General features: G+C 39.7%; 42 protein-coding genes and 1 pseudogene (1 of these 43 running past the window's edge). 28 read left to right on the top strand and 15 right to left on the bottom strand.

Going from position 1 to position 57,671, the window contains the following annotated elements; translation table 11 throughout:
• Nucleotides 1–328, top strand: the 3' end of a protein-coding gene (locus RMY64_RS22550; protein WP_322701154.1) for an ABC transporter ATP-binding protein. The gene continues 1,397 nt to the left of window position 1, outside the view; only the last 328 of its 1,725 coding nucleotides appear in the window; the start codon falls outside the window, past its left edge; it ends in the stop codon at nucleotides 326–328.
• Nucleotides 329–699: 371 nt separating this feature from the next.
• On the opposite strand, the gene RMY64_RS22545 is transcribed toward RMY64_RS22550, so the two are convergent.
• The gene (locus RMY64_RS22545; protein ID WP_322690033.1) at nucleotides 700–2,157 is read right to left on the bottom strand and encodes a protein adenylyltransferase SelO; all 1,458 of its coding nucleotides are present in this window, start codon (nucleotides 2,155–2,157) and stop codon (nucleotides 700–702) included.
• 344 nt (nucleotides 2,158–2,501) lie between these two features.
• On the opposite strand from RMY64_RS22545, the gene RMY64_RS22540 reads away from it, so the two are divergent.
• Complete coding sequence (locus RMY64_RS22540; protein ID WP_322672072.1) at nucleotides 2,502–2,714, top strand: hypothetical protein; 213 nt, start codon at nucleotides 2,502–2,504, stop codon at nucleotides 2,712–2,714.
• A gap of 504 nt (nucleotides 2,715–3,218) precedes the next feature.
• Here RMY64_RS22540 and RMY64_RS22535 read toward each other — a convergent pair.
• Both RMY64_RS22535 and RMY64_RS22530 read right to left on the bottom strand, forming a co-directional pair.
• Nucleotides 3,219–3,674: a hypothetical protein gene (locus RMY64_RS22535; RefSeq protein ID WP_322701153.1), complete on the bottom strand. Its 456-nt coding sequence runs from the start codon at nucleotides 3,672–3,674 to the stop codon at nucleotides 3,219–3,221.
• 379 nt (nucleotides 3,675–4,053) lie between these two features.
• Nucleotides 4,054–4,629 (bottom strand): GNAT family N-acetyltransferase, encoded by a 576-nt coding sequence (locus RMY64_RS22530; protein ID WP_322672074.1) that lies wholly within the window; start codon nucleotides 4,627–4,629, stop codon nucleotides 4,054–4,056.
• Nucleotides 4,630–5,120: 491 nt separating this feature from the next.
• Here RMY64_RS22530 and bioB point away from each other — a divergent pair, with 491 nt between their 5' ends.
• Nucleotides 5,121–6,128, top strand: a complete 1,008-nt coding sequence (gene bioB, locus RMY64_RS22525; RefSeq protein ID WP_322701152.1) for a biotin synthase BioB — start codon at nucleotides 5,121–5,123, stop codon at nucleotides 6,126–6,128.
• Between the two features lie 70 nt (nucleotides 6,129–6,198).
• Here bioB and RMY64_RS22520 read toward each other — a convergent pair whose 3' ends face one another.
• From RMY64_RS22520 to RMY64_RS22510, 3 genes are all read right to left on the bottom strand, one after another.
• A complete protein-coding gene (locus RMY64_RS22520; protein WP_322701151.1) occupies nucleotides 6,199–7,380 on the bottom strand; it encodes a class I SAM-dependent methyltransferase in 1,182 nt (393 codons plus the stop codon).
• 82 nt (nucleotides 7,381–7,462) lie between these two features.
• Nucleotides 7,463–7,792 carry a XisI protein gene (locus tag RMY64_RS22515; RefSeq protein WP_322672077.1) on the bottom strand — a complete coding sequence of 110 codons (330 nt, stop codon included), beginning with the start codon at nucleotides 7,790–7,792 and terminating at the stop codon, nucleotides 7,463–7,465.
• Entirely contained in the window at nucleotides 7,780–8,115 is a 336-nt protein-coding gene (locus RMY64_RS22510; protein ID WP_322701169.1) for an element excision factor XisH family protein, read from the bottom strand. The genes RMY64_RS22515 and RMY64_RS22510 overlap by 13 nt, the downstream gene beginning before the upstream one ends.
• A gap of 55 nt (nucleotides 8,116–8,170) precedes the next feature.
• On the opposite strand from RMY64_RS22510, the gene RMY64_RS22505 reads away from it, so the two are divergent.
• Entirely contained in the window at nucleotides 8,171–10,237 is a 2,067-nt protein-coding gene (locus tag RMY64_RS22505; RefSeq protein WP_322672078.1) for a bifunctional serine/threonine-protein kinase/formylglycine-generating enzyme family protein, read from the top strand.
• A gap of 480 nt (nucleotides 10,238–10,717) precedes the next feature.
• Entirely contained in the window at nucleotides 10,718–11,464 is a 747-nt protein-coding gene (locus tag RMY64_RS22500; RefSeq protein WP_322701150.1) for a 2-phosphosulfolactate phosphatase, read from the top strand.
• Between the two features lie 165 nt (nucleotides 11,465–11,629).
• Here the strand turns inward: RMY64_RS22500 and galE are convergent, their stop codons facing one another.
• Both galE and RMY64_RS22490 read right to left on the bottom strand, forming a co-directional pair.
• Nucleotides 11,630–12,646, bottom strand: a complete 1,017-nt coding sequence (galE, locus tag RMY64_RS22495) for a UDP-glucose 4-epimerase GalE (protein ID WP_322701149.1) — start codon at nucleotides 12,644–12,646, stop codon at nucleotides 11,630–11,632.
• A gap of 10 nt (nucleotides 12,647–12,656) precedes the next feature.
• Complete coding sequence (locus RMY64_RS22490; RefSeq protein ID WP_322701148.1) at nucleotides 12,657–14,069, bottom strand: sugar transferase; 1,413 nt, start codon at nucleotides 14,067–14,069, stop codon at nucleotides 12,657–12,659.
• An 825-nt stretch (nucleotides 14,070–14,894) separates the two neighbouring features.
• On the opposite strand from RMY64_RS22490, the gene RMY64_RS22485 reads away from it, so the two are divergent.
• The 15 genes from RMY64_RS22485 (at nucleotide 14,895) to RMY64_RS22415 (ending at nucleotide 32,358) form a co-directional block, all read left to right on the top strand.
• Nucleotides 14,895–17,078 carry a polysaccharide biosynthesis tyrosine autokinase gene (locus RMY64_RS22485; protein WP_322701147.1) on the top strand — a complete coding sequence of 728 codons (2,184 nt, stop codon included), beginning with the start codon at nucleotides 14,895–14,897 and terminating at the stop codon, nucleotides 17,076–17,078.
• Nucleotides 17,079–17,130: 52 nt separating this feature from the next.
• A complete protein-coding gene (locus RMY64_RS22480; protein ID WP_322683835.1) occupies nucleotides 17,131–17,976 on the top strand; it encodes an ABC transporter permease in 846 nt (281 codons plus the stop codon).
• Between the two features lie 41 nt (nucleotides 17,977–18,017).
• Complete coding sequence (locus tag RMY64_RS22475) at nucleotides 18,018–19,343, top strand: ABC transporter ATP-binding protein (RefSeq protein ID WP_322701146.1); 1,326 nt, start codon at nucleotides 18,018–18,020, stop codon at nucleotides 19,341–19,343.
• Nucleotides 19,344–19,448: 105 nt separating this feature from the next.
• Nucleotides 19,449–20,684 carry a glycosyltransferase family 4 protein gene (locus RMY64_RS22470; protein ID WP_322701145.1) on the top strand — a complete coding sequence of 412 codons (1,236 nt, stop codon included), beginning with the start codon at nucleotides 19,449–19,451 and terminating at the stop codon, nucleotides 20,682–20,684.
• Nucleotides 20,685–20,776: 92 nt separating this feature from the next.
• Nucleotides 20,777–21,712, top strand: a complete 936-nt coding sequence (locus RMY64_RS22465; RefSeq protein WP_322701144.1) for an SDR family oxidoreductase — start codon at nucleotides 20,777–20,779, stop codon at nucleotides 21,710–21,712.
• Between the two features lie 43 nt (nucleotides 21,713–21,755).
• Nucleotides 21,756–22,484, top strand: a complete 729-nt coding sequence (locus RMY64_RS22460; protein WP_322701143.1) for a methyltransferase domain-containing protein — start codon at nucleotides 21,756–21,758, stop codon at nucleotides 22,482–22,484.
• Between the two features lie 4 nt (nucleotides 22,485–22,488).
• Complete coding sequence (locus tag RMY64_RS22455; protein WP_322683839.1) at nucleotides 22,489–23,526, top strand: polysaccharide deacetylase family protein; 1,038 nt, start codon at nucleotides 22,489–22,491, stop codon at nucleotides 23,524–23,526.
• Nucleotides 23,519–24,481 carry a glycosyltransferase family A protein gene (locus tag RMY64_RS22450; protein ID WP_322701142.1) on the top strand — a complete coding sequence of 321 codons (963 nt, stop codon included), beginning with the start codon at nucleotides 23,519–23,521 and terminating at the stop codon, nucleotides 24,479–24,481. Before RMY64_RS22455 ends, RMY64_RS22450 begins: the two co-directional genes overlap by 8 nt.
• A gap of 129 nt (nucleotides 24,482–24,610) precedes the next feature.
• Nucleotides 24,611–25,624, top strand: coding sequence for a glycosyltransferase family 2 protein (locus RMY64_RS22445; protein WP_322701141.1), 1,014 nt, complete (start codon nucleotides 24,611–24,613; stop codon nucleotides 25,622–25,624).
• A gap of 158 nt (nucleotides 25,625–25,782) precedes the next feature.
• Nucleotides 25,783–26,700: a glycosyltransferase family 2 protein gene (locus RMY64_RS22440; protein WP_322701140.1), complete on the top strand. Its 918-nt coding sequence runs from the start codon at nucleotides 25,783–25,785 to the stop codon at nucleotides 26,698–26,700.
• 38 nt (nucleotides 26,701–26,738) lie between these two features.
• Nucleotides 26,739–28,001: a glycosyltransferase family 4 protein gene (locus RMY64_RS22435; protein ID WP_322701139.1), complete on the top strand. Its 1,263-nt coding sequence runs from the start codon at nucleotides 26,739–26,741 to the stop codon at nucleotides 27,999–28,001.
• A 180-nt stretch (nucleotides 28,002–28,181) separates the two neighbouring features.
• Nucleotides 28,182–29,540: a hypothetical protein gene (locus RMY64_RS22430; RefSeq protein WP_322701138.1), complete on the top strand. Its 1,359-nt coding sequence runs from the start codon at nucleotides 28,182–28,184 to the stop codon at nucleotides 29,538–29,540.
• A gap of 25 nt (nucleotides 29,541–29,565) precedes the next feature.
• Nucleotides 29,566–30,306 carry a glycosyltransferase family 2 protein gene (locus RMY64_RS22425; RefSeq protein ID WP_322683845.1) on the top strand — a complete coding sequence of 247 codons (741 nt, stop codon included), beginning with the start codon at nucleotides 29,566–29,568 and terminating at the stop codon, nucleotides 30,304–30,306.
• A 168-nt stretch (nucleotides 30,307–30,474) separates the two neighbouring features.
• Nucleotides 30,475–31,455, top strand: a complete 981-nt coding sequence (locus RMY64_RS22420; protein ID WP_322683846.1) for a hypothetical protein — start codon at nucleotides 30,475–30,477, stop codon at nucleotides 31,453–31,455.
• Nucleotides 31,456–31,497: 42 nt separating this feature from the next.
• Nucleotides 31,498–32,358, top strand: a complete 861-nt coding sequence (locus RMY64_RS22415; RefSeq protein WP_322683847.1) for a glycosyltransferase — start codon at nucleotides 31,498–31,500, stop codon at nucleotides 32,356–32,358.
• Between the two features lie 282 nt (nucleotides 32,359–32,640).
• Here RMY64_RS22415 and RMY64_RS22410 read toward each other — a convergent pair whose 3' ends face one another.
• A complete protein-coding gene (locus RMY64_RS22410) occupies nucleotides 32,641–33,765 on the bottom strand; it encodes a glycoside hydrolase family 2 TIM barrel-domain containing protein (RefSeq protein WP_322683848.1) in 1,125 nt (374 codons plus the stop codon).
• A gap of 1,114 nt (nucleotides 33,766–34,879) precedes the next feature.
• Here RMY64_RS22410 and RMY64_RS22405 point away from each other — a divergent pair.
• The 5 genes and pseudogenes from RMY64_RS22405 to RMY64_RS22385 form a co-directional block, all read left to right on the top strand.
• Nucleotides 34,880–38,179 (top strand): annotated as a pseudogene (locus RMY64_RS22405) (phycobilisome rod-core linker polypeptide); the annotation flags it as partial.
• Nucleotides 38,180–38,576: 397 nt separating this feature from the next.
• Nucleotides 38,577–39,065, top strand: coding sequence for an allophycocyanin subunit alpha (apcA, locus tag RMY64_RS22400; protein ID WP_322672097.1), 489 nt, complete (start codon nucleotides 38,577–38,579; stop codon nucleotides 39,063–39,065).
• Between the two features lie 65 nt (nucleotides 39,066–39,130).
• Nucleotides 39,131–39,619 (top strand): allophycocyanin subunit beta, encoded by a 489-nt coding sequence (gene apcB, locus RMY64_RS22395; protein WP_104908010.1) that lies wholly within the window; start codon nucleotides 39,131–39,133, stop codon nucleotides 39,617–39,619.
• A gap of 222 nt (nucleotides 39,620–39,841) precedes the next feature.
• A complete protein-coding gene (locus RMY64_RS22390) occupies nucleotides 39,842–40,048 on the top strand; it encodes a phycobilisome linker polypeptide (RefSeq protein WP_094349821.1) in 207 nt (68 codons plus the stop codon).
• A gap of 444 nt (nucleotides 40,049–40,492) precedes the next feature.
• A complete protein-coding gene (locus tag RMY64_RS22385; protein ID WP_322683849.1) occupies nucleotides 40,493–41,695 on the top strand; it encodes an FtsW/RodA/SpoVE family cell cycle protein in 1,203 nt (400 codons plus the stop codon).
• Between the two features lie 20 nt (nucleotides 41,696–41,715).
• On the opposite strand, the gene RMY64_RS22380 is transcribed toward RMY64_RS22385, so the two are convergent.
• The 3 genes from RMY64_RS22380 to RMY64_RS22370 all read right to left on the bottom strand — a co-directional run bounded on the left by RMY64_RS22380 (nucleotide 41,716) and on the right by RMY64_RS22370 (nucleotide 48,880).
• Entirely contained in the window at nucleotides 41,716–44,022 is a 2,307-nt protein-coding gene (locus tag RMY64_RS22380; RefSeq protein ID WP_322672099.1) for a hypothetical protein, read from the bottom strand.
• A gap of 13 nt (nucleotides 44,023–44,035) precedes the next feature.
• Nucleotides 44,036–46,270, bottom strand: a complete 2,235-nt coding sequence (locus tag RMY64_RS22375) for a hypothetical protein (protein ID WP_322701137.1) — start codon at nucleotides 46,268–46,270, stop codon at nucleotides 44,036–44,038.
• Nucleotides 46,271–46,804: 534 nt separating this feature from the next.
• The gene (locus tag RMY64_RS22370) at nucleotides 46,805–48,880 is read right to left on the bottom strand and encodes an outer membrane protein assembly factor (protein ID WP_322701136.1); all 2,076 of its coding nucleotides are present in this window, start codon (nucleotides 48,878–48,880) and stop codon (nucleotides 46,805–46,807) included.
• A gap of 242 nt (nucleotides 48,881–49,122) precedes the next feature.
• Here RMY64_RS22370 and RMY64_RS22365 point away from each other — a divergent pair, with 242 nt between their 5' ends.
• Entirely contained in the window at nucleotides 49,123–50,487 is a 1,365-nt protein-coding gene (locus RMY64_RS22365; RefSeq protein WP_322701135.1) for a lipid-A-disaccharide synthase-related protein, read from the top strand.
• Between the two features lie 78 nt (nucleotides 50,488–50,565).
• Here RMY64_RS22365 and RMY64_RS22360 read toward each other — a convergent pair whose 3' ends face one another.
• A complete protein-coding gene (locus RMY64_RS22360; protein WP_322701134.1) occupies nucleotides 50,566–51,288 on the bottom strand; it encodes a response regulator transcription factor in 723 nt (240 codons plus the stop codon).
• A gap of 1,265 nt (nucleotides 51,289–52,553) precedes the next feature.
• Between RMY64_RS22360 and RMY64_RS22355 the strand changes: the two genes are divergently transcribed.
• Nucleotides 52,554–53,903 carry an ATP-binding protein gene (locus RMY64_RS22355; RefSeq protein ID WP_322672103.1) on the top strand — a complete coding sequence of 450 codons (1,350 nt, stop codon included), beginning with the start codon at nucleotides 52,554–52,556 and terminating at the stop codon, nucleotides 53,901–53,903.
• A gap of 16 nt (nucleotides 53,904–53,919) precedes the next feature.
• The gene (locus tag RMY64_RS22350) at nucleotides 53,920–55,044 is read left to right on the top strand and encodes a hybrid sensor histidine kinase/response regulator (RefSeq protein WP_322672104.1); all 1,125 of its coding nucleotides are present in this window, start codon (nucleotides 53,920–53,922) and stop codon (nucleotides 55,042–55,044) included.
• Between the two features lie 558 nt (nucleotides 55,045–55,602).
• On the opposite strand, the gene RMY64_RS22345 is transcribed toward RMY64_RS22350, so the two are convergent.
• Complete coding sequence (locus RMY64_RS22345; RefSeq protein WP_409882539.1) at nucleotides 55,603–57,354, bottom strand: ShlB/FhaC/HecB family hemolysin secretion/activation protein; 1,752 nt, start codon at nucleotides 57,352–57,354, stop codon at nucleotides 55,603–55,605.
• Between the two features lie 118 nt (nucleotides 57,355–57,472).
• Nucleotides 57,473–57,671: hypothetical protein (locus RMY64_RS22340; RefSeq protein ID WP_322701133.1), on the bottom strand; the 199-nt coding region annotated here is incomplete at its 5' end.

Below are 57,671 nucleotides of genomic sequence, written 5' to 3'. Positions count from 1 at the left end.
GGTAGGCGAACGTGGGGTAAACTTATCAGGTGGACAAAGACAAAGAATTGCGATCGCTCGTGCTGTTCTGCTCAATCCTCAAATCTTGATTCTTGATGAGGCGACATCAGCCTTAGATTCTGAGTCAGAAGCACTGGTGCAGGAAGCGTTGGAAAGATTGATGGAAAAACGGACAGTGTTTATTATTGCTCACCGTTTATCGACAGTTAGAAGGTGCGATCGGATTTTAGTTCTTGAACAGGGACAAATTGTCGAATCGGGAACCCATGAAGAATTATTAGCTCTAGAGCGTCGCTATGCGCGGTTTTATGCTCAACAGTTTAGTTAGAGGTAGGGGAAAGTTCGAGGTTTTGAGACAACTGAATTAGTCTCCCGCTTCAGACCTATCCAACATTTATTGAATATCCATAAGGGACTTCTAAGAAATAAATTATCCATCTTGTGGAGTGGGCATCTTGCCCGCCCTAATTATGCAAATTAAAGGTGGAACAGCTTACTACTGACCAAGCACAAAAATTCATAATATAGCGCTTCTCAATTGCATGGAATACAGACCTAACCCCCAGCCCCTTCCCTACTAGCGTTGGGGAGTAAGTTTCAAAGCCTCTCTCCTTTTAGGAGAGAGGTTTGGAGAGAGGTCAGAGTGTATTGCATACAAACGAGAAGTACTATATTAAAAAGAAAGTAGCTGTAAATTGACTACTTCCTAGACTGAATTGCCTTGATTAACTCATAAAAAGGCTGCCAATTATCTTCCTGAGCAATTGCTTCCCAAACAGATTCAATCACAGGTCTTAATAATGCCGTTTTGGGATTATGAACAGCTAGAGTTTGGGCAATTACATTAATGCGATCGCTATCAAAATCATTCAAGATTTTGTGGTATGCTATGCACCAATCATCAAAAATTGCTGATGCACCCGGTACTGGTACAATATCTGAACTATTCATTACAAAACCTGGTTCATCTCGCCATTTAGATGAAAAAGTGCGAGCCATCTCATAAAAGAATTGATGATAACCAACTTGGCTGGCTTTCAAGAATTCAATCGTGAGATTTAAGAGTTCTTCAGCTTGTGGATGTTGCAACTCCACAAAACCCAACTTCTTCAACATCAAAGAACTGTATTCAGCTTGATAATATTCATCAAACTTAGCTAAACTAGTCTCCATATCGCCTTTATCAATAATCGCCTTTAAAGGTTCCTGGAGCATTTCTAAATTTAGCTTGCAAATAATTGGTTGATTACTGTAACAGTAGCGTCCAGAATAGTCAAAATATGCAGCGATAAAGTATGGGTCATAAGTAGGGATAAATGCATAAGGCCCATAATCAAAGCTTTCTCCCGTAATCGACATATTGTCAGTATTCAGGACTGCATGACAAAAGCCAGCCGCCATCCACTGCGCTACTAGTTCTGCAACCCGTTTAACTAATTCGGCGTAAAACAAGCCATATTTATCTTCTTCAGCATTTAAGTGTCGATAATACTGCTCAATTACGTGGTCTAATAACTTCTTAGTTAAATCTGGACGCTGGAAATAGTGCAGTCGCTCAAAAGTGCCAAACCGAATATGAGAACTGCTCATCCTAACCATCACAGATGAACGGGTAGGCGAAGGTTCATCGCCCCGCCAGAGTGGTAAACCTGTTTCAATCATGCTCAGACAGCGCGAAGTACGTACACCCAAGTAGTGCAGTGCTTCCGCAGCCAGAACTTCCCGCACCCCACCTTTGAGCGTGAGCATACCATCGCCACCACGGGAGTAGGGCGTTCTTCCAGAACCTTTAGTGCCAAAATCGTATAATTCGCCATCATTGGCGCGTACTTGTCCGTAGAGAAAGCCTCTACCATCACCCAACTGCCCGTTATATTCACCAAATTGGTAGCCGTGGTAACGCAGTGCTAACAATGGTTTGCGCCCTTGAAATTGGCCAAAGGCTGCGATGAAATCTTCGTCTTTGACTACTTGGGGGTCTAGACCAAAACGGGGTAATAGTTGATCGTTACGCCAACGCAGGAGGTGTTGGGGAAATTCAGCTGCTGCAACCTCATCGTAGTAGTCGCCTCCTAGAGATTCTAAGGCGGTTTCGTAGTTGAGGGAGAGAAAAGGATTGCTAGAATTCTTGTCGTTTGGAGTTTCAGCCAGAGTCATTACGAGCAAAGCTAATTCATTCTTCCTTTAATACTACCTCTGGCTTCAGCATCATCAGCATAGACGCAAAAAGCGATCCATATCAAAATCGGGAGCGCTTCAGGAGGCAGAAGTAAGCCACCTTGAAAAACGTGGAATTGAAGCAAGAACGCTGACTAATTTGTAGTTGTATCAAACTGCCTGATAAAATCATCAGTGAGAAATTTCAGTTTTGTATTTTTTATTACTAGCAAACTTTACATTAAACCATGCTTTATCTACCTGAAATTATTCACTAGATAGAAGAAGAAGTTTAGTAATAAAAAGTATTCTCTTAAAAACAAAACTAAACAATTTTTTTCTAAATGCCAAGTAATTTTTTTACGCCTGTAGAAGAAAGAGAAAAAATCTTTTGTACAGAACTGGTTCAGTGCGGTGTGTTATATGAAAAAGCGGTTACTGCCGCTAAAATTTTAGCTTCTGGTCAGCCAGATGAGCTTTTGTCATCTGAAGACAGAAAAGTTGTCAAAGATGCCTGTGAAAAGTGGTTTGTACAGAATAAGCCCTATAAATGTTGAAGTTTATACACCCATTTTGGGTTAGGCAACTCAGAATAATTAGAACACTGAAGCTAGCTGGCGTAAGTTCGTAGACGCGTGTCAATCGCTCACGAGTAAATTTTTACCTCTGCCATGAGGTATCGGCTCTTGTAAAACCGCTTTCAATCGCCTATTACACAAGTAGTCCCTAAGTGTAACTGCATACCTCGTACCCTCTTTTAAGAGGATGTTTTAAAAGTATTTTTCATCACATCAAAGCTTCAGAAACCTAACCCCCCTAGCCCCCAACACTCACGAGAAAATGGGGGTTTCAAAGCCTCTCTTTGCTTGCCTAACGGCAGGTTGACGCCAACGGGGAGAAAAATGGAAGTGAGATTTATAGTATACTTTACGACTTTTCAAACATCCTCTAAAATAAATAAAGTTTTGGATATTCAAAAAAAATAAGACTGGCTTAACCGAAGTTTGGATAAAATTCGCCAGTCTTGCAAAATTTAAACTTAATGAAATAAAACTGATTTTTTATTTTTTAATTGGTTGTGATGTTGGTGAAGCAATTTCTCCTGGTTTTGATGTTGGTTGTGATGCCTGTGAAGAGAGAATTTTTTTCACTTGCAGGTTATAAGTTTGCAAAATTGATTGAACTTGTTTCTGTTGATCTTGATTCAAATCCAAAGATTTTAAAACTATTCTGATTCTCTGACGGGATTGCAGTGCTGCCTTAAATTTAGTATCTTGGGACGGGTTTAATAGAGCCTCAATATTCTTGTCTCTTTGCTGGCGAGCCGCTTGGATTTGTTGGCGCTGTTGATTTGTGAGTTTGATTGATTGGTGTGGTACAGCACTAGTTTGAGTTTTTAAGGCTGGCGTAGTGCTGGGATTTGGGCCTGGTGCTGCTAAGACAACTCCGTTTAAGACGGTAGCAAAAGCGAAGATAGTAGAAAAGACAGATAAGCGCTTTATAGAATTAATGAGCATTTTAAAAACTCCTCAACTGTTTAAGAAAATTGGACACATCGGCTAAAGCTAACCTTAGTAACTAAGTTTGTTAGCGAACAAATATTACTATTGCATTTGCCTGTGGAGTTGTTGTGTATTTATGATGAATTTACTATGAATTTGTAGAGATTTACAACTGATATATTAAATTCCTTATCATATAAATATGAGAGTATTGCGAATAGCTGTAAGATGGGTATTACTCAAAAATTACAAATGAGTAATTAAGTGCAATTTAAGAGTTACTTACTTGTATAAAATGACTAAAAAAATTGATAATTATGAATTATAAACAAATTGCTTTAAAAGCAGTTTTGCTAGAGAAATTAAATAATATTGACAATAGCCCTCAGCTTATTTAAATTTTAGGTTCTTTCCAATAAGGATTTGTAAGACTTGTCAAAATGTGATCTTCCCATTGCCCATTAATTAACAAATAGTCTCTAGCGTATCCTTCAACGACAAAACCGAGTCTTTTGAGTACATTACCACTGCGCCGATTGTGAGGCATATAGTTAGCCATAACTCGGTGAAAATTTAACTCTTCAAATAGATATTGAGTTGCAGATTTTAAACCCTCTGTCATATATCCTTTACCTTGTTTATTTTCAGCAAGGCTATATCCCACATAGCAAAAATGAGCGGCTCCTCGGACAAAATTACTAAAGTTGACCGTTCCAATAACTACGGTAGGATTTTTTTTGGTAAAAACAAATAGTTTTAACGATTGCCCATTGATAAATTCTAGAAAACTATTCTCTATCTGATATTGCCAATATTCTTCAGTGAAAAAGCCATCAGCCCAAAGAGGGTAAAATGGAGTGAGATAAGTTTTGTTATCAATAAAGTACTTGAGAATTTGGGGTATATCTTCATGGATCGCTGCTCGCAATAATAGGCGATCGCTTGCAATTATTGGCAGTTCTGATATCATAAATTACTTAATTGGCGGGATCTCTTCCCAGAACAATCTCTAAATTTTGTAAATTCTCTCATAATCTGCGGTTTAGCAGCAGCTAGATTAGCTGTCTGATTATCAGGGCTTACGCAAGTGTCATAGTTTTTTCATAAAGTTTGTTAATAGTCAGGGGTCAATTAACTGATTTTATATAGACTTTGAACTCTTGACCAGCATGACAAAAGATATATCTATACCCAATTCCCAATGCCCAATGCTCAATGCCCAATTCCCAATTCCCTTTACAAAAGATGGGGTGAGTATTTTTGCTCTTAATCTGCCATTCAACCAAAATCTTGATAAGCTGATGTCTAATATCTAGAGCGGAAGGATTGAGAGTCAATGGGTGATAAAGCACATTCCAGGGTACAACTTCGATAAAATAGCTTTGCCCAAAGGCTGTACCGCAGCAGATTTAAGCAAAAGACAGCTCAAGATTTAACCCAGTCTACAAGAAGGATAGTGATGTGGTGGGAATACGCTACGATTGGCAGGAATTAGAGATTCGGGCGATATACAACACGCCTTTGCTAGAGCTTATTTATCAAGCTGCTAGCGTGCATCGCCAATATCATGACCCAACAAAAATACAAGTTTGTAAGCTCATATCTATCAAAACGGGAGGTTGTCCAGAAGATTGTAGCTACTGCGCCCAATCTTCCCGTTATAAAACAGAGGTAAAGGCGCAAGCACTCCTAGAAAAGGAAACAGTAGTTAACATCGCCCAGAAAGCTAAAGAAACTGGTGTTAGTCGCATTTGTATGGGTGCAGCTTGGCGCGAAGTCCGGGATAACTCACAATTTGAGGAAGTCCTGGAAATGGTCAAGGATGTAACTGCAATGGGTTTAGAAGTGTGCTGCACTCTGGGTATGTTGACGGCAAATCAAGCCAAGAAATTGTCAGAAGCAGGACTTTATGCCTACAACCATAACTTAGATACCTCGCAGGAATATTACAGTACAATTATTACCACAAGGACATATAGCGATCGCTTGAACACAATTGAGAATGTCCGTCAGACAAATGTTACTGTCTGTTCTGGCGGTATCCTGGGTTTAGGCGAAACAGTCGATGACCGGATTGGGATGTTACAAACTCTGGCAAACTTACATCCGCATCCAGAGTCCGTGCCAATTAATATTCTTTCACAAGTACCGGGAACACCCTTAGAAAATCAGCCTGATGTCCCCATTTGGGATATTGTGCGGATGATTGCCACAGCCAGAATTTTAATGCCAGCTTCCGATGTGCGTCTTAGCGCCGGCAGGGCGAGACTTTCTCAAGTTGAGCAAGCTTTCTGCTTTATGGCAGGAGCCAATTCTATCTTTTCTAGCGACGACAACAAGATGTTGACGGTGACAACTCCCTGTCCAGATTACGATACTGACCGAGAAATGCTGAATTTACTTGGTTTGGGAATGCGTCCGCCTTCCCAAAGACAGGAGAAAGTAGCAAGTTCGGCTGTTGTAGGGTAAATATCTAATTGTGGGATAACCGAAAGGCCCATCCCACAATTAATAATTGGATATTTTTTACTTGAATTCCCTAAGCAGGTGTCAATAAAATCAACTGCTGTTGCAAAAGGCTTCTTACCTCATCCAATCCCAGTTCTACATTTGTCAATATCTCTGCAACTGTGGCATTAGCATCACATCTTTGCATAAACTCAAACTCTGCTACAGATAAATTCACAATTTGGTAATCGTAATTAAAGAAACATTGACTGGGAAATCCCTCAAGACAAGGATTCAGTTCGGGAATCGCTGCTAGTAGAGCGTTATCTTCTGACCAGTCGGCTTTGATTAAGGGAGGACGACCGAGGAAAAACTCGTAATGAGTTACTTCTGGGTCTAATAATTCTATCAGGCGATAAAGCTGGCGATCGCTCAAATCTTTTGCCCGTTCTACTAACTCTGGTGCTTTGCCTAAAAGTCTCTCTAAATCCCAAAAGCTCGGATTCGAGAAACCAATAAATTCCAATCCCGAAGCATCAATTAATTCAAACAGCGTCTCAATGTTGTAGTCAATTTCTTGAGGATGAACGTACATATCAGCAAAGTATTCATCCTTGTTGTTTTCTAGCGACCAACGTTGTTTATCGTATTTGACAATTCGGTTATTTTCTGGTAGGGAAGCAAATATTTGTCGCCCAACTTGAACACCATCGCGGTAGTCGCCTTTTTTGTCACCTTGAATAAGTGCGATCGCTTTTTGCATGAGTTGAATTTCCCAGCGCCCCAATTCCCCGTACACAAAAATGTGCATTAAACCGCCTGGGGCTAACTTTTTCGCCAAAGCTTGAATACCGCGAATGGGATCGGGAGTATGATGCAAAACGCCAACACAGTTAATTAAATCAAACTCACCCGGTAACTGTTCCACATCAAACAAACTGAGGTGATGAAATTCAACCCGGTTAGCCCCTGAACGCTGACAACGTTCTTTTGCTACAGCTAAAGCACCAGTACTGAGGTCAATTCCCACAACAGAAGCTTGAGGATTGAGGTGAACCAGGTACTCTGTACCCACACCAGTACCGCAACCTGCATCTAAAATCCGAATATCTTGCCTTTGGGGTTTTTGGCCTGTGCAGAAGTTATGAGCGGCTAGCCAATTCCAGCGCCAGTTGTACCCTGGAGGTGGTTCATCCAACAAAGCTTCCGGCGGAAAGGGGTAGGTATTGTAGAGTTTGGCAACAGCAGCACTAACAGTTTGGGAATCGGACATGATGAGGAATAACGCAGCATTTCTGAGTTTAGCGGATAGTGGATGATTAGGGCAAAGATTACTATTGCTTATTTCCTGCTACTTATCCAATAGCAAAGTCAGTAAATTGGCGTTTATAAGGAGCATGAAATCCTAATACAATATCTTCTTTCGGTACACCAGCAGCAATTAATTCATTAGCGATACCGATTTTTGTACCATCTCTTTGTATCCAAATTTTTTCGCCTTTGATATCAACATGAATGATAACTCCATAAATTCTCCGTTGTTCTTTCCAGCCAAGATTTAAGACTTGATAATGATGGCGTTCCGCGTCAAACAACAATTGAACCTCTGTTCCATTAGCCACATCATTAGCTGAATGGTTATTTAAAATATCTTGAATTATTTGGGAGTAATTTATTCCTTCCATAAAACAATGTCCTGACTTAAGGAATTAAATATTAAAAGTTTAATTTGATATTCTTTTAAAGAATCTTGAATAAATTGACGTGAGAAAAAGTCTTGGTATGTATCTTGGCTAATAGCTAGATATAGAATGCGTTCTGGTTCTTCTTTTTTTAATGCTAGCCGATAATTCAAGGTTTGATCTAAAGCGAGATGAAATTCCGTTACTTCAGATGCACCTATAAAGGATTTAATTTCTACGGCTATTTTTTGACCTTGTTTTTGTGCTGCTAATAGTCTTTCTGCCCCTAAATCCACAAGAAATTCAATATCATCAACTGATACAATTATGAAAAATGAATTACACTAAATCTATCAAGTTTCTAGGGGGTTGATAGTCATCTTGAACACACTAGCTGGGCGCTACGAAATTATTCGACAAATAGGCAGCGGCGGTTTTGGTGTAACATTCCTTGCTAGAGATAACTTACAACCCAGTAAGCCTTTTTGTGTCGTTAAGCAACTGCGTTCTAACCAGTCCAATCCCCATGTTATCGAGTTTTTTGAAAAAGAAGCGGCTATCCTCGAAAGGCTAGGAAACCATCCCCAAATTCCTCAATCACTAGCACACTTTAGCGAAAATCAGAATCTTTACATCGTTCAGGAGTTTATCGAGGGACAAGACCTGAGTAGAGAAATTTTCCCAGGTGAGCAACTGAGTGAAGGTGATGTTACTAAGCTTTTACAGGATGTCTTGGAAATCTTGTCTTTTGTACATAGTCAAGGAGTGATTCACCGTGATATCAAGCCCAAAAATCTGATGCGACGGCAACAGGATGGTAGGATTTTCCTGATTGACTTTGGATCGGTGAAAGAACTTAGTAGTTTGATGCTGAATACTGAAGGTGAAGTAAAACCTAGCGTCGTCGTCGTTGGCACTCCTGGCTATATGCCCAATGAGCAAAGGAATGGCAGGCCTTGTTTAGCTAGCGATGTGTATGCTCTAGGCATAACCATTATTCAAGCTTTGACTGGTGTTTTGCCCTCTGATTTGCCAGAAGACCCTAAAACAGGTGAAATTATTTGGCGAGACCAAGCACAGGTAAGTGACCATCTCGCTGAGGTGTTAATCAAAATGGTGCGCCGTCACTTCAGTTTACGTTATGCCAAAGCAGAAGAGGCGTTGCAAGCTTTAACACTACCGCCAACGATTCTGGTTTCTCCTAAACAACTATACATTCAGGAAGCGAGAGCTAGGGTACTACCAGGTCAGGGTAATTTTTCTGCGTTTGGATTGGGAATACTGGAATCTCTACGGATTGAGTTGGGGTTATTTGAGGATGAAGCTAGGGAAATTCAAGAACAAGTTCTCAAACCCTATCAGGAGTATCAGCGGAAGTTAGAGGAATATAAGAGGCGTTTTATTGATGCAGTGAATCAACAATATCCCTTTAACCCGCAGACTCAAAAGGATTTGCAAGACTATCAACGAAGGTTAGAACTGCGGGATGAAGATATCGCAGCGGTAGACGCACTGGTGCCAGAATTACTAAAACAACAAAAGACATCTCCGAAAACTGTTCCTTCTCCAGGTATTCAAACTCAGACTTTTGAATTCGACACCGCCACCCTAACGCTAAAAAGCTCAGGTCCCTTCGGTATGGGGAAAAAAACCTATGAAATCAACCGTAGTCGCGGAAGCGCCGAGTTTTTTACAGAAGACCTAGATAATGATGTATTTATAGAAATGGTGGCAATTCCTGGTGGTAAATTTTTGATGGGTTCGCTAGACAATGAGCCAGAACGCAGCACTAATGAAAGTCTACAGCACACTGTCACCATTCAACCCTTTTTCATGGGTAAATTTCCAGTCACCCAAGCTCAATGGAAAGCCGTAGCCGCTCTTGGTAAAGTGAATATTGATTTAAACCCCGACCCATCCAATTTTAAAGGAGCGAATCGACCTGTTGAAAAGGTTTCTTGGGATGAAGTAATTGAGTTTTGCGATCGTCTATCTAAAAAGACTGGAAAAACCTATCGCTTACCCAGTGAAGCAGAGTGGGAATATGCTTGTCGTGCAGGCACAACCACCTCGTTTTATTTTGGCAAAACGATTACAACTGATTTGGCAAATTACAACGGCAATTACACTTATGGTTCTGCCCCAAAGGGTGAATATCACCAGCAAACAACAACAGAAGTAGGAAAATTTCCCCCTAACCCCTTTGGTTTATTTGATATGTGTGGTAATGTATGGGAATGGTGTCGGGATCAGTGGCACGAAAATTATAATAATGCACCCACGGACGGCAGTGCTAGGCTAGGTGATAATCGATACCGTGTGTGGCGTGGTAGTTCTTGGGAGGACGAACCTAGGCTTTGCCGCTCGGCGGCTCGCTCCTATGGCACGCGTGGCTATAGGTATCCCAATGCGGGTTTTCGGGTTGTGATAGTGCGGGGCATGACTTAGTAGCCCTTGTTTTTCAGAAGTACTATAAAGCTAATACCTATCAGGTTTGGAGTATGACTTCGGGGACTAATAAAAAAGTAGCGATCATTCGTACAGAACGTGGTCTGGCGATCACGTTCCTTTTTTCTGCTAATGCTACTAATGTGATAAAGTCTTCATACTTAATCCCAATTCATCTTTTTAATTCCTGGAGGTATAGTTCTATTCTTTCTAAGGAACTTGTCATTATTAATATACATAAACCGCGTCTACTTTGAAAACCATAGTTTTTTGGAATTAGTTAAAGCTCATAACTCAAGGCATGAACGAATAATGCACTCTCCTTAAGAACTCCAGGTTTCAAAATGGACGAGTTATAGTTACATTTTTCTGTTTATTTTCCTACAAAATTTATTTTAAAGATAGGTCTACTGTATTTGGTCTTTAGTCTCAATATTACTCTTTATAGTCTAACTCAATCAGAGGTTGAATATACCTCTAATGATTTACAACCAATCAGAGTTTAATTTACGCTGTGAATGGGGACCGCAAGGAGTTGCTGAACTAGCTCCTATCAGTGATGTAATTGTGATAGTTGACGTTCTCTCTTTTTCTACCTGTGTGGAAATTGCCACTAACAACGGCGCGATAATTTTTCCCTACGCATATAAAGATGAATCAGCCATAGATTATGCCAAGTCAGTGCAAGCAGAGTTGGCAAGTCAGAGACAACGTTGGACTACAACAGGATATTCTCTCTCGCCAAAATCGGTGGCTCAGATTCCTGCTGGAACTAAACTAGTTTTACCATCACCTAATGGTTCTTTTCTGACTTTACATACAGGGAATACACCAACTTTGGCTGGCTGCTTACGAAATTGCCAAGCTGTGGCACAGTTTGCTCAAAAGTATGGTGATAAAATTTCTGTGATTCCTGCCGGTGAGAGGTGGAAAGAAGATGGTAGCCTCCGCCCTGCATTTGAAGATTTAATTGGTGCTGGGGCAATTCTTAGTTATTTAGATGGCAGTCTATCACCAGAAGCCGAAGTCGCTGTGACAACATTTCAGGCTTTCCAGCAGGATTTACTAGGGTACTTGAAAAAATGCAGTTCTGGTAAAGAGTTGATTGAAAGAGATTTTGAGTTAGATGTTGAACTATCTGCCGCTTTTAACATCAGTAATTGCGTGCCTTTATTTAAAGATAATGCCTATGTCAACGTAAGTTCGACGAACCTCTCTCTACCTTGAATTAAAGTTAAAGTCTATGCTTATCTGATTCCAAGAGGGACGGTTTTGTGTAGTAAAACCTCTAAGAAATTTTTTGATTGAGTCAATTATAGGGACACTATATGAGCCGTCGAATTCACATTATCTAAATTCCAGAAACAAGGTTAATTAGGTGCCAAGTTTTAATTATGCATATGCCATATTGATATGCCTTTGACTTGCCAAGTTACTCTTGTGTTTTTCCCAAGCAATGGTTGTGTTGATAATCTCGTCTAAATCATTGTGTTTTGGTTGCCAACCCAAAACCCTATGGATTTTATCAGCACAAGCTGCAACACAGGCAGGATCGCCTGGACGACGTGGTGCGGCAATAACGGGAAAATCTACACCAGAAATAGCCTTGACTCTTTCAATAACTTGTCGCACGCTGTATCCTTGCCCATAACCGCAGTTGAAAATTTGGCTTTCCCCTCCTTTTTCTAAGTAATCCAAAGCATCTAAGTGAGCAGTCGCCAAATCTTCAACGTGGATATAGTCTCGAATTGCGGTTCCGTCGGGCGTAGGAAAATCAGTACCAAAAATTCGGACTTCTGGCTTGCGCTTGAGTGCTGCATCACAAGCAGCTCGAATCAAGTGTGTGGCATTCGGTGACATTTGCCCCAATAGTCCACTCGGTTCAGAACCTGCTACATTAAAGTAACGTAAAATTACGTAGTTTAGCGCAGATACTGCTGCATAATCCTGGATCAGCCACTCACTCATCAACTTTGAACGTCCGTAAGGATTAATGGGCTGTGTAGGATTCGACTCAGTAACAGGATTTTGTTCTACTTCTCCATAGACTGCGGCTGTGCTGGAAAAAATGAACTTGTTAACACCCATAACGCTACAGCAGCGCAGCAAATTTAAGGTGTTGCGGGTGTTGTTGGCGTAGTAGTCGAGGGGATGAGCTACTGATTCTGGAACAATCAGACTAGCGGCAAAGTGTAAGACTGCGCTGAATTTATGCTGGGCAAAAACTTGATAAAGATGCCCACTGTCTACTAAATCGCCAATAATTAGTTTCCCGTGTAGTACCGATGCTGGTGAACTTGTAGAGCAGTTGTCGTAGACCACGACATCATAACCAGCTTCTCCTAGTTGACGAACCACATGGGAGCCAATGTAACCAGCACCGCCAGTTACCAATATTTTCTTTTTCATTTCTTTTTCCTTATCTACCTTTACCTAACAAAACAACTCGAATCGTTTTGAAGGCGATCGCTAAATCCAACCAAATGGAATAATTTTTGATGTAGTACAGATCGTATGACAGCTTTTCATAAGCATCTTCTATAGATGCTCCATAGGGATACATAACCTGTGCCCAGCCTGTAATTCCAGGTTTGACCAAATGGCGAACTTCATAGTAGGGAATCGCTTCTTTGAGTTTGACATCAAATTCTGGTCGTTCTGGACGAGGCCCAATCAGACTCATTTCACCCCGTAAGACGTTCCATATTTGAGGTAATTCATCAATACGTAACAAACGTAGCCAGTATCCGACTCTGGTGATTCGTGGATCGCGTTGACTAGCCCACTGCGCCCCCAACTTTTCTGCATCCTGATACATGGAGCGAAATTTATAAACTCTAAATGGTTTACCGTATAACCCACTTCGCTGCTGACTGTAGAATACTGGGCCAGGGCTATCTAGCCTAACTAGTAATGCAACCAATAACAGAAGTGGTGCAACTAATACTAGTAAAAAGAGGATCAATATGAGATCGATAACTCGCTTCAGTTTCATACTGAAGTAACCAGGCATGAGGTTAAAACCATCACTAAAAGCCAACCATTTATCTTGTAACAGCGACGAAGGGAGTTTATACCAAAATGTTTCGTAAACATCCGGCAATGTATAAACCGGAATGCCTCGCAACCGCATCTGCATTAACTGTTGTGCTTGAGACTTGGAAAAGTTTATCTGCGCTGTCACTATAACCCCAGACCAGGATTCTTGACTCCATTGCGACAAATCGCTCAGGCTTCCCTGATAACTCAGATTTCTTTTTGGTAAGTCTATAGCTTTTTGGTTTTCCTCTGCTAGAACAGTCAACTTCCCTAAAGGATTAAGTTCTAGCAATTTTTGTGTAAATTTGATGGCATTATCCCCCGATCCTAGTATTAACCAACGACTTTTTAGAGCGTGCGATCGCACCCATCTCACCGCCATTACGCGCAATATTATTGCCCAGATAGTAAAGATTCCCAAGCTAGGTAAAAAGACACTCCGCCACGATATCGGGTTGTATTTGGCAATATCTGACAAGTAAATCAGAGCAGAAATCAAGAAGGCGATCGCAATGCTACAAACAATAATTCGAGCGGGCGCTCTTAAACCTGAAATTTGCCGATCTGGATGGTAAGCATCTGCTAAATAAAATGCTGCAAGTATCATGCAGACAAATACATAAGGCAACGGATTTAGCCAATGTAAGGGTTGATCTAAACGCAACCATTGTGCGATCGCTAAACAAATTAGCAACCCAAAAATATCCCCTAACAAAAGCAATATCGGTAGGCTGCGGACTATATTTGGCAGCCTAGTATTGATAGGTAAACTGACATAACTTGTGGAAGTCATTGGTTTCTATTATTCTTCAGTATCCTGATATCGATTTATTCGTTAAAACCAGCAACCGAGTCAAATAAGGGAATATTAAAGACTAGCCGTATTGTGCCAAAGCATACAAAAATGAGAAATTTTGTCTGCTCTATTTGTCAAAGAAATTGGAGATTAGGTATTACAAACTAGGAGGGGAACTATCTGTGCGTCGGTATAGCATATCTGTAGGAGATACATCTTAACTTGCATTGGCTGTACGAACTACACTACGGCTTCAAGGTTGTTCTTTTGACATTTGCATTATGCCATGAGTGTAGTCAATCTGAACTTTATATTTAATTTTTTGATTAGCGTATATTTGCTGTTAAAGTAGCTGTTCATAAAGTAACAAAATAAAGAAAAAGCTTATGCAAGCTGTTGAAATGCTGTTATTAAATTAATACCAAAGAAGTAAGTGGGTGAAAAAAAACATAATCATGTTAACCAAGATAAATGAGGCTAAAAGCTTCTTCCCTCTTATATCTTGCCTTCTACCTCCTGCTCGACCTCAACTATAAATATTTATGCTTTTCTACTTAATGAGTTAAAATAAATGCTTTTTAATGTAATTTAAAATTTTAGAAAAAAAATTAAAAACACCTTGACATTCAGATAATATTTCTGGGATAAATCTAAGGAAATCTAATAAAAAGCAAACATTTTAAAAATACGGATATTTTTATTATGATTTTTTATACAAACCATTAGTAATTAATCCTAATTATGTCCAAATAGCTATCTTGGACTACCAAAATTGTGAAGCAAAATTAGTAAAAACAATTTCAGGTATTCGTAACATACTCCATGCCCTCTAACCAAGAAGACCAAAACTCCTTAGATTTGCAGCAATACTCGCTACTTCTGAAAAGGCGTTGGCTAATTATAGCTGTGGTGACTGCCTCTATTTTTGGGCTTTCAGCTTTAAGTGCTATCAAGCAAAAACCAATTTATGAAGCAGAAGGTAAGTTGCTTTTCAGTAAAACTGACCGCGTTTCTTCGCTGACAAATCCCTCGGCACAAGTTGGGGAGTTGAGAAGTGTGACTGAAATCAACAGTCCATTGGATACAGAAGCAGAGGTCATTCGTTCTAATCCAATAGTTGAGAAAACTATTGCTAGTCTCAGGTTGGTAGATAAGCAAGGAACACCCTTGGAAATAGATGAGTTTCTCAAACAAGTCAAAATTAAAAGTGTCCGAGGTACAGATATTTTGGCGATTTCGTACAGCAGCAGCAATCCAAAAGAAGCCGCAGATGTTGTGAATTCGCTGATGAGATATTACCTGGAGAACAATATTCGCATTAACCAAGCCCAAGCGACAGTGGCAAAGAAGTTTTTACGCAAGCAATTACCTGAAGTTGAAGCAAGGGTAGCTAGATCGGAAGCAGCTTTGCGTCAATTTAAAGAAGGAAATCGGGTAATCGCTTTAGACCAAGAAGCAACGAAAGGAGTGGACAAACTCGCAAACTTATCAGACCAGATTACCCAAGCCCAGGCAAATTTAACGGATGCTGAGACTCGCTCAAAACTTCTGCAACGTCAATTGAGATTGAATTCGCAGCAGGCTGTGGATATAGGGAATTTAAGTCAATCAAAAGCTGTGCAGGAAGTGTTAACACAATACCAACAGGTGCAAAACCAGTTAGCAGTAGAAAAGACTCGTTATACAGACAAACATCCGACGATCGTTAATTTGTTAGCAAAAGAAGCAGCCCTCAAAAAGCAGCTAGAGACGCGAATTGTTGAGAATGCAGATAGAGAAAAATCTGTACCAGCCCAGAATTTAGGGATGGGAGAACTCAAGCAGACCTTAGTGGCCCAACTGGTACAGTCGGATGTAGAACGTTCAGCATTAGCTAACCGAATTACGGTTTTGCAGAATGCATACACACTTTCTCAAAGACGATTGAGTGTTTTACCGCAACTGCAAGAAAAACAGGAGCAGTTAGAGCGACAGTTGCAAGTTGCTACATCTACTTATGAAGAACTGCTAAAGCGATCGCAAGAAGTCGATGTAGTAGTAAATCAGAATGTCGGTAATGCCAGGGTAATATCTGCGGCTTTACTTCCTCAAAAAGCTATTCCTTCCAAAATTGCCTTTCAGCTAGCACTGGGTGGATTTTTGGGAATTGTGCTGGGTATAGGGGTAGCTTTGGTCTTAGAATCTATGGATCGATCCCTGAAAACTCTTGAGCAAGCCCAGCAGTTATTAGGTTATTCTTTACTCGGTACGATTCCTCACTTCGATCGAAAAGCTAAAAACAGTGGGGAAGGTCTAGTCGAACTAGCAGTCAAAGATAATCCATATTCGGGAGCAAGTTCAGCCTTTGAGATGCTTCAGACAAACCTGGATTTTACTATCTCCGATCGACCATTAAAAGTAATTGCCGTAGTTAGTTCAGCTCCGGGTGAAGGCAAATCATTTGTGGCTGCAAATTTGGCAGTAGCTAAAGCACATATGGGGCGCAAAATCCTATTAGTAGATGCGGATATGCGTCACTCTTCCCAACAGGAAATCTGGAGATTATCTAATCCAGTTGGACTAAGTAATGTTTTAGTTGGTCAAGCAGAGTTTCGCAACGCCACTCAAGAAGTATTAGTTAACTTGGATCTCTTAACGGCTGGGACAATCCTAGCAAAACCCGCAGCATTGCTACATTCGCAGCGCATGGCTTTGTTAATTCAAGAGGCAGTCAAAGACTATGATTGTGTGATTATTGATACTCCTGCCTTGAGTTTGTTTGGTGATGCACTCATGCTAGGCAAGATGGCAGATGGGATATTGCTGGTTGTACATCCTGGAGTGCTTGACCGTGCTGTTGCTAAGAGTACGAAAATGATGCTAGAGCAAGCGCGATCGCATGTTTTAGGAATGGTGGTAAATGGGGTTACTGCTGAAAAGGCGTCTGGTTACTATCACTCTAGGGGATCTGACGGTGGAAAAAGGTCTGCTTTGAGCCAGATAAATTTGCCTGGGATAAGAGCTTGATGAAGTTTATTTATTGACTTGACTATAGGTTAATGGGGATAGGGGTATTTTCATGATCGGAAAACAGACAATCGAGCCTCGGCAGAAATTAGTGATTAAGGCAGGGCAAACCGAGCAGCAGTACTGGCAGGATATCTGGAAGTATCGGGAGTTGTTTTACTTCTTGGCTTGGCGAGACATCTTGGTGCGCTATAAGCAAACGGCGATCGGGCTGTCTTGGGCATTGCTGCGACCTTTTTTAACGACAGTTGTGTTTACGGTTGTATTTGGTGTTTTACTCAAGGCTCCGTCGGCAGGTGCGCCTTACCCGATTGTCGTGTTTTCGGCGATGCTACCTTGGCAGTTCTTTTCCAATGCCTTGAGTGAGTGTAGTAATAGCTTAATTAGTAATTCTAATTTAATTTCTAAGGTTTATTTTCCGCGTTTGATTGTCCCAACAAGTGCAGTGATTGTGAGTTTTGTCGATTTTATGATTTCTGCAATCATCCTATTGGGATTTATGGCGTGGTATAACTTTGTGCCGGATTGGCGAATTTTAACGCTGCCGTTGTTTATTGCGATCGCATTTGCGGCGGCGATGGGATCGGGGTTATGGCTGGCGGCATTAAACGTGGAATATCGGGATTTCCGATATATTGTGCCGTTTATTGTGCAGTTTGGACTCTATATTTCGCCGGTGGGTTTTAGTAGTAGTGTGGTGCCGGAACAGTGGCGACTACTTTACTCATTAAATCCAATGGTGGGTGTAATTGATGGTTTCCGGTGGGCAATTTTGGGTAAAGACTTTGCTATTTATTTACCCGGATTTCTCTTGTCCGTGGGGTTAGTCATCTTAGTACTGATTACCGGGATTTACTATTTCCGCCGGATGGAGCGCAAGTTTGCGGACATTATTTAGGTACAGCGTTTCAGGAGTTGTTAGCAGAGGTTGGAGGATATATGGCAGATACGGTGGTTAAGGTTGAGAACTTAAGTAAGAGCTATGTGTTGAGCCATCAGCAGGAGGGATATCGCTATAAGGCGTTGCGCGATGTGATAGTGGACGGGGCGAAATCGATCGTGAAGACGTTGAACCCCTTTAATCAAAACGCAAAACGCAAAACGCAAAACTCGAATCATGAGGAATTTTGGGCAGTCAAGGATCTGTCGTTTGAGATTAAGCAGGGCGATCGGGTGGGAATTCTTGGGCGGAATGGAGCCGGCAAATCGACATTACTGAAGCTTTTGAGCCGGATCGCGGAACCTACTCATGGCAGTATTGAGATTACGGGACGGGTAGCGAGTTTGCTAGAGGTGGGCACAGGTTTTCATCCTGAGTTGACAGGGCGGGAAAATATTTACCTCAATGGCGCGATTTTGGGCATGAGTCGGGAACAGATCAAACGCAAGTTTGATGAAATTGTTGATTTTGCAGAGATTGAAAAATTTTTAGATACGCCTGTTAAACGCTACTCCTCTGGGATGTATGTACGCCTTGCATTTTCAGTTGCGGCACATTTAGAGCCAGATGTTTTGATTGTGGATGAGGTTTTAGCAGTTGGAGATGCAAATTTTCAGAAAAAATGTCTTGGCAAAATGCAGGAAGTATCCAACGATCAAGCTCGAACAGTTCTATTTGTAAGTCACAATATTGAAGCAATTCAACGACTATGTTCTAAATGTTTGTTACTAAATAAGGGGCAGCTAATTAATTACGGAAATACAAATAGCGTGATAACTCAATATTTATCTAGTAACTATTATTCTTGTCAAGCTTTTCCCAAAAAGTGGATAAATTTAAGCGATGCACATCGAAATGGCAATGGACAAGCTCGTTTTATCGCTGTTCAATATAGTAGTTTAAAAAAAGATATTTCTTTTAATGCTTATTCAAATGGTGAACTTGAATTTCTACTGAAAATCGAATCAGATTCCTCAAGAAATATAGGAAGTCTTGCAGTTGTTGTCTATAACCAGTACGGTATAAAATTAGTAAATGCGGATATTGTATCACTTGGACAAATAATATCCCTTCAGCAGGGAGAAAATCTAGTTAAATTAAACATTGAAAAGCTACATTTAAAATCAGGTACTTATGTCATTGGTCTTTGGCTTTCCGATTCTTCATTCCATACTATCTTTGATTATATTGAGTCGGCATTTGAAATAGAGGTGGTTGAACTTCCATCCGAAGATTTTGGTATAACATGTGACGGTTTAGTAACCTGTAACTTTCAAGTATTATCAGCGCCAATCGCCGATTCAAATCTAAATTTAAAAACCTAGAAATAATTTACTGAGAGACTTTTAGAGATAGTCTGATGTTTATTCAATACAAAAAAAGACATCACTAGACATCACTTTTGATACAAGATAGATAAGAGAGAAGGCATGGAAAAGCAAAATGTTCTTTATTTCACAAGTTATCCTTTAGACCCTAATAATGGTTGTGGAATGGCACTTTTAAATGATATTTTTCAACTATCTCAGATAGAAGATATCAACCTTTATGTTGCCGTTACTTGTAACGAAAGTAATCAATTACAAACTAAAACACAATTAGAAAATTTAAAAGTTAAATATTACTTAACTACTCGATTAAGCCCTTCTACAACAAAAGAAAATTTTTTAAAAGAAGTAGTAAAAATATATAAAAGATTAGTGTATAAATTACGCTCGACTTTTAGCTTTCAGAATGTAACGTACTACAATTGGGATCGAGCAAAACATGTTTCTGAATATTTAACTGAACTCTGCGAACAACTCTCGATTAAAGTTGTTATTGTTGAACAGCTATATAGTATTTTATGGTTTAAAAATTTCCTTAAACTTAAACAAAAAAAGATATATCTTGCAACTGATAAAGAAGCAGAATTTTTTAAAGCTCTTGCTCCCTATAATTGGTTCAATTACAAATCTAAATTTAGTATTTTTATTAGTTATTTAAGACTAAAGGATTTTGAGAAAAAAGTCTGTGAATTGGCTGATAAATGTATATTTATGTCCGAAGCAGATATTCCCAATTATTTACTAGCTAATAAAAAAGCATCGATCAATTCACAAATACTCCCGCCTAAAGTCGTCGGCTGGCGTTATACAAATTCAAAGACAGTTTTCTTTGCTGGTAATATTAATTTCTATTTCAATTTCTTAGCTGTAAAATGGCTAATTTATGAATTATCTCCGAGATTATTAAAACTAAATAATAAAATAAAAATTGTGATTGCTGGTACAGATTTTAATAATATACCCAAAGATTGGACTATAGAAAGTAACGTTCATATTCCTGGTTTTATTCCTAAAGAACAGCTTGAGGTTTTGTTTCAGACTTCCGATATTTTTATATGTCCTATTGATAATGATTTTTCAGTGAAAATGAAATTAGTTGAATGTATTTCTTATGGAATTCCTTTCTTTGCAACTGAGCCTTGTCTGAAAGCATTACCATATTTATCTGGCTTGCCAATTTTAGATATTAATAGCCCTGACGAAGCAGCAGCTTATATTTGTGATACTTTATCGAGAAAAGAAGTCTTAGAGCAATTAAGTAACCGCATCTTAGAAGATGCTTTTAATTTTGCTAATACTCGAAAAGATTGGTGGACAAAAACTGTTTTAGATATGTAAATATTTAACTTTAAATATTGAGATAATTATCAAAATTCATTTATCTCAATTTAGAAAAATTGTCAAACACTAGTTATTAGAGCATAACCAAAATGACTACTTTCCATCAATCAGTTTTAGTTACTGGGGTAGCAGGATTTATTGGTCGTTACGTTGCTCGGTATTTCTCAGAGCAAGGTTGGTCGGTAATAGGCGTTGATAATTCGCCTCCTGAAAATGCTCCCCTTCACAACTTAACAGCCTATCATCGTCTCAAATTACCCGACCCCTCTTTAAATAACTTATTAAAGGAATATTCTCCTAACATTTGCATTCATTGTGCAGGGCGTGCCTCTGTTGGCTTATCGATTATAGAACCCGATGTTGACTTTCAATCTAACACAGCTTTAACTTTTGAAATTTTAAATGCGTTGCGAATTAATGCCCCTAGATGTCGATTTATTTTTCTTTCTAGTGCAGCTATTTATGGAAATCCAGAGTCATTACCTATTGGAGAAACTCAACGCTGTAACCCCATTTCTCCTTATGGATTTCATAAGTTACAAAGCGAACAACTATGTTTAGAATTTAGCAAAGTTTATGATTTACCAACTGCAAGTGTACGAATTTTTTCTGCTTATGGCCCGGGTTTACGCCGTCAAGTCCTTTGGGATATTTGCCGACAAGCAATTTATCAACCCATAGTTAAGTTACAAGGAACTGGCAAAGAAAGCCGTGATTTTATTCATGTACTCGACATTGCCAAAGCTTTATTATTAGTAGCAACTTCTGCACCAATGCAAGGAGAAACATATAATTTCGCAAGTGGAAGAGAAGTTACAATTTCAGAACTAGCGGAGATGGTGTTTAAATCCTTAGACTACAAAGGTAGTGTTGAGTTTGATGGAATGGTTCCTGTTGGAACCCCCATTAATTGGCAAGCTGATGTTACAAAATTAGGAAGTCTAGGAATAACCGATTTTTTATCTTTAGAACGGGGTGTCCGTGTTTATGCAAATTGGAGTTATGCAGAACTGTTGGGCATATAGCTCTTATTAAAAAAAGCCATATTCATTAAAATAATTTTTTCTGATGAACAAAGAACAGTTAAAACTAATCGTCCAAAAGATATTACCATCTCCTACCCACCACTGGCTAAAGTCTCAATATAATAAGGTACGACTGGGTACTCTGCAAAGCTTAAAACCTATAAATTCAGGTTGGGGTTTTGAGCAAGGAAAACCAATTGATCGCTACTATATTGAGAATTTTTTGGGTCGCTATTCAAATGATATTCATGGGCACGTATTAGAAATTGGAGATAACTATTATACTCAGGAATTTGGAGGCGATCGCGTTACTAAAAGCGATGTATTGCACGTTAAAGATAACCCCAATGCAACAATCATCGCAGACCTAACAGATGCGGAACATATACCATCAAATACATTTGACTGCTTTATACTGGTTCAGACGCTTCAGCTAATTTACGAAGTGCGACTAGCGCTCTTAACAGCCTACAGAATTATGAAACCAGGAGGTGTTGTTCTGGCTACGTTTCCGGGAATCACACCACTCAAAGATGAGGAATGGAACAGTTGCTGGTGTTGGAATTTTACAGCCCTATCTGCACAGCGACTGTTTGAGGAGGTTTTCCCTAAGGAGAATATTCAAGTCGAAACCCACGGAAATGCTTTGGCAGCCACAGCTTTTCTTCAAGGATTGGTAGTTCAAGATATACCCAAGGGAAAGCTAGATTATCATGATCGTAGCTACGAGGTAACTATCACCGTTAGAGCAGTGAAACCTGATATGAGGTGATGGAATGAAAATACCTGGAAGTGACAAATTGAAGCGAACAATTCGACGGTTCCAAAAAAATTTAGCATCCTCTAAGGGGCTGATTTTGATGTACCATCGCGTCGCTGAGGTAGAATTAGACCCCTGGAGTCTGTGCGTAACTCCCCAAAACTTTGCCGAGCAACTAGAAGTTTTGCAAAAATATTACCAACCTCTTAGCCTCAAGCAATTCGCGCAAGCGCAGCGAGATGACAACATTCCAGAGCGAGCAGTGGTTGTCACCTTTGATGACGGTTATGCAGACAATCTCCATCATGCCAAACCAATACTTGAGCGCTATAGCATTCCAGCCACAGTTTTCGTAAGTACTGGCTACATAGGAAAAGAGCGTGAGTTTTGGTGGGACGAGTTAGAAAGGCTACTTTTGCAACCAGGCAAATTACCAGAGAAACTTTCTTTGAATATTAATGGTAGCCTTTGTCACTGGGAGCTGGGTCAAGCCGCCAATTACACTCAACAAGACTATCAAAGCGATCGCACTTCTAAAGCTTGGGAAGCTAAACCCGGTTCTCGAATGTCTTTCTATTACTCAATTTGGCAAGTATTACTACCTTTACCGGAAGGGGAATGTTTAAAAGCTCTAGACGAGTTAGTAATTTGGGCTAATGCCAAATCTACTGTACGTAAGACTCACCGCTCCCTTTTACTGGAAGAGGTGTGTGCTTTGGGGCAAGGAGATTTAGTAGAAATTGGCGCTCACACAGTTACCCATCCATTTCTTTCAGCACAATCAACAGAATTACAAAGATATGAAATCCAGCAAAGCAAAGCTACTTTAGAGGAGATGCTCAATCGTCCCATAACAAGTTTTTCCTATCCATTTGGTAATTACACTCAACAAACCCTTGAGTTGGCTCAAACTATTGGATTTGACTGTGCTTGCACTACAACTAAAGACATAGTCTGGCGACAGAGCAACAGTTTTCAATTGCCTCGCTTCGGGATTGAAAACTGGAATGGGGAAGAATTTACCAAGCAATTAGCGAGGTGGTTTCATGGTTGAACAGATAAATAAGAAACCATTAGTTTCCTGCATCATCATCTTTTTGAACGCTGTTGAAAATTTCTTTATAGAAGCAATAGAAAGCATTTTTGCTCAAACCTATGACAATTGGGAACTTTCGTTGGCAGATGACGGTTCAGCCGACAAGAGTACAGCCATTGCGTTGCGATATGCCCAACAACACCCTAACAAAGTGCGCTATTTGGAGCATGAAGGTCATCAAAATCGCGGTATGAGCGCAACGCGTAATCTGGGAATTCGCCATGCAAAAGGTGAATATATTGCTTTACTAGATGCAGATGATATCTGGTTGCCGCAAAAACTGGAGAAGCAGGTAGCAATATTAGAAGCTCACCCCGAAGCAGGTATGGTTTATGGCTCCACTCTGATGTGGTTTAGCTGGACGGGTAATCCTGAAGATGCGAAGCGCGATCGCCAACGAACTCTAGGTGTAAAACCTGATACCCTACTAAAACCGCCAACACTGCTCAAGTTGTTTTTGAAAGGCAAAGCCGAAACACCAGGCACCTGTAGCGTCCTCATACGTCGCAAACTCGTTCAAGATGTCGGTGGCTTTGAGGAGTCCTTCCGAGGAATGTTTGAAGATCAAGCCTTCTTTGCCAAAGTCTGTGTCAAAGCATCTGTCTTTGTAGAAAGTGGCTGTTGGGATAGGTATCGACAACACACAAAAAGCTCCTGTTATGTTGCACAAGCTTCAGCACAATACAATCCACTCAAACCAAATCCTACCCACTTAACTTTCTTGACCTGGTTAGAGAAATATTTGTGCGAACAAGGATACCAGGATACTGAGATTTTGCAAGCTTTAAATAAAGCATTATGGCCTTATCAGCACCCACAAATCTTCTACTTGTTGCAATTTTTTCCAAATGTTGCTCAATCTTTTACGAGGAGTATAAAAAAAATTGTGAAATTCATATTTAGACGTACTTAGCAGAGACCTAGCGATCTGTCCAGAACTAATTGACAGATAGTTTTTCACAATGACTTGAAGAAATTATTTGATTACAGCAATAAAAAAACAAATTAACTGAACATCTGAACTAACGAAAAGCCAATTATTATGAATGAGCTATACCCTTTTCGATCTGTTATTCAACCTGTCCCCGATGGAGAACCGCGACCTTTATGGTCAGTGATGATTCCCACTTACAACTGTGCAAACTATCTGCGCGAAACACTGACGAGTGTGTTATCACAAGACCCAGGGCCAGAGATAATGCAAATAGAGGTGGTTGATGACCACTCCACCAAAGACGATCCTGAAGCTATTGTTAAAGAATTAGCAGGCGATCGCGTTAGTTTTTATCGCCAGCCAGAGAATGTTGGACACGTTAAGAACTTTACCACCTGCCTACAGCGATCGCGTGGCAAACTCATCCATCTTTTGCATGGTGATGATTGCGTTCGGGAAGGCTTTTATCGCAAGATGCAACAAACATTTGATACTCAGCCGGAAATAGGAGCCGCTTTCTGTCGTCACATCTTTATGGATGAGACAGGGCACTGGCGACACTTTTCTGAGATATTACAACCTCAAAGCGGCACAATTGATAATTGGTTGGAAAAAATTATAGTCAAACAATATATTCAAACTCCCTCTATTGTCGTTCGCCGACAAGTATATGAAAAGTTAGGTAGTTTTGACCATCGGTTTCGTTTTTATTATGAAGACTGGGAAATGTGGGTGCGAATTGCCGCACAATACCCTGTATGGTACGAAGTTGAGCCACTAGCTATTTATCGGCTACATTCTGTATCTAATACTGGACAAACTGTGCGTACAGGTAAAAACATCCAAGAGGTACGCAATGGCTTGGAAATTGTACAGTCTTATTTGCCTGCTTATCTGCCACAATCAACAGTCGATCGCCTGATCGATGCCAATAAAAAACACTCGGCAATCTGTGCTCTCAGAACAGCCCAAAATATGCTGATGATTGGCGATTTGTCTGCTGCGATCGCACAAATTCAAGAGGCATTTAAATGCAGTATTTCACCAAAGGTTATGGCATATTTTATTTACTTTGCTACTCAAGCTGGATTGAAACGTTCCCTGTCATTTTATCGAAGTTAAATAAACTAAATAATACCAATTGTGGAAGGTAATGAGATAGTCACTCCAGTCATTAAAATCCTTCCAGACTTGTTTATTGTTTGGCGACTTTAAAACTTACGCACTGTACAAACGCATCATCTCGTATATCAACTTTCAGGAAGAAAGGTATTGTCAAAATGCAAACTCCAGTTGCGTTCATCATTTTCAATCGCCCAGATAGAACCGCAAAAGTGTTTGAGGCTATTCGCCAAGCGCGTCCACCGATGCTCTTAGTTGCAGCGGATGGGCCTCGTGTAAATCGAGCTGGAGAGTCCGAAAAATGTGCTGAAACGCGATCAATTATCGATCGCGTAGACTGGCCTTGCGAAGTCTTAACCAATTATTCTGACATCAATATGGGAATGAAGCAGCGGGAAGCTACTGCTTTTTCTTGGGTATTTGACATCGTTGAAGAAGCTATTCTTCTGGAAGACGACTGTTTACCTCATCCGACTTTTTTTCCCTATTGCGAAGAATTATTGAGGTATTACCGTCATGATGAGCGGGTTATGACAATTTCTGGAGATAATACCCCCTTGGGCAATCCTAGAAATCGGCAGACTCAGGATAGCTATTACTTTTCGATTTATGCCCGAACATGGGGATGGGCAACCTGGCGTAGGGCATGGCAACATTACGATCTGGAAATGAAAAAATGGTCAACCATTCGCGACGAGGGCTGGCTGGAAGACATTCTTAGAGATTCCAGAGAAGTCCAATTTTGGCAAAACCAATTTCAATCTACCTATGATGGTTTTGATACTTGGGACTATCAATGGATGCTCTGTTCCTGGTTACAAAATGCCTTGAGCATTATCCCCACAGTTAATTTGATTAGCAATCTGGGATTCGATCTGGATGGAACCAATACAACAGATCGAGGCGATCCACGCTCCAATGTTCCGACACAAGCCGTGCAATTTCCATTACAACATCCGCCCTTCACGATCCCAGATCGCCAAGCCGATCGCTTCACAAGAGAACATGTTTATATGCCAAGTCTCTTGAAACGTGTCCAGAGAAAGCTCAGAAAAACATTCAAAAATTTCAAATAATTTGTCGATCTATTAATGTTTAACCATTGAATCTACTTATGCAAATTATTCATACTAGTTATTCTGATTTATCTGGAGGTGCTGCTCGTGCAGCTTACCGGATTCATCGTTGTTTGTTACAGGCAGAAATAGACTCTCGAATGCAAGTTTTGTCAAAAATTTCTGACGATCCAACAGTTAGAGGTAATTCATTAAAAATCGGAAGAATAACAACAGAAATTCGCACAGGTATTGGTTTATTAGCCAAAAAAACCATCAAAAGTTCCGATCCAACGCGTTATTCGGCTGGACTTCTTCCTTCTAATTGGGTAAAATCTTTCCATGCCTCTGATGCAGATGTGATAAATCTTCATTGGGTAGGTGCAGAGACTTTATCCATTAGTGAAATTGGTCAGATTCGTAAACCGATAGTGTGGACGTTTCACGATATGTGGGCATTTTGTGGAGCAGAGCACTATACAAACGATGGACTTAATGCTCGCTGGCGTGAGGGTTATCGAGCAGACAATCGTCCACAAGACGAGTCTGGTTTCGATTTAAATCGTTGGACTTGGGAACGCAAGCAACGTAACTGGAAATATCCTTTCCATATTGTGTGTCCTAGTAACTGGCTAGCAGATTGCGTTCGCAATAGTGCATTGATGGCAGATTGTCCCGTCTCAGTCATCCCATATCCCTTAGATTTAGATAGCTTTCGCCCGATTGAAAAAACATTAGCACGACAGCTTTTGAATTTACCTCAACAGCGATCGTTAATTTTATTTGGTGCCTTGGGCGGAACTAACGATCCTCGCAAAGGTATGGATTTATTATTACAAGCTACCAGTTTTCTGGAAAATCAAAAGTCAAAAGATATAGAAATTGAAATAGTAATTTTTGGACAGTCACGTCCGCCACAAGTTCCTAAATTTGGTTTCCCACTTCGATATACAGGACATCTTGCTGATGATATTTCTCTCGCTCTACTCTATTCTGCTGCTGATGTCTTTGTTGCACCTTCTAGACAAGATAACTTACCGAATACAGTTGTTGAGGCAATAGCTTGTGGTACTCCTACTGTTGCTTTCAAAATTGGAGGAATGCCTGATTTAATTCAGCATAAAGTGTCAGGCTATTTGGCACAACCATACGAAGCAGAAGATTTAGCAACAGGAATTCAATGGGTTCTACAACAACAAAAGGAAAGTAAATCTCTTAGTTTAGCAGCCCGTCGTCATGCAGAATATATGTTTGACCCAGTTCGGATCGCACAGCAGTACGTTGCGGTTTATAAGGAAGCAATGAATATACAAAAAAAGTGAGTGAGTAACTATATAGGGCTTGTTGAAAAAGCCCCACTGTAGATTTAGAATTTACGCAGCTTGATAAATACTAGCTTCGTAACAGAGTCTCATCAAATTCGTTTAGCAACCTCCCAGAGAAAGTGTAAGGCTTTTGAGTCTATAGAGGTGATAATGTTGCACTTCTAATATCTAAAAATTATGCTTCTTAAATTCATCCCAGAAAAAAATAAAATCCATTCAATACATAAAGTTTTTTCTTTGTTTGGCAATTTTAAAAATTTTATTTTTATATTTGGTCTAGCTATTTGGGCTATTATTCCGTTATTAGGTGTAGTTTTTATACTTGCATATTGCCAAATTAACGTTTCCCAAAATCAAATAGTAGGAAACCAAAAATGTATACTTAATATATTTCCAATCTTACTAGTTTTATTTACAATTACTACATATATAGCTAGCTTTGAGCCATTTCAAGATACAATTGTATATCTTGATATTTATTCTTCGCTTCAGAAAGAAACAGGGTTGACTATTCCAGATATCGAACTAGAACCAGTCTCTTTCATTTTGCCTAAATATTTGAGTGTATTAATAGGGCCTAGTCAGCTGAGTTTTTTATTCCTTCAATCTTTGACCATGAATACGGCTTTCACCGTTTTCGCCATACTATTTATGCCCGAATTTTATCCATTAATCATATTAATTAATGTCACGACTCAAGGATACTATTTTCAACTATTTTGGATGAGACAAATTTATTCATGGATATTTATAATACCTGCTATTTATGTTGATAATTTTGTTATTGCTTGTCTTTGTATATATGTCGGTTATTGGACACACAAATCTTCTTTAATGTATACTTTTGGCATATTACCTGGACTATTCAAGTATAAATTTATTAATGCATTAAATCCATTCAAATCATTTTCTAAATATTTGAATAATAGATTTAGTATTATTATTTGTTTTAGCTCGATACTTTTATTTTCATCAGTAATAATGAAATCACTGCTAGATTTGACAAGTTCATTGTCATCTTTTGATGGTTCTGTATCTCAGAGAATCGATATTTATGGCGGTGGCGGTGATGACTACAGTTTTGGAGATAAAATTAAAAATCAAATACGTCCTATTCTTGATTATATTATTATCTCTATATTTATCTTGAGAACCGATCTAAGCAAAATAAATAGAGTATATAGCAAAACAAATAGAAGATATATAAGATGGATTACAACATTCTTTTTGCTTTTCTTACTTTATTTTGGATCTTTAACATATGGATTTAATTTGAGAATTACCAGTATATTTTTTTGCATACCTGGTTTTTTTTATATTATCGCTCTCTCTTCAGACAAACTTAATGGTGCCTATAGCTATGATACTTTGATATTTATATTGGCAATTGTTTTCAGGATGATTTACTTTTTTGTTAGTATCACACTTCCTCAAAGCTACCTAACTTTTTGGAATGGTGAACCGCTAACTACACCAATCAGTGAATATTTTTACCTTTTTTATCAGTTTTTATTAAACCTAATTAATCATAACTAATATGAATAATTGCCAAGTATCGATAGTGACGATATCCAAAAATAATTACCAAGGATTGCAAAAAACCTTACAATCAGTCAAAGAACAAGACTATAAAATAATAGAGCATATTATTATTGACGGAGATTCTGATGATGGAAGTAAAGAGTTTTTAGATTCATATACCCATTCTAAAAATTATATTTATTTGTCAGAACTAGATAATGGGATATCTAGCGCATTTAATAAAGGGTTACAAAAAAGTAATGGGGATTTAATTTTCTTCTTAAACTCTGGAGATGTATTCTTTTCCAAAACAGTGATTTCTGAAGTTGTGCAAAGCTATATGCAACATAAATGGAAATGTGCTATTGGTGTCACCGTCACTACAAGTTTTGCTGGAGAAACCATATTTTATCGTCCGCCGCAACTTTCATCGAAATTTCTAAAATACTTTATGTTTTTACCACACCAGGGGTTTTTCTGTGAAACTTCTCTACATAAGAATTACAAATACAATGAATCTCTCAAAATTTCTATGGATTACGAGTTATTTTTACGAATGCTTAAAAATATAACAATCTTTTATTTACCTACAGTAATATCAATACGCGAACCTGGAGGTATTTCTAGCCAAACTCAAAAGAGAATTAGTGAACATTCACAAATACGTTTGATTTACGCTAATAAAATACATGAAAAATTGATAGTTAGCATTTTAAATACATTAATTTTATTTAAAAACTATCTCAAAATTGATTCACCTTTTGCATCAAAAAAAAAGTGAATAAATCCAAAATTATATTAGCGAATATTTACTAAGACTTCAGTCATCTCAAATATTTATTTTTGAAATCACCGCGTTTTTATCCATTTGTGAATTATGCATATAATATATCTTTTTAGACCGAAAAATCCCAGAGTGCATCATTGCTCAGAATCTTTTTACAAAGCAATGACACTAAATACTGATTCTGATATAGCTAGTTATTCTGTAAAATACTTGTATTCCGTCACTTTACGAGAGGTTTGGTCATTAATCAAACAGTTCGTGAGCATAAATAAGGAAGAAGAAATATCAGTATTTTTCTTTTTAATTCAGTTAGATTATTTAGTATTAGCTTTAATTTTAAAAGCTATTAGTAAATTATTAAATAAGAAATTAAAAGTTTTTTATTTAATGCATGAGCCTAAATTTGAAAAAGGAAGAATTAACCCTTTAAAAGCAGATATTGTATTTTTATATCATTTAATTTTTGGCTATATAGGAGATAAAATATTATTGCCTAGCAATGAGGCAGTTTTGAAAGCAAAAGACTTCGTTAATAATGATAAGCTTTACAAGTTAAACTTATCATTTATTTCTATACCAGAAAATATTTTACAAAATAATTTAGCACAACTAAAGTATAGTTGGGATAAGGAAAAAACTTTTTTATTGTTAGGTCGAGCAGATAGAGATAAAAACCCTCAAGGATTTTTATCTCTAGCAAGTATAATTAACACAGATTACCCAAAACAAGCGAGATTTATTCGGGGTGGAAGTGAGAGGAACATACAAGTAAATTACGACGAAAAACTAATAATTAGATTTCCTGGCTTCATTTCAAATAGTGCTAAAAGTTTCCTACTTGGTTTAAGCCACTTTGTTGTGATTCCCTACTCATTCTCAACTCAAAGTGGTGTGGTGACAGAGGCTTTGAGTTATGGAAAGCTTTTAATTATTAATGATATTTCTACTTTCTCATATTTAAAAGGTCTAAGTTTTGTCTTTTTTACTGATTTTAATGACAAAAGCTCAATGTCAAAATGCATCCATGATGTATTTAGTATGGACATAAATGATTATGAAACCCGCTATTGGGATGCAATAAGATACTTCCAAGAAAATCATTCAGAAGCTTATCTTTCAAAAACCTTGCAAGAAATTTTATAAACATATTTTTGTTTTTGAAATATACAGAGGTGAAATACATCCATGTCGAATACAGTACCTACAGTTTCTAGCAACATACAAGCAAGCATTACAGTGGGTATTCCTTTTTACCAAGGTAGCAATATTGCACATCTTCGTGCTGCTATTGACTCTATCTTATGGCAAAGTGTACCAGCAAAGGAAATTCATTTAATTCAGGATGGTTTGGTTTCAAAAATTTTGGAGGAAACTGTTAATGAATATACTGCAACTTATCCTCATATAAAACACCTCTTAATTTCTCAAAACATGGGTTTAGCTCATGCACTTAATATCTCCATATTAAACTCTTCATCTACATACTACGCAAGAATGGACTCTGATGACATTGCACATCCAGAGCGATTAAGTAAACAAATAGATTTTTTAGAAAGTCACTTAGATATTGACATCTTAGGTACTTGGGCTTTTGTCTTTGAGGATGAATTTCCAAGAGAAAATTGCTCAATTAGGATAATGCCTGTATGTAATCAGGAGATACATGCACTGTTTCATTATCAAAATCCGTTGATACATCCATCTGTGATGTTTAGAAGTAGTGTTTTTGCTAAAACAGGACTTTATAACATGAAATTTCGTTCTGAATGTGATTTAGAATTGTGGGCAAGAGCATTGAAATTGAGAGTTGGTATTTCAAATTTATCTGAACCTTTACTTTATTATAGAAATACAGGCGTTATCAGTAGAAGGTCTGCGGCTTTAGGACAGCAAATTAAAGCACGATATCAATACAATACTCTTTCACTAAAATTAAATATTCTCAAAGTAATGTCTTTACTATTTCGCATTCTTCCCTATAAAATGCAAGTTTGGGGATACAAAAAATTTAAAAAACAGAGCAATTTTAATCAAAATGCTGGCTAATTTTTAGTTAAATAGAAATCTTAGATTTCTATTTAATTATATTTAAACTATAGATATTAATTACCATCATAAAAAGTGGTTTAATATCATATCTATTTAATCTCCGTAAAAAATATTTATCATACTGTATATCTAAGTGGGATAACGCAATTAAACATAAGATAGAGTTAACTATGCCACATAGCTCAAACTTCTTCATCCCCACTTCTCGGAGTTAAGAGATATGGGATAAGAAGTTTGAATAGTTTAGATGTCTTATATTTAGTTACTAAGCTTATTAACTTATCTTACTTGATACAACTTTACTTCATAAGGATTTAAACGAGTACTGAAACTTGCATTAGGAAATAGGTTATTAATAGTTTTTTCATTAAAAGTAATTATTTTACCAGCTAAATTCTGAGTTAGTTTTACTACGAAATTTATTTGACTCGAAGTGTGATTAACAGCTATGATTAAAGATTTTGTAGTATTAGGAATAGGAAATAATTTAACTTCTATATTTGGGTTGTTTACTTGTACTGGATTACTTAAATCTTCTCCTCTAACGATTGCAGGAATGTAATCTCGGAATTCTTTAATAGTAGGATACAAAACTGACTCATTCCAGGAAGGTGAAGAGAGATAGTGTATCCAAAATAGCAACCCATCAGCCCCTGTCAGGACTGATAAATAAAACATATAGCGAAATTCTAACTTTGTTGGTAATCGAAAATCGGTCTGATTTCCTTTATAAGCTTGTATTACGTTCCAAAACTTTTTGTTTTTAACATCAGCAAGGGAAATGACTTCGTAGAGTGCTTTTCGGTAAAATGATACCCATTGGAATTCTACAACTCCATATTTACAAGGATAACAATCCCACATCAGTATATCCATTGCATCGCTGTAAGGTTCAATTTTTTCTATTTTGGTAAAAACTAATGCCACTGGCTTTGATTTATCTTCTTCCTTAATAGCTTTGTATACCTTTTTTAACAAATTTGGAGAAATTGGTCTAGGTTTTTTTATTTCTGGTTCATCATAAAGATACCAAGCATAAACGGAAGGATGGTTTTTATAAGTACGAATAAAGTCTTTCACTCCAGAAATATTTTCTGATTCGATTAAAATACGAGGAATCTCAAGCAGGATTTTTATTGGTGTTTTTTTAGAAGCATCCAAAAATGCCTGGATTTTTGCTTTGCTCTCTTTTTCAACATAGGGCATTAATAAGTCAATTCCTTTAGAAGATGCTTTGATTGGTACATCAATATTATTGATATTGTCATACCAACCTAAGAAAAACGGTAAACTTCGTTTCCGATTAGTTAAATATTTTTTGGGATTTAAACTTACAAGTATGCTGCTAGTACTAGCTACTAAAAAACCAGGAATTAAAGCTATAAATTTACGTCGCGTTATCATTATCAAATATTAAATTTAAGAACAAGCTTAATTAAACATCACATTGATTGGTTTGGCAATATTTGGTATTATCTATGAATCATTGCAACTTATTCAAGGACATTTGAGTACCTACCTCATACCTTAGTAGCGATGTAAGCAAACGTTTGTCCGCGATAAAACTGGTCACGTCCACCTTTGGTGATATATGCTGGTTCTCTGAAAATCATTGGCAATATTTAGAATTATAAATATTTTGTAACAGTTTCACTGCGTTAGCATTTTTTGTAGTGAATTTGAAGCGATCGCTACCACTAACAGTTATGCTTTCTTTAGTCACTGTCCCTTTTTAAGAAGTAACATTAAAATAAAAGTATAAATTTATACATTTAATTTGGGTCGTAGTGGCGGGCTTCACTGTTGTATACCAGAGTTGGTATTTGAGGTCTAGTCTTTGCTCGGTTGATAACAGTGCTGATGTTTTCTCTGGAAACGCATTTGCCGAAGTGACAGCGAAAATAATTGCGATCGCAGATAGGGTAGCATTGAATCAATAGTTAAATTTACAACTTTTGTTCTTAGCATTTACCCTTAATCTTAATACTGACTATTTCCAGATTAAACTACCACAAATTAAGAATTATTTTCCCTATAGTGTCAGTTTTAACATGCTTTTACCAGTAGCAAAAACAACTTAACATCGACGAATAACCACTGTCTAGTGACTAAGTGCAACCTTTAATTAATGCATAGCTAATTCTTTGCGTGCCTCTGCGTTTCCCTCTGTGCCCCTACCCTGCAAAAAGGCGAAGTGCTTATGCGTTTAAATAAAAAAGAAATCAGCAGACAGTTCCCAACCTACTACTTAGTTACAAAACTTAGACTTAATCTCAGACAAACTGGAGTATACACTTTTAAGACTGGAGACATTTAAGATACAGGTTCTACATACTTCTTAATAAATCCGCCTTGAGAACGCAAAACGTTCTAATCTAAAAGCTAAGTGGGTTAATTTACTGGCAGTTTTGCAGGTAATACTTTCAAGCTTATAAAGCATAGACACGCCGATGTGTCAAGCCTCAAAACAATCCAGACTTAACATATAAACGCTTATAATGGGAGTTTTACAAATCCGATGAGTGTTAAGGCGAGTGGTGGAAGCTCGGTTGCGCGTCCGCAACTATATCAAACCCTACCTGTATCCACAATTACCCAAGCGGAGCAGCAAGACCGTTTCTTGGGAAATGGTGAACTAAATGAACTGGCAAGCTATTTTGCATCTGGTGCAAAGCGTCTAGAAATTTCTCAGACGTTGACGGACAATGCCGAGATTATTGTGTCTCGAGCTGCTAACCGGATTTTTGTTGGTGGTTCGCCAATGGCTTTTTTAGAAAAGCCCAGAGCAGTAGAAATAGTACCGGTTAGTGCTGTTAGCGGTGCTAATGTTCAACAAGGGATGCAACTGGGAACTGTAACCTACGTTGAAAGTCGTGGTGGGTTCCTAGAAAATTTACGATCAATATTTAACTCATCCCCCAGCGGCCCGACACCTCCAGGTTTCAGACCAATTAACATTGCTCGATATGGCCCAAGCAACATGGCCAAGAGCTTGCGGGATTTATCCTGGTTCTTGCGCTACGCTACTTATGCGATCGTTGCTGGCGATCCCAACATCATAGCGGTGAATACAAGGGGTTTGCGGGAAATCATTGAAAATGCCTGCTCTGGAGAAGCTACGCTAGTAGCTTTACAAGAAATCAAAGCTGGGGCACTTTCATTTTTCCGCAACGATGCTGAGGGTACAGAAATTGTGTCTCAGTACATGGATGTTTTGTTAACAGAATTCAAAGCAGCCACACCTTCAAATAAACTGCGCCAACGCCCTTCTAGCGACCAGCAAGGGTTAGAATTGCCGCAAATCTACTTCAATGCCTCAGAACGTCGTCCCAAGTTTGTGATGAAGACTGGGTTATCCAGTAGCGAAAAAAATGAGGTAGTTAAAGCGGCCTATCGACAAATCTTTGAGCGCGACATTACCCGTGCTTATAGTTTGTCCATATCTGACCTAGAATCCAAGGTGAAGAATGGCGACATCTCTATGAAAGAGTTTGTCCGTCGTTTAGCTAAATCTCCCCTTTACCAAAAACAGTTTTACCAGCCTTTTATTAACAGCCGAGTCATCGAACTAGCTTTCCGTCACATTCTGGGACGGGGCCCAAGTAGCCGAGAAGAAGTACAAAAATACTTCTCGATTATTTCTAACGGTGGTCTACCAGCTTTGGTAGATGCCTTAGTAGATTCTGCTGAATACGGCGACTATTTTGGTGAAGAAACAGTACCCTACCTGCGGGGTCTGGGTCAAGAAGCACAAGAATGTCGCAACTGGGGGCCGCAGCAAGACCTGTTTAACTACAGTGCGCCTTTCCGCAAGATACCTCAGTTCCTCACCACATTTGCAGCTTACGAGCAACCGCTACCAGATCAACATCCTTACGGTTCTGGTAACGACCCCTTGGAAATTCAGTTTGGGGCGATTTTCCCGAAAGAAACTCGCAACCCCAGTACCAGTCCGGCTCCTTTTAGCAAGGATACCAAACGCATCCTGATTCACCAAGGAGCAGGGATTAATAACCAAAATAGTAATCCCAGAGCGCGGGGTGAAGCTCCTGGTACCCTTGGGCCCAAGGTGTTCAAATTAGACCAACTGCCTGGTACTAGAGGTAAAAAGGCTCCCAAAAGTTCTAGTGTCAGATACTCCGAAAGCTCCACACAAGCAGTGATTAGAGCTGCTTACCTGCAAGTTTTTGGTCGCGATGTCTACGAAGGTCAGCGCCCAAAGGTATTAGAAATCAAGCTGGAAAACGGTGACATCTCGGTACGGGAATTTATCCGTGCTTTGGCTAAGTCGGATGTCTTCCGCAATCTGTACTGGTCATCGCTGTATGTTTGTAAAGCGATCGAGTATATTCACCGCCGCTTGTTAGGTCGTCCGACTTATGGTCGTCAAGAAATCAACAAGTACTTTGATATCGCTTCTAAACAAGGCTTTTACGCGGTGGTTGATGCCATTATTAACAGCGTAGAATACAGCGAAGCGTTTGGTGAAGATACGATTCCTTACGAACGGTATCTGACTCCTGGTGGTGTAGCAGGGCGACAATTACGTGTTGGTAGCATTCGTGATGATATTGCCGCAAAAATCCAGAAGGAGGTAACACCAAGCTTTGTGACACTGGGTACAGTGACAGAAAAGCGGTCAGAACCAGATATTCAGTTCCGCATTAACCAAGGTGTTAGCAAGCAACGGGAACAAACCAAAATCTTCAAATTGGTGGCGAATACTACTGACAAGGTTGCAGTCAAAACTTTGATCAGCGCTGCCTATCGTCAGATTTTTGAGCGGGATATTGCACCATACATCGCCAAAAACGAATTTACCAAATGGGAAAGCAAGCTGGGGAATGGCGAAATTAGTGTGAAGGAATTTATTGAAGGTTTGGGTTATTCTAACCTCTACCTGAAAGAGTTCTACACACCTTACCCCAACACCAAAGTGATTGAGTTAGGAACCAAACACTTCTTGGGACGTGCGCCACTAGACCAAGCAGAAATCCGCAAGTATAACCAAATTTTGGCTACTCAAGGTATTCGTGCCTTTATTGGTGCTTTGGTAGATAGTGTGGAATATAACCAGGTGTTTGGTGAAGATACGGTTCCTTACCGCCGCTTCCCGACCCTGCCAGCGGCAAACTTCCCGAATACAGAGAAGCTTTACAACCAGCTGACCAAGCAAAACGATGACGTGGTTGTACCCAGCTTTAAGCCAGTACAAGCCCGTGTCGGAGTTAGTAACGATACACCGCTTTTGGTACAGGCGATCGCAGATATCGCATCCCAAACAAATGGTCAGCCATCCTTTGCTGAACTGGGCCGTTCCTACAACGATGCTAGCGGACAAACCGTGGAACAAGGTGTGCGTAAACATGCGCGCATTTACCGTCTAACAGAAAACACCAACCAAGACGAAAAACAACAGGCAATCAACGCCATTTATCGTCAAGTATTGGATGTATTTAGCGGTGAGGTGCCCGATAATTTCCGTCGCACTGACCTAGATAGCAAACTCCAAAATGGTGAAATTTCCGTGCGGGAGTTTGTGCATGAACTAGCTAGTTCCCAAATCTATCGCCAGCGCTTCTTATCACCTTATCCTCATACCAAGACCATTGAGTTCCTCTTCCGTCATCTGTTGGGGCGTACACCCGCAACTCAGGAAGAAATTGGCCAATATAACAAGCTGCTAGTCGATAGTGGTTTGTCAGCCGCTGTAGAAGCAATAGTCGAAAGTCCAGAATATAACCGCTACTTCGGTGAAGATGTTGTGCCTTACAACCGCTTCCCATCTCTGCCAGCAGGTAACTACCTCGGCAGTGTTGCGGTTGATTAAGAAGTAGGGAATAGGGAATAGGGAATAGGGTACAGATTATTTACTGTTCCCTGTCCCCTGTAACCTTTCCCCTGTCCCCTTCTTAACCTTTCGTAATACCGCTCTCAGATTGCAGTTAAAACAGTAAATTCTGAAAAGCAATATTACAAAGTATTAAGAGCAGTCATAAATGCTCAACAGAATGCCGGAAAATGTTTTGCGGAAGGTAACTGAGTTTGAAAGCTTGTGTACTTGTGTTGACTCAAGCAAAGTCGTAATTTATTAGCCGTAGCAGTTGTAAAACTGTTGTGTCTAAAAGAACGAGAAAACAAACTCAGTAAACCAAACTCAAAGTCGCACCAGTTTAATCAAATCCTGGTTTCATTAGTATTGGAGGAATCCATTAATGAGTATCGTCACGAAAGCTATCGTGAATGCTGATGCAGAAGCTCGCTACCTCAGCCCTGGTGAGTTAGATCGGATCAAGTCCTTTGTTACAAGTGGTGAGCGCCGGGTGCGGATTGCTCAAGTTTTATCAGAAAATCGCGAACGGCTCGTTAAGCAAGCTGGCGATCAACTGTTCCAAAAGCGTCCTGATGTTGTGTCTCCTGGTGGTAACGCTTACGGTCAAGAATTGACTGCTACTTGCCTGCGTGACCTAGATTATTACCTCCGCCTCGTTACCTACGGTATCGTTGCTGGTGATGTCACCCCCATCGAAGAAATTGGTGTTATTGGTGCCCGTGAACTGTACAAGTCCTTGGGAACTCCTATCGATGGTGTTGCTGAAGGTATCCGTGGGCTGAAGAATGGCTCTGCGTCACTGCTCTCTGGTGATGACGCTAGTGAAGCTGCTGGCTACTTCGACTACCTAGTTGGTGCCCTTCTAGGATAGGGTAAAGCTGTTTACCTACTTAAACAGAAGTATTGCAATACGGTTGGAAATAAGGAATTAACAACATGGCTCAAGACGCAATTACCGCTGTCATTAACTCCGCAGACGTTCAAGGTAAATATCTAGACTCTTCTGCTTTAGAGAAGCTAAAAGGCTACTTCTCCACTGGCGAACTGCGGGTACGTGCTGCTAGCACCATCAGCGCTAACGCTGCTGCGATCGTCAAAGAAGCTGTAGCAAAATCTTTGCTATACTCTGACATCACCCGTCCCGGCGGCAACATGTACACCACCCGCCGCTATGCTGCTTGCATCCGTGATTTGGATTATTACCTCCGCTACGCTACCTACGCTATGTTGGCTGGCGATCCTTCCATCCTAGACGAGCGTGTGCTCAATGGCTTGAAGGAAACCTACAACTCCTTGGGCGTTCCCGTCGGTGCTACCGTGCAAGCTATCCAAGCAATCAAAGAAGTAACCGCCAGCTTGGTAGGTTCTGATGCTGGTAAGGAAATGGGCGTTTACTTAGACTATATCTCCTCTGGCTTAAGCTAAGAACTAGTTTGCGCTTAAGAATTTAGGTGCGGCTTTATTAAGGTCTGGAAATCAGCCGTGAGTGCTAGAACGTTATATTGCTTATCTTGGTAAATTATCAGTGATGAGTGTTGGTGGTCTAGTATTGATGTTTGATTTCCAGCCTTTGAATGATTAAAAGATTTGCACTCAAGATTTTGAGATAAAAAAGTTTTCACAAGGTATACAGGAGATTTTCAAAATATGTCCCGTTTGTTTAAAATTACTGCTCTAGTTCCCAGCCAAACCCGAATTCGGACTCAACGCGAACTGCAAAATACTTACTTTACTAAGTTAGTTCCTTATGAAAACTGGTTCCGCGAACAGCAACGTATTCAAAAAGCAGGTGGCACAATCATCAAGGTGGAACTAGCAACTGGTAAGCAAGGTGCTAATACTGGCTTGTCGTAATTCTGTAAATAGAATATTATTTTAGGGAATTGGATAAGAGGTCGAGAAAGACCTCTTTTTTATGGCTCGGATTTTATGCAAATCAATAATTAAACATATTTAAAAGACGATACCCGCGAGTATAAAGTGGAACTGGAGCGTCAGCATTCTGTCTATTCTTAGCCTGTTCAATAGTTTCATCAAGCACAATTAGGTTTCTTTTCCAACCTTCAGCCAATTTTCTAGCGATCGCTTTTAACTATAGAACCCTAAAATTTAAGTATAAAATACTACTTTGATAGTGCAAAGTAGAAATGGCAATTTGTCAGAAATTATTGAACTAGTGGTGTATTGAAGTTAACAACTCTAATATTTATGGTTGTAAAGCCTACTTATGAGTTATAAGTTATGATTTATGAGTTTTATTTTTAACTCCTAATTTCTAACTTTTTACCTGTACCGATCGTGAATCTACGCCACCTGATTCCAATTTTTGATAGTTCAGTCTCCAACTGGGCATTAGAAGCGCGGTTCTTGCGCTGGTTAACCTTGATTTGGCTGTTCGTCGGCTTGATCATGCTATTTTCAGCATCATATCCTGTCGCTGATGCCCGTCAGAATGATGGTTTGTACTACTTTAAACGTCAACTGCTTTGGGTCTTAGTTTCCTTAATCGGATTCAATATTATTGTTAATTCGCCATTGCAGAAAATTTTGGGACTATCCCATTGGTTTTTGTTGCTATTTTTGGGGTTAATTTTTGTCACACTGATCCCAGGATTGGGAAGAAAAGCTTTTGATGCAGCGCGTTGGATTGCGATCGGGCCAATTCCGATTCAACCTTCAGAACTAATTAAACCCTTTTTAGTGTTGCAAAGTGCGCGGCTTTTTGGTCAATGGGAACGAATTAGTTGGCGGGTTCGTTTCGCTTGGTTGGGCGTTTTTGGTTTGGTACTTTTAGGAATTCTTGCCCAGCCTAACTTGAGTACAACGGCACTTTGCGGCATGACCATCTGGCTAATTGCTTTAGCAGCTGGCTTACCTTACAAGTACCTGGGAGGAACAGCAATTGGTGGAGTAATGTTGGCGCTACTCAGTATTAGTATTAAAGAGTATCAGCGTAAACGGGTAATGTCATTCCTCAATCCTTGGGCGGATGCTACAGGAGATGGCTACCAGTTGGTGCAAAGTCTACTAGCTGTGGGTTCTGGTAAAACTTGGGGAGCTGGATATGGGCTTTCTCAACAAAAGCTGTTTTATTTACCAATTCAAGATACCGATTTTATTTTTGCGGTGTTTGCTGAAGAGTTTGGCTTTGTTGGCAGTATGGTGTTGTTGGTACTTTTAGCTACATTCGCTACTCTCGGATTAGTTGTGGCGCTGAAGGCTAAAAATATAGTACATCGATTGGTAGCGATCGGTGTGACGACTTTGATGGTGGGACAATCATTGCTCCACATCGGTGTTGCTACAGGTTCTCTACCGACTACTGGCTTACCTTTACCGATGTTTAGTTATGGTGGTAATTCTATGATTGCCAGTTTAATAGCTGCTGGGTTGTTGATTCGGGTAGCACGTGAGAGTAATGAAGCTGAGGTAGTACCGTTGCGAAAACCTCAACTTGAAAATGGGCGCAGACGCCGAGCTTTTCATAAAACCAGGAATTGAGCTAGCAAATGCCCAAAAAGTTACCTCTGAGGTAAGGGAGTCTTAAATGGACTATTGCTAGGTGGCAGAGTAGGTGGAATTGGGTTAAAGCTAGGTATAGGAGTAGGCACTACTTTTTTGAGGACTGTGATTGCAAATCCTCTTTGCTGGGGTTGTTGCTTACCAGATATATCATTGACTAGCAGTCCGATTTGAGCGGGGAAGGCTTGATTTACTAAAAACTTCGTTGAACCAACTGCTGGAACGTCATTGCCGTATGGTAGAAGTTTAACCTGAATATTTTCTCCCTCTACTCTCCAACTCAGAATAGCAGATGTTCCTTCATTGAGAACCAAATTTGGTTGTTCGCTACCGTTAATTTTGAAATAGACAATCTTAAATGGTTTGGGTAATATTGGAATTTTTGATTCAGCTTTTTTAGAACTAATTTTGTCGCTTCCATTGTTAGAAACAGTTTTGATTTCAAATGCAAAACTTCCCACTTTATTTGCTAATAAAGGAATATTTTTACATTGCAATTGTTGATTTTGTTGTATACATAGTTTTTTAAGTTTAGGGTCTGTAATATTGCCTTGATTAAATTTGTAAGTAACTGGTTTACCATAAGATGTACCATCATCTGCATTGCCAACAACCTGTAGTTGTGACAGCAATAATGGACGTGCAATTGTCCAACTAAAAAGAATATTTTCACCTTTTGTGTACTGTGGCTTATCTAGCTGAAAATTAACTACTGATGCAATTGGTTTTTCTGCAATTTCTACTTGGGTACTTTGCGCTGCTACTTGGTTATTTCGGGAAAATATTTGTATGCCATTGTGATAAAAAGCTTGTAATTCAAAAGTGTAATTACCTTTTGTTTTTACTCCAGTTTTGACGTTGCTACAAATTAATTCTTGTTTATTTTGTACCTGACAAGCAGGGATTTCATTAGCACTTACTTTACCCAGTGTTTCAGGAATACCATTGCTAAAGTCATAAGTAATCGGCTGAATAGGTTGGGAACCTTTAGCCGTCAAAACTAACTTTTTTAACTGTTTATATTGATGAATTTCCCAGTTTAAAGCTACCTCATCACCTTCAGTAATTTGAGAGTCATTTGCACTAAAATTTTCTAATCTCAAAGGATCGGGGTTTAAAATTCGCCAAATGATAAATCCTATCCCTCCCAATAACCCCAAAATTGCCAAAACTAACAGAAGAAATTGCCACCAAGGGCGGGGTTTCCATACCAAAGTTCCTTGAGGTAGTGTGTTCGGTAGAGGTAAATTTTGTTGGTCTTTGATATTGAGTTGAAAGTTGATCGCTAGCCCTGCACCAAACCACGGTCGTCGCCACCAAGGTTTGGGTTTGACCGTCAAATTAGCCACAGTACTTCTATTAGGTAATAATCTGACTTCAGTAGGATCAAATTTGTAAGTATATAGTTCTTCTTCGTCTCGACTTTTTAAGTTTAATATTAGTTCGCGGACAATATTGCCCTGGTTAGCTAGTGATAATTCGTACTTGCCAAGACTACGGCTAACTTGTCCCAAGATGGTATTAAGTTCTATATCTAAGCGATAATTTGTCGGAATTTGGATATACACCAAATCCAGCAGTACTAAATCTGGAGAGTTTTCTGAATACAAGCGGATTGTCGGCGAATAGCTTCCCGCAAGGGTATCTCCAGGTGGGTGAAATTTCAACAATATTTGACCTTGCGTACCAGGATTGAGTTCTAATGCAGTCACGTCAGACACTAATCCTGGCCCCTCAAATCCAGTCGCAGGATAATTAATTGTGAACCAGTCATCGTCTAAATCTGGACAACTCAAGCGGAATCTGTCTACGAGATAAGAGCGATTGTCAACTATTACCTCCACTTGCAAAGGCTCACTAGGATTGAAAATTAACGGTTTGTTGGGGTTGGTGTTAGGTCTGATGGAAAATGTTGGGTCGTTCACCCGAATTGCAGTCTGTTCTTTTAGCAGAACCTTAATTTGGTTTGCGAAAGTTATGGGAGTATCTTGTGGATAATGTAGAGGAGAATCTACGACTAGTGTATAGTCATAGGTTCCTGGGAGAGCATTTGCGGCGATTTGAAACTCAAATCTGACTTCGTCGCTATTTTGCCCTGGAGCTAATGCTAAACTTTCTCTAGGAGAACTAGACCAGCCGGTTAAATTTTGAAATACTTCGTCAAAAATAAAATATAAGTCAATAACCGCACTTTGATTTCCCTGATTGATTACAACAATATAAAGTTCAATGGTATCTCCTGGCATCCCAAATTGAATTCCAGGTGGGTTGATAATAACTTGCAGTGGATTGAATTTAGCTTGCATGTCATTGATTCCCTTATTTGATGCGGTGTAATTTGACCTGAAAATCTTCACCACCACTCACAATCATGGTTCCTTGATTGGTTTTCAAGTCGATACTATTGATTTTTTTAGAGCTTTGGTAAATTGTTTTACCTTCTGCTGCTCTTGTTTTGTCAAGCTTATGTTCGGGAGTTAAGTACCAAACTACGACTCGTCCATCATCGCCACCACTTACTAAGAGACTCCCATCGTCACTAAATGCTAGAGTCCGCACAGATGTTTTTGATGCTGACCAACGGTCTAGTTGTAAACAATTAAGTTCATTTACTTTTTCTAGCGGATTCGGATTTTTGAGAGTTTGACACTGATTTAAATCCCAAATGGTAATAAATCCCGCAGAATCAGAAGTTGCGAGGATTTTTCCTGTTGAGTCAGGAACAAAAGCTAATCCCCAAATATAATCTTCAGGCCCAACTAATGGGTCTAGTTTTTCTAGATTTTGCACCGATAAACTTGGGAATTGTTTATTAGATTGAGTTTGATTCCACTGCCACAATATAAAACGCTTAAAGTTTCCAGCAATTACTAGAGTTTTTGCATCTGGGCTGAGATTTAATGCCCGGACTTGGAAACCTGAGAGTTTCAATCTACTTTGTACGTCAATAACTTGCGGTTCTGGCAGAAAATCGCTGTTAGGCGCTGGTCTTGACCATAGTCTGACTTTACCACTGCCATACCCACTGAATAAGTTAAGTGAGTTTGAGGTGAAAGCTAGGTCAAAAACGCGATCGCCTTTTGCTTTAGGATCTTTAAGGTCTTGAAGTTGGCTAATCTTTGTACCTGAAGGAATATCTCTGAGTTCAATTACACCATTATCTAAACCAACAGCAGCGCGATTATTTTGTAATGGCATGAAGCGCAAGACTTCTACAGCGTCATCGGTAATGGCCATCAAGCCTTTAGGCTGTTGTGCTTGGTCGCAAGCAAGGGGCTGCCCAGCGTATCTTACAGTATCATCGGGGTCTAAACTATCAGCACCAATTCTCCAAAATCTTAAGGTGCAATCATCTGACCCACTGACCACAGATAAACCAATGCCACTAAAGCGCACTGAGTTGACAGAACGGGTATGCATTACTCCTTTTGGTTGCAAGATTAATGCGAGGAGTGCGGCTAATAGTGCGATCGCAGCCAATTGTAGCCATAAAGGTATAATTGGCAGAGTCTCTACTTCTAATGTCTGCGTGGCTGGGTCTGTACTGCCTAAACGTTGATCGGATAATTCTGATTTAGCCTCTAATAATAGAGTTTTGCCGATTCCAATCCAAGGACGTTTTGTTTTAACATCAAGGATGACTTTACTTGTCTCTCCTAGATGCAGATTAGCGGTTTCAGGAAGCTTTTTAAAACTACATTTTCGCCAATCTCTACCCTGCATTTGTACATTAATTTGCTGATTGAGATTGCTAGCGTTTTTAAATAGTAATTCAAAGGAAGCTGTATCAGATTTCCAGTCAAGCAACCATACCGATTTATTGGGGATTTTCAGGTGTTTTTCGGTGGTAGTAAAGTCTATAAAACCCACTGGCAAAACTTCAATATTGCCTCCAGCATTAGTTGGATAACCATTATTGCTAACAGCTTCAATAGTAAAAGGGTAATTTTGACTGGGCGCTTGCACTACAGAAGGAGGTTGGCATTGGAATGTAGCTTCTGCTAAACCACCCGGATCTAAAGGTAATCGGCGTTCTGCACTGCCAGCCAGCCAAGACGGATCGACGCCTGTAAAACGCAGCATTACCTCAGTTGGTTGTTGCCCCAAGTTCCGCACCCGTACTGGTATATCGACAGAATTGCGGGGATAAACTTGGAACTCTCGTACAGGTAATTCTACACTTAAATGTGTTGGTCTGTTGTCTCGCTCGATTTTCAGGCGTAGCACAAGTCTGGACTGTTGTGCTAATTGCGGTGAAAAAATGTTTACCATCAGGTTAACAGTACCAACAAATCCCGGCATGGGTGTATTGAATACGAAGACCTGGAAGATGGTACTACTGCCTGGTGGCTTGGCTGCCGCTACCTCTGGTTCAAGTCTATACCAGCGATATCCTGTGTTGCGGATTTCTCCGGCTGCGGTAATTTCTATCTGAAAATTGACGAAGCGATCGCTATCATTATTGACAGTTACCTCAAATGATACAGGAGTATCACCTGGACGAAAGGTTAGGTTTTGAGTAGAAAGGCTGGCATTAATAACACTTTTTTCCATGTTATTACTTATAATATTTTTTTATATTCTGCATGACTAGCACTATTAAAAAATTAATGTCTCGTGAAAACGTGACAATAGCTTTTTTTCTTTGATTATTGAAATTTATATACTATTAAATATTGTGTAATAAATTGGCCAATTTATAAAAGTCATTTTCAAAGGCGATCGCTAATACATATACAGCAGAATTCAGAATTCAGGAGTAATATCATGTCCGCATAATTAGTTATGCTAACCACAGTCATTACACCCCACCCCCAACCCCTCCCCGCTTGCGGGGAGGGGAGACAAGGCGTAGCTTTGGCGGGGTGGGGTTCTTCGGGTTTAATAAGCAATCAAGCGGACATGATATAAAACACGCTTTATACCTGGGTAACAGATTTAGCTTGCTTGTGTACCTCACCAACTTGAAATCTGCTGTATAAGCCAAAAACCTTGTAGAGACATAGCACTGCTACGTCTCTACAAGGGTTTCGGATAACGCATATTTAATTTCTGGATATGACCTTCTCAGCAACGCCTGAACTCAAATTAAAATCGCTGCCCAATTCCCAGATGCACTTTGCTTTCTCCCTGGTCGTTAATGCCATAGTCAGCCCGAATTAAGCCTAGTGGTGAATTTAATCGCACTCCCGCCCCATAACTAAAACCATAACCTGGTTTATCCCGTACACCTGCCGGATCTCCTAATACAGTATCACCAGAACCTAAATCTGAGGCGAAGTCGGCAAACAATACACCGCCTACGATTGGTAAGACGGGAAAACGATATTCTGCGGAAGCCAACACGTAACTGCGACCACTGCCAACTTCTCCAGAATCGTAACCGCGCACTGAGTTGGAACCACCCAAGTTAAAACTTTCGTAGGGCGGTAAATTTCCAAGGACGGTACCAGCTTGGACATTCACCGCAAATACTTGTGGCTGTTTGCTGTTAAATAACTGCACTGGTAAATATTGGCTGTAGTTGGCTTTGAGACGATTGAGGGAAATATTACCTTCGCCGATGGGTATAGATTGTTCTGTACTCAGACTTAGAACGGAACCTTGAGTTGGATTGATGGGATTATCTCGTTTATCTTTGGTGGCGGTGAAGGATACGGTAGTTAGGTCGTCAATACCAGTTCCACTCGCAGAGAGGGGATTGCCCTGAACGTCAGTAGGGGTAATATTACCTTGGCGATCGCGAATACTAGTTCGGGTATAGTTTAATCCTAATGAGGTATTCCAATCGTCAATTGGTCGCTGCAAGCTGACACCACCGCCAATTTGACCTTCTCGCACTTTATCGCCGTTAGCTAGCTTAATCTTGTCATCAAAGGTTTCCGAAAGTTCCTGACTACGAAAACCATTTACAGTGTAGCCCAAGCGATCGGGGTTAGTTATTCGATAGGGGCTAATAAATTTGGTATTAAATTGTAAGTCTCGGCTACTTACCCCAACATTCACACCTAAAGTATCATTAACACCACCGACATTCTGATCTTGATAGCTGATTGTACCTACCAATCCTTGATCGGCATTGTAACTCCCACCCAAATTAACACCACGCGCCCCAGTTTCTTTGAGTTGGTAAACTAAATCAAGTTTTGTTGCATCACCTTCTAAAGCAACATTCACAGTTTCAAATAAACCAGTCCGATATAGTTGTTGAATGTCTTGTTTAACGACATTTTCTTGGAAAATTTGACCGGGTTTCAACTTGAGTTGTTGTTGTAAGAAATCTGCTTTGGTGCGTCCTCCGACGGGATTTCCCTTGCTATCAAGGGTTTTACCCTCATCGTTGACAAAGCGAAATTTGATATCACTCACCAAACCTTCAGCGACATTCACAGTGAGAATGCCTTGAGAACTGGGTTTAATTGATAGCACCCGCGCTAAGTTATAACCATTGTCGGCGTACCACTTGTTAATTTGTGCTACTGCTTGTTGCAATCCACTGGGACTAATAGTGGTTCCAATCTGAGATTGCAAACGTTGTTGAGCGACTTGATAGGTAAGTACTTTAGCACCAGATAATTGCAGCGATCGCACAATCACTGGTTGAACTTGGTATACTACATTCAATCCAGCCTGAGTGCTAAAGCTATTCACACTGACACTACTAAATAAACCTGTATTTAAAATTGCTGTTACATCTCTTTGCAGCTGGCTTTGACTGGTTTCTCCACCCACCTGGGTTTTTATTACCTGGCCAATGATTTGCTGTAATTCTTGATTGGCTCCCACCACCCGTACATCTGTAGCTCTGACTACCAAATCGCTTTCAGTAGCAGGAGTTTTGGGGGATGAAGGGGAAAAAGAGGGAGTGGGAAGAAGCGTTACTGATGAATTTCCCTTGTCTGTTGATTTTAAGACTACTGGGGAATTTTTGTTTGCACCTGTTTGCACGGCGACAGGATTTTGGGAAAATTGTTGTGCAACTATAGTTTCTGGGGAAGCAATTGTCTCTACCCGTGCGGGAGTGTCTTCAATTATCGGTACCACCAAGTTACCAGCTTTTGCAGTTGGAGTAACGGTTTTAGCAGGTGCAGCCGTTGCTTGCTGAGTAATATTGCCAGTAGCTAATGTAGCTAATGTAAAAATTGCAGTAGCAGAAACTCGCATAATATTTAACCTAATTAACTGGGAGTTATACTAATTTTGGATTTTAGATTTTAGATTTTTGATTAAAAGTATTGACCAAAAGGCTGTTCTAGAAATTTCAAACAATTACATTCCTATCCAAAATTGGTATTAGTTGTAGGGAAGTAAAGGAATAGGGAAATACTAACTTCCAGCTTCCTTGTCGATTTCTCTATTTATACCTCTTACCCAAACAGACAGTTAATTTTGATATTTTGTTTCTTATGAGTAATCTATCTCGGTCATCTTTAGCTTCTAACTCCCAATCCGCAACTTCTCCTTTGCGGTTACTTGTATTAAGTAATGGTCATGGGGAAGACATGATTGCAGTTCGGATTTTGCAAGAACTCCAACGACAACCAAACCCACCAGAGATATTTGCTTTGCCTCTGGTGGGTGAAGGACGTGCTTATGAACAGTTGGATATCCCCTTTATCGGTTCAGTCCTGAATATGCCTTCTGGCGGCTTTATTTATATGGATGGCCGCGAATTAGCGCGGGATGTACGCGGTGGTTTATTGCAACTTACCCTCAGCCAAATTAAAGCTATTCGCCGTTGGGTAAGTTCCCAAAAAAAATTAGGTAATAGAAGAGCGATTTTAGCAGTGGGAGATATTTTGCCACTGTTGTTTGCAACATTTAGTGGCGCTAATTATGCTTTTGTCGGTACGGCAAAATCTGAATATTATGTGCGAGATGAAGCTGGATTATTACCACGAAAATCTAAAGACGCGGGTTGGGAAAACTTTTCTGGTTCAGTTTACCATCCTTGGGAACGTTGGTTAATGAGTCGTCGCCGTTGTAAGGCTGTGTTCCTTAGAGATGCGCTGACCACAGAAACATTAAAACAATGGCCAATTCCAGCTTTCTATTTGGGTAATCCGATGATGGATGGTCTAGAATCGAGGTTTTCACGCCAACAATTTTATAGTCAGAATATCCAACAGCAAGAGACAGTTCGACCTTTTGTAGTGACTCTTCTTCCTGGTTCTCGTCCGCCAGAAGCATACACTAACTGGGAAACAATTATGATTGCTGTATCTGCATTGATGACAAGTTTTCAACAGCGAGATTCAATCTTTTATAGTTCTAACAAAGTAGTGTTTTTAGGTGCGATCGCTCCTGGTTTAGACTCTAATATTTTATCCCAAAGTGTGCAATCCCAAGGCTGGCGCGCTGAATCAGCATCTCCTATCAAACTAAGCGATCCAAATGTCTTGACATTTAAACAAAGAAATGCTTATCTGCTATTAACACAACAAGCTTATAATGATTGCTTGCATTTGGGAGATTTAGCGATCGCAATGGCAGGTACAGCCACAGAACAGTTTATCGGTTTAGGCAAACCTGCGATCGCAATTCCCGGTAATGGCCCACAATATAACCTTGGCTTTGCTGAATCTCAAAGTCGTCTACTGGGATCGTCTTTGATTTTAATCGATCGACCAGCAGATGTAGCGAAGGTTGTACAATCCCTATTCAAAAACCCTGATAATTTGCAAATTATTGCTGAAAATGGTGGGCGACGTATGGGTAAACCGGGAGCAGCACTACGTATTGCTAATTGCTTGCGGGAAAAATTGGGATAATGGGCAGTGGGTATGGGGCATTGTGGCAGGTTATTCTCCTTATCCCCTAGTCCCCTTATCTCCCTTGTCCCTAATTCCTCACGCCACCAACCCCGAACGTAAGGCCCTCACAGCAGCTTGGGTACGGTCATCAGCACATAGTTTATTTAAAATATTACGAACATGGGTTTTTACAGTACCAACTGTAATGTAAAGTTTCTCGGCAATTTGACCATTGCTACACCCAGCTACAATCAACTCGAGGATTTCCAGTTCCCGTTGAGTCAGAGGGTATGTTTCCAAAACTTGCTCGTATTCTGTCGCCAGCGCTTCAATTTTGACAGTCTTCGGCTTGTCAGAACCTTGACTTTCTCCAGGAATACCTTGGCGCATCTTCCGCAATACCACGTTGGCAATTGCCGGATCGATCCAAGAGTTACCGCCGTGAGTTGCTTGAATTGCCTCAGTTAATTTACTGATGCTGGTTTCTTTCATATAATAAGAATCAGCGCCAGCTGCGAAGGCTGCAAGTACGGCATCCTCTGTATGATCCATTGTCAAGATCAGAATTTTCGTACTTGATTGTCCACTTTCAGCCTGGGAGCGTTTAAATTTACGAGTGAGTTCGATGCCATCCATGTCAGGCAAGCCGATATCTACTACCGCTACATCTGGCTTTGCCGTTTCTAAAAGTTTTAATCCTTGAGTAGCATTTGCCGCTTCCCCAATTACTTTCAATGCACTATGAGACTGTAATGCTGCTCGTAGCCCCATTCGCGTTAAGTCATGATCTTCAATTAAAATAATACTAATTTCATTCATCGCTACACTCACTCTTGCGCTGTTTGCATCTTTCAAAGTATTGCCTTTTGTAACTATTATCTATTATTTTCCCAAACTCAAGATAGATGATATTTCAACCTGTCTGCATCCACCGATAGAAATAACAAGTAGCCAAAATTTTTACATTTAGATAGAGGACAAATCTAGCTGGAGATATATAGATACTTACACAAAAAGTATGAAATATTGAAACGAATGCCAAATTGCTGTTCCTTGCTGATAATTCAGCTTTAAATTGTCATGTTGCATCCGTTAATTACTATTATTTTGGAGCAAACTTTAAAAAAAGCTTACGAAAATGAAAAAATTACACCGTGTGAAAGTTGCTTTACGAGAAAGTAAAAGATGGTTGGGAACAATTTTTAATCAAACCTTTGGATTCATCCGATTGATAGAGCCAATAGAGATCCTCATAGAAGGAAGGGAATCAGCCAGCGTTAAAATTTTCTGAAATCATAAACAACAAAGTAATTCGTAGTCCTTTTTAACGAACTTATCCGTCTGACTTTTCACAGGATATAATACAAGCCGCTCTGTGCGAACCTCTCCCCTTTTAGGTTTTGAATTTTTGCCTAACTTTTGTCGGGAACCTTTCTTCGGAATTAAACTTTGGTAATTTTGCGAACATCTATAAGTTCAATATACCTGGATAAATACTAACACAGATGTGGCGATCGCTAAGAAAATTGTCGAAATTTCAGGAGGTAGGATTACTTCAGATTCACAAATAGGTATAGATAGTACTTTTTTATTTATTTAGTCTAACTAACCTGATAGTAAAACTGTTCAAGCTTATGGTACATGATAATGGGATGCAACTCTCACCAATGACTGACGACGGTGGCTTCCTCACTCATCTACAATTGTTTTAAGCTTGGTAAAGTATTTTATTTTACTTTATATCAGTGGTGTCTGGTTGTTAATTACTAATTTTTTGCAGGACATTGGTCATTTGTTAGGAGTTTAGTTACCATCTGGGAAATTAACCAGATTGAATATCCAACAGACTCAATTCAACGCAAGGAAAGACTCGAAACGAGCGACATACTACTAACGGAGGATAACAAAGTTAATGTGATGAATATCAAGCAGGTATTAAAGTGGATCCTATGCAAAATACCTTAATCAATCAAATTACAGGTTTTAGATGAAGGGAAATTTTATATTCTTTAGTTGGATAATCTAAAAAGATAAAAGATAAATATTATACATCAACCTATGTTTGGCGGCGAAAGTTAAAACCGATGGAAGAGACGCTGAAAATTTTGGTTGTAGACGATGACGAAGTAGACCGGATAGCAATCTGTTCTGCCCTGACTAAAGCAGGTGTTCAGATAGAACTGTCTGAAGTAGGCAATGGTAATGAAGCATTCTCTGTCTTAAGCATTACTACTTACGATTGTGTTTTCCTCGACTATCGTTTACCAGATCGGGACGCACTAACCTTGATTCAACAGCTACGTTCTTCAGAAATTAAAGTTCCTTTAGTAGTTTTAACTGGTCAAGGAGATGAACAAATTACTCTCGAATTATTGAAAGCTGGTGCTACAGACTATCTCTCTAAGTCTAGAATATCCCCAGAAAGTTTGTCGCAAGTTTTACGGAGTGCGATTCGGATTTATCAAGCACAAATGCAGGTCGATTTGGCAAACCAGCACCTTAGAGAAACTCATGAACAACTCATTTGTAAGAACCAAGAATTGGAGAGACAACAGCAACAGATTCAAATGCAAAACTTCAAGTTATTGGAGGCATCACGTCTAAAATCACTTTTTTTGGCAACTATTTCCCACGAACTTAGAACGCCGATGAATGCGATTATTGGTTTTTCACAAATACTCTTGCGTCCTAAATTCGGTCAACTAACGCACCAGCAAGCAGATATGGTTGAGCGCATTTTGAATAATGGGAAGCATTTACTGATGCTACTCAATGAAGTTCTCGACTTTTCCAAGCTGGAGGGAGGAGGATTAGATTTAAAGGCAGAAAGATTTGATATATCAAAGGTAATCAATCTCGTTGTCAGTGAAATGCGTTCCCTAGCTGATGCTAAAAATCTTTCATTGTTAGTACAAACCGATTTGCAAAATCCTTTGATATTTAACGATCCAGTTCGTGTCAAACAGATTTTGATTAACTTGCTTTCCAACGCCATTAAATTCACAGAGTCTGGTGAAATCTGGGTTGAGGTTAAGGAACTACCTGGAAACCGAGTAGTAATTATCGTTCAAGATACAGGTATAGGCATAGCTCCCAGAGATTTTAAACATATTTTTGAAGCATTTCGGCAAGTAGATCAAACTATCACTCGCAAATATCCAGGTACAGGTCTGGGTTTGGCAATTATAGATTCGCTAGTGCGAATGATGGGCGGTAAAATATTTCTTGAGAGTAAATTGGGGGTGGGTTCAATGTTTAAAATTGAATTGCCACGTCAAATTACATTACCGACTGTAGCCGCAAATGCTCCAGCTTCACAGTTAGATAACGATGATTTTTTTTCTCCTGCGCCAAATCCTCATCAGTCATCTTCTCAAGCCAGAAAAGCACCAATAGAATATCCTAAATTTAAAAATTACTTCCAGAAAAACTGATACAAATTTATAAATCATGTCTGTAGTTGAAAATAATAAAATTTATCGGATATTAGCAGTTGACGACACTCAAGATAATCTGATTTTGGTTCAAGCCATTTTAGAAAGTGAGGGGTATGAAATTGATTTGGCTTCAGATGGAATAAAAGCTTTACGGAAAATTGAGCAATCTCCACCCGATCTGATTCTGTTAGATGTAATGATGCCGGGGATAGATGGCTATGAAGTCACACGTCGGATTCGGAATAACCCTGCAATTTCTTATATTCCAATTCTATTAATTACTGCCTTTCATCAATCCAGCGTTGTCGAAGGTTTGGATGCTGGAGCTGACGATTTTATTCGTAAACCATTTGATACTGATGAACTACTAGCAAGGGTGCGATCGCTATTACGTCTCAAGCACAGTCTGGACGAACAACAAAAAATGGCCCGCCAACGGGAAGATTTTGTTTCCCGTCTGACTCATGATTTACGAACTCCCCTAGTAGCCGCCGATCGCATGTTGAATTTGTTTGAAATGGAAACATTCTGCAAAATTTCGCCGGAAATGAAACAAGCGATCGCAGTCATGATTCGCAGTAACCAAAATCTGATGGAAATGGTCAACACCCTATTAGAAGTGTATCGCTTCGAGGCGGGTAAAAAAACCTTGAATTGGGAGGAATGCGATTTATGTGAAATATCTCAAGAAGTAGTCAGCGAACTAAGTCCTCTAACTAATGAAAAAGGCTTGACTCTGGAAATTGATACCCATCAATTAGATCCACTGAGTCCAAACGCTGCTATTATCATGGGCGATCGTTTGGAATTACGGCGAGTGTTAAACAACCTGATTGCAAATGCCATCAAATTTACAGATACAGGAGGCATAACAATCCGCATTTATGAAACATCATCTAATCCAGGAGATCCAGATTCGGTAATACTTGAGGTAGAAGATACAGGATATGGAATTGCGCCAGAAGATCGGGCAACAATTTTCGAGCGATTTCGCCAAGGCAGAAATAAACGTTCGGGTAGTGGCTTAGGACTACATCTATCCCATCGCATTATAGAAGGGCACGCAGGAACTATCAAGGTCGCTTCTGAAGTAGGGAGAGGTAGTTTATTTACTGTGCAACTACCTAAAAATACTTAAGTTATTCTCCTTCACCACCGATTATTTTGCGGATATCTCCCAAGAAATTACATTTATAACAGAAGGCAGGAGGCAGGAGGCAGAAGGCAGAAGGTAAAACTATTGCTATTTCTAGCATTCACGCTTGTCATTATGTCCTAACCTAACCTATGTGACTACCGCTATAATTTTGGATGTATTTTGATGCACCCAGCAAAAATAAAATTAGCTTAAATTATTTAGTTTAAATTATATAGATTAATTACAGCAGCATTTGAAGGTTAATCCAATCAAAATATTGCCAGATAACTTGCCTCTTCCAATATTTGTATACTCCCAACGGTAGATGTATTGCGCGACTAAAATAACTAAATCTACTTTTGTATCATTCTATAGATAGTAGAAATAACTATTTTACAAAGTTATTATTCAACCTATTAATGCCTGAAAAACGTGTATGCACCCTGGAATCATAACCCAGGGTCTTTTTTATAAAAACCTAGATAATCATCGTTTTTTCATCATTGACTACTGTCCATGTCCACCCTATTAAGAGTTGAGGGTGGACATGGACAGCAGTTAAAAAGGATTATAAAGTAAACTAAAATACAGACCGTTTTCTTGTAATGTTCTCTCATTTGAGTTAACAGATACCAAAGGAATACCCCAGTCAAGACGAACGGTGAAGCGATCGCCCTGTGCCCAACGCAACCCCAGACCAACAGCAGCTAAAGTATTGCGATCGGTATTCTCTTTACCAGAACTGTTCCAGCCAACACCAAAATCCACAAAGGGGATAACCTGTAAGATGCTATTTATCTGAGGTAAGCGCAGAATCGGTACTTGAACTTCCGCAGAAACAAAAGTACCATTATCCGTCAGCAGATAATCTTGACGGTAGCCGCGAATGCTATCCTGCCCACCTAAGCCAAACTGCTCTATAGGCAAAAGTGTTGTAGATGCAAGTTGCGTATTTAAACGTAATAATAGTAAGGTTTCAGGAGCTAAAAGGCGGGCCCACTGTGCTTGCCCTTGCCAAGCAAAAAAACGGCTATCAGGAGCATCTTGATTAACCGTGGCATTCAACACATCTATGCCCAAACTGAATTGAGAGCGTAGGGCGATGACTTCCCGGCTGTTACGACTCGTCCATTCTTGAAAAACTCGCAACGCAGATACCCTAGTGCGTCCCTCATTATCAGCGCCAGGTGAAAGTAAAGAGGGGGGAGCTGGTGGGTTCTCTCTCTGTAGTATCCACGAGATATCACTTTCGCGTCGGGAAGCTGTTAACCCCAGAGCGAATTCTTGTGTAGGAGTTTGGATTATTGGCTGGCGGAATGTCAGTTCGTAGTAGCGAGAAGCCGATTCGATATCTAGGAAGTCGAAAGGAGGCTCAATGACATTACTTGACGTAGTGCCATAGTTAAAGGTAAGCGTTCCGTTGCGGGGATTGAGAGGCAACGTGTAGCTAGCATCAAAGGAATTGCTACCATCGGTATTAGTGTAGCCTACACTCAGACCATCTCCCAATCCGAGTAAGTTGGCTTCATTCAATCTTAACCCGCGTCGGAAACTGCCAACACTGGGCGATCGCCCATTATCAAGAACTATTTGACCGCTAAAGGTTTTTGCCTCACTGATTTTAACTTCTAAAAGACTCGTACCCGTTTGCGATCCTGCTGAGAGTTCAGCAGTCACGTTTTTAATCAAAGGATTAAGTTGCAAAAGTTGCAGGGCTTCTAATAAACGCTGGCGATTCAGAGGTGGTGATGTCGCGATTGCTAGTCGGCTACGGACATAATTCGGATTCAGCCGCCGAGTCCCAGTTACCTGAATATCTTCTAATTTACCTTCGACCACCTGAATTTTAAGAACACCAGATTGGATTGTTTGAGGTGGAATATAAGCACCAGAAGTAATGTAACCATTTTTGACATATAGCTCGGTGATTTTAGAACGTGCTTGATACACTTGGGTCAGTGAGATCGGTCGTTTGGTAAATTCAGCAGTGGCTTTGGCTAATTCTTGGGCACTGAAAACTGTGCTACCAACGACTTCAAAGCGTTCAACAACAATAGTTTGAGGAAAGTTGCCAGGGAGTGGTGTATCAGGTGTAGGAGTTGGGGCAGAGGGTGGAAGTAGTTCTGCTGGTGGGGGGAGTGGCTGTGGCACTTCCGGTGAGGGAAGTGGTGAAGGTGTTGTGGGTGGTTGGATATCCTGTGGTGGTGGAATTTGTTGTGATAGGATGAAATCACCACTTGGTAATTGTGTAGTATCAACAGCCTGAGCTTGCAGTGGACTTAAAAATGTACTGCTAAGTAATAGAAACATACTCAGCGGTAAGCAGGACACTATAAGATTCTGAGGGTATTTATCAATCATCGCACTGGACTATTTTTGTCAGTAACTATGGGATTATACGGGGACTGCTTCAGATGTGAATCTTACTTCATCTTTTGTCGTTAAAGTTGATGTCTTGAGCAAATCGCAATTTAAAAGCTAAATCATCTGGTGATTGCAGACTTAAAAGTATTAATGAGATATCTGGTGAAATTAAATTAATTATGCGTTGCCCAAAATCCTTGGTAAGCAAAATTGGCGTTGCATAATAGAGGGATGAATTGAGGTCATCTACTGTGCAATGTCCA

This window comes from Nostoc sp. DedQUE08 (assembly GCF_034530895.1).
Lineage (GTDB): Bacteria > Cyanobacteriota > Cyanobacteriia > Cyanobacteriales > Nostocaceae > Nostoc.
This window is presented reverse-complemented; position numbering and strand designations above follow the sequence as displayed.

Excerpts from the sequence above, each read along its gene's own strand:
- RMY64_RS22545 (WP_322690033.1), bottom strand. The coding sequence starts at position 2,157 with ATGACTCTGGCTGAAACTCCAAACGACAAGAATTCTAGCAATCCTTTT.
- RMY64_RS22540 (WP_322672072.1), top strand. The coding sequence starts at position 2,502 with ATGCCAAGTAATTTTTTTACGCCTGTAGAAGAAAGAGAAAAAATCTTT.
- RMY64_RS22535 (WP_322701153.1), bottom strand. The coding sequence starts at position 3,674 with ATGCTCATTAATTCTATAAAGCGCTTATCTGTCTTTTCTACTATCTTC.
- RMY64_RS22530 (WP_322672074.1), bottom strand. The coding sequence starts at position 4,629 with ATGATATCAGAACTGCCAATAATTGCAAGCGATCGCCTATTATTGCGA.
- RMY64_RS22520 (WP_322701151.1), bottom strand. The coding sequence starts at position 7,380 with ATGTCCGATTCCCAAACTGTTAGTGCTGCTGTTGCCAAACTCTACAAT.
- RMY64_RS22515 (WP_322672077.1), bottom strand. The coding sequence starts at position 7,792 with ATGGAAGGAATAAATTACTCCCAAATAATTCAAGATATTTTAAATAAC.
- RMY64_RS22500 (WP_322701150.1), top strand. The coding sequence starts at position 10,718 with ATGATTTACAACCAATCAGAGTTTAATTTACGCTGTGAATGGGGACCG.
- galE (WP_322701149.1), bottom strand. The coding sequence starts at position 12,646 with ATGAAAAAGAAAATATTGGTAACTGGCGGTGCTGGTTACATTGGCTCC.
- RMY64_RS22490 (WP_322701148.1), bottom strand. The coding sequence starts at position 14,069 with ATGACTTCCACAAGTTATGTCAGTTTACCTATCAATACTAGGCTGCCA.
- RMY64_RS22485 (WP_322701147.1), top strand. The coding sequence starts at position 14,895 with ATGCCCTCTAACCAAGAAGACCAAAACTCCTTAGATTTGCAGCAATAC.
- RMY64_RS22480 (WP_322683835.1), top strand. The coding sequence starts at position 17,131 with ATGATCGGAAAACAGACAATCGAGCCTCGGCAGAAATTAGTGATTAAG.
- RMY64_RS22475 (WP_322701146.1), top strand. The coding sequence starts at position 18,018 with ATGGCAGATACGGTGGTTAAGGTTGAGAACTTAAGTAAGAGCTATGTG.
- RMY64_RS22470 (WP_322701145.1), top strand. The coding sequence starts at position 19,449 with ATGGAAAAGCAAAATGTTCTTTATTTCACAAGTTATCCTTTAGACCCT.
- RMY64_RS22465 (WP_322701144.1), top strand. The coding sequence starts at position 20,777 with ATGACTACTTTCCATCAATCAGTTTTAGTTACTGGGGTAGCAGGATTT.
- RMY64_RS22460 (WP_322701143.1), top strand. The coding sequence starts at position 21,756 with ATGAACAAAGAACAGTTAAAACTAATCGTCCAAAAGATATTACCATCT.
- RMY64_RS22455 (WP_322683839.1), top strand. The coding sequence starts at position 22,489 with ATGAAAATACCTGGAAGTGACAAATTGAAGCGAACAATTCGACGGTTC.
- RMY64_RS22450 (WP_322701142.1), top strand. The coding sequence starts at position 23,519 with ATGGTTGAACAGATAAATAAGAAACCATTAGTTTCCTGCATCATCATC.
- RMY64_RS22445 (WP_322701141.1), top strand. The coding sequence starts at position 24,611 with ATGAATGAGCTATACCCTTTTCGATCTGTTATTCAACCTGTCCCCGAT.
- RMY64_RS22440 (WP_322701140.1), top strand. The coding sequence starts at position 25,783 with ATGCAAACTCCAGTTGCGTTCATCATTTTCAATCGCCCAGATAGAACC.
- RMY64_RS22435 (WP_322701139.1), top strand. The coding sequence starts at position 26,739 with ATGCAAATTATTCATACTAGTTATTCTGATTTATCTGGAGGTGCTGCT.
- RMY64_RS22430 (WP_322701138.1), top strand. The coding sequence starts at position 28,182 with ATGCTTCTTAAATTCATCCCAGAAAAAAATAAAATCCATTCAATACAT.
- RMY64_RS22420 (WP_322683846.1), top strand. The coding sequence starts at position 30,475 with ATGACACTAAATACTGATTCTGATATAGCTAGTTATTCTGTAAAATAC.
- RMY64_RS22415 (WP_322683847.1), top strand. The coding sequence starts at position 31,498 with ATGTCGAATACAGTACCTACAGTTTCTAGCAACATACAAGCAAGCATT.
- RMY64_RS22410 (WP_322683848.1), bottom strand. The coding sequence starts at position 33,765 with ATGATAACGCGACGTAAATTTATAGCTTTAATTCCTGGTTTTTTAGTA.
- apcA (WP_322672097.1), top strand. The coding sequence starts at position 38,577 with ATGAGTATCGTCACGAAAGCTATCGTGAATGCTGATGCAGAAGCTCGC.
- apcB (WP_104908010.1), top strand. The coding sequence starts at position 39,131 with ATGGCTCAAGACGCAATTACCGCTGTCATTAACTCCGCAGACGTTCAA.
- RMY64_RS22390 (WP_094349821.1), top strand. The coding sequence starts at position 39,842 with ATGTCCCGTTTGTTTAAAATTACTGCTCTAGTTCCCAGCCAAACCCGA.
- RMY64_RS22380 (WP_322672099.1), bottom strand. The coding sequence starts at position 44,022 with ATGCAAGCTAAATTCAATCCACTGCAAGTTATTATCAACCCACCTGGA.
- RMY64_RS22375 (WP_322701137.1), bottom strand. The coding sequence starts at position 46,270 with ATGGAAAAAAGTGTTATTAATGCCAGCCTTTCTACTCAAAACCTAACC.
- RMY64_RS22370 (WP_322701136.1), bottom strand. The coding sequence starts at position 48,880 with ATGCGAGTTTCTGCTACTGCAATTTTTACATTAGCTACATTAGCTACT.
- RMY64_RS22365 (WP_322701135.1), top strand. The coding sequence starts at position 49,123 with ATGAGTAATCTATCTCGGTCATCTTTAGCTTCTAACTCCCAATCCGCA.
- RMY64_RS22360 (WP_322701134.1), bottom strand. The coding sequence starts at position 51,288 with ATGAATGAAATTAGTATTATTTTAATTGAAGATCATGACTTAACGCGA.
- RMY64_RS22355 (WP_322672103.1), top strand. The coding sequence starts at position 52,554 with ATGGAAGAGACGCTGAAAATTTTGGTTGTAGACGATGACGAAGTAGAC.
- RMY64_RS22350 (WP_322672104.1), top strand. The coding sequence starts at position 53,920 with ATGTCTGTAGTTGAAAATAATAAAATTTATCGGATATTAGCAGTTGAC.
- RMY64_RS22345 (WP_409882539.1), bottom strand. The coding sequence starts at position 57,354 with ATGTTTCTATTACTTAGCAGTACATTTTTAAGTCCACTGCAAGCTCAG.